The following is a 54,297-nucleotide window of genomic DNA, read 5'->3' as shown; positions in this document are numbered from 1 at the left end:
CGCCCGACAAGGTGCAGGATCTGCTGCGCAACCACGTGGCCGACCCCAGCCGGCTCAACGTGATCCGTGCACGGGTGTACACGCACAACTCGCGGGTCGCCAAATCGTTCGTGGCCGGGCGCGTCTGCATCGCGGGCGATGCGGCCCACATCACGCCGCCGTGGATCGGGCAGGGGCTCAACGCCGGCTTGCGCGACGCCTTCAACCTCTCGTGGAAGCTGGCCTGGATCGTCCAGGGTCGCATGAAGCCCGAGCTGCTGCAGAGCTACCACGACGAGCGCCACGCCCACACCAAGGCCATGATCGACCTGGCCGACCTGTTCGGCGCGGTGCTGTCGCAGCGCAACCGCTTCGTGGCCTGGATGCGCGACACGTTCTTCCTCTCGATCCGCAACGTGCCCAAGTTCCGGGACTACGTGCTGCAGATGAAGTTCAAGCCCATGCCCCGGTTTTCCACCGGTGTGGTGCTCAACAGCGGCAAGGCCGCGCAGGACGAACTGGTGGGCCGCATGTTCATCCAGCCCAACGTGGAACGCCTGACGGGTGAATGCCAGAAGCTGGACGACGTCATCGGCGGCCGCTTTGCGCTGCTGTCCTGGCGCGGCGACCCGCTGGCGCAGGCTCCGGCCGCGCTGCTGGATCGCCTGCAGGCCCTGGGCTGCACCCGCCTGGTGGGCGTGCGCGCCCGCAGCGGTGCCAGCGAGCCGGGCATGTCCGCGGCCGGCCCCGAGGTGACCGTGGTGCAGGACCTGGAAAACGAGCTGCAGCTGTGGTTCCAGAAACGCAGGGTGGACTGGGTGCTGCTGCGGCCGGACCGCTTCGTGGCCGCCGCCGGTCTGGCCGCCGACGCGCCTGGTCAGCTGCGCCGGTTCTGCGATCTCGTGCTGCCCGCGTCCGCTTTCGTGGCCCGACCCCTGGGCAATACCCCGGTCCCGGCCACCGCAGAAGCAGCGGTGGCGGCGTGACACGGCTTTCTTTTCATCAACCAACCAAAAGGACGATCCCCATGAACCTCTTCAAATCGTGCGTGCTGGGCAGTGTGATGCTGGTGGCGGGCCTGGGCGGCGCCCATGCCCAGGCCTGGACCCCGTCCACCGTGCGCATCGTGGTGCCGTACCCGGCCGGGACCGAACCCGACGTGCTGGCGCGCGACCTCGGCAACGCCCTGGCCAAGCAGACCGGCAAGACCTTCGTGGTGGACAACAAGCCCGGCGCCAACTCGATCATCGGCACCGACGCGGTGGCCAAGGCCGAACCCGATGGCGCCACGCTGTTGATGGTGGACCGGCTGGCCCTGGTGACCAACCCCATGCTGTATTCGAAGCTGCCGTACAAGTGGGAAGAGGCGGTCAAGCCGGTGAGCGATCTGGCCCGCGTGAACCTGATGATCGGCGTTCGCGCCGGCCTGCCGGTCAAGACCTTCGGCGAATTGGTGTCCTACGCCAAGGCCAATCCGGGCAAGCTCAATGTGGGCACCGGTGGCAACGGCCACGTGACGCACATCGGCATGGAGATGCTGGCCAAGGCACACGGCTACACCCAGACCTACGTTCCCTACAAGGGCATCGGTCCGGCCATCACCGGCCTGGCCGGTGGCGAGGTGGATGCGGTGATCGCGGGAGGTGTGGCGCTGGCAGCGCAGGCCAAGTCTGAGCGCGTGCGCCTGCTGGCCATTGGCGACGAGCAGCGTGCGGGCTTCGCGCCCGAGGTGCCCACCATCACCGAAGCCGGTGGCAAGGCCGGTTCGATCCCGTCCACGGTGTTCGCACTCTTCGCTCCAGGCAAGGTGCCCGACGCGGTCATCACACAGATCCACCAGGCGGTGGTCCAGGCCGTAGCCGGTTCACCAATGAAGGCCAACTACGCCGCGCGCGGGCTGGAGGTCGGTACTTCAAAGCCGGCCGACACCCTGGCTGCCATGAAACAGGAAACGGTGAAGTACGAGCAGGTGATCCGCGAAGCGGGCATCAAGATCGAGTGAAGCCGCCTCCGCCAGAGAAAGACAGCATGTACCCCACGCTCACGCTCTACATCGACGGCCACTTCGTCGAGGCCGGCGACCGCCAGACCCTGCCGGTGACCGACCCCGCGACGCTGGAGCGCCTGGGCGATCTGCCCTGCGCCACGGCGCAGGACCTGGACGCCGCCGTGGCCGCGGCCGAACGGGCCTTCGCGCAGTGGCGCCACAGCTCGCCCATGGACCGCTCGGCGGTGCTGCGCAAGACCGCCGAGCTGCTGCGCAGCCGCGTCGAAGCCATCGCCCACGGCATCACGCGGGACAACGGCAAGCCCCTGGCCGACGCGCGCGCCGAGGTGCTCAACAGCGCCGAACACGTCGAGTGGCACGCCGAAGAGTGCCGCCGCATCTATGGCCGCGTGGTGCCGGCGCGCGACCCGCGCGTGCGCCAGATAGTGGTGCGTGAGCCGGTGGGCGTGTGCGTGGCCTTCAGCCCCTGGAATTTCCCGCTGGGGCAGGCGATCAAGAAGGTCTCCGCGGCCATCGGGGCGGGCTGCACGCTCATCCTCAAGGGGCCGGAAGAGTCGCCCAGCGCCATCGTCGAGATGGCGCGCGCCTTCCACGACGCGGGCCTGCCGCCCGGGGTGTTCAACGTGGTGTTCGGCCAGCCGGCCGAGATCTCGCGCCGCCTGATCGAATCGCCCGTGGTGCGGCAGGTGTCCTTCACCGGCTCGGTGCCGGTGGGCAAGCAACTGGCCGCGCTGGCCGGCCAGCACATGAAGCGCGTCTGCATGGAGCTGGGCGGTCATTCGCCAGTGCTGGTGTTCGACGACGCCGACGTGGACGCGGCCGCCAGCCTGCTGGCGCGCATGAAGACGCGCAACGCGGGGCAGGTGTGTGTGTCGCCGTCCCGGGTGTTCGTGCAGGCGGGGGTGTACGAGCGCTTCGTGGCGCGTTTCGTCGAGGCCATCGGCGCGGTGCAGGTCGGCCACGGGCTCGACCCCGCCACGCAGATGGGGCCGCTGATCCACGAGCGCCGCCTGCAGGCCGTGCGAGAGCTGGTGGACGACGCTACGCGCGCGGGTGGCCGGCTGCTGACCGGTGGCGCGCGCCTCGATGAAGCGGGCCATTTCTTTTCGCCCACCGTCATTGCCGACGTGCCCGAGCACGCGCGGATCATGCGCGAGGAGCCCTTCGGGCCCGTGGCCTCGGTCGTCAAGTTCGAGCGCACCGAACAAGCGCTGCAGGTGGCCAACAGCGTGCCTTATGGCCTGGCCTCCTACGTGTTCACCGAGTCGCACAAGACGGCAACCCAGGTCATGAACGGGCTGGAGGTGGGCATGGTCAACATCAACCACTCTGGCATGGCCCACCCCGAGCTGCCCTTCGGCGGCGTCAAGGACAGCGGCATCGGCAGCGAAGGCGGCACCGAGACCTTCGACGGCTTCCTGGTGACCAAGATGGTCACGCAGATCTGATTTCCCTTTCTACTCCATTCACATGATCGAACTCAAAGATCCGTCCCTGCTGCCCGGCCGCTGTCTCGTCGGCGGGCAGTGGGTGTCCGGCACCGCGCACATCGAGGTGACGAATCCCGCCACCGGCGCCGTCATCGCCACCGTGCCGCGCCTGGGCGCAGCCGAAACCCGCGAGGCCATCGAGGCCGCCAACCGCGCCTGGCCGGCCTGGCGCGCGCGCACGGCCAAGGAGCGCTCGGCCATCCTGGCCCAGTGGTACGCGCTGATGCTGGCGAACCAGGACGACCTGGCGCTGATCATGACCAGCGAGCAGGGCAAACCGCTGGCCGAGGCGCGCGGCGAAATCGCCTACGCGGCGTCCTTCATCCAGTGGTTCTCGGAAGAAGCCAAGCGCGTGTATGGCGACACCATTCCCGCGCCGGTGGCCTCGCAACGCATCGTGGTCACCAAGGAACCCATCGGTGTCTGCGCAGCCATCACGCCCTGGAACTTCCCTGCGGCCATGATCACGCGCAAGGCCGGCCCCGCGCTGGCGGCTGGCTGCACCATGGTGGTCAAGCCGGCGAGCCAGACGCCGCTGACCGCGCTGGCCCTGGCAGTGCTGGCCGAGCGCGCGGGCGTGCCTGCGGGCGTGTTCTCGGTGGTCACCGGTTCGGCGCGCGACGTGGGCGACGAACTGGCGGACAACCCCCTGGTGCGCAAGCTCTCGTTCACCGGCTCCACCGAGGTGGGCCGCCAGCTCATGGCGCGCACGGCGGCCACCGTCAAGAAGGTGTCGATGGAGCTGGGCGGCAACGCGCCCTTCATCGTGTTCGAGGACGCCGACCTGGACGCCGCGGTCGAAGGCGCCATCGTCTCGAAGTACCGCAACGCCGGACAGACCTGCGTCTGTGCCAATCGCCTGTACGTGCACAGCAAGGTGTACGAGGCCTTTGCTGCCAAGCTGGCCGTGGCCGTTTCCCAGCTCAAGGTGGGCGAGGGCACCGGTGCCGATGTGCGCATCGGTCCGCTGATCGACGACAAGGCGGTGCAGAAGGTCGAACAGCACATCGCCGACGCCGTGGCCAAGGGCGCGCGCGTGCTCAGCGGCGGCCGGCGCCACGCGCTGGGCCAGAGCTTTTTTGAACCCACCATCCTGGGCGATGTGACGCAGGACATGGCGGTGGCGCGCGAGGAAACTTTCGGCCCGCTGGCGCCGCTGTTCCGCTTCGAGACCGAGGACGAGGTGGTGGCCATGGCCAACGACACCGAGTTCGGCCTGGCCAGCTACTTCTATGCGCGCGACCTCGGCCGTGTCTGGCGCGTGGCCGAGCGCCTGGAGTACGGCATGGTGGGTGTGAACACCGGCCTGATCTCCAACGAGGTGGCGCCCTTTGGTGGCGTCAAGCAGTCGGGTATCGGCCGCGAAGGCTCGCACCTCGGCATGGACGACTACCTGGTCGTCAAGTACATCAACATGGCCGGCATCTGAGCCGCCCCGGCCTGAGGTCGGCACACCAGAACAACAGGAGACTCCCATGAACACGAACACAGCGGTCACGCTGCACAACTTCATCAACGGTCAGTACCAGGCCGCCCGTTCCGGTGCGACCTTCCAGAAGCTGGCCCCGGCCACCGGCCGTCCCTTCGCCACGGTGAGCGCCTCGGGCGCGGACGACATCGACACCGCCGTGGCCGCCGCCCGCCAGGCCCTGCGCCACGGCCCCTGGGCCACGATGCCGGGCCAGGAGCGCGGCCGCTGCATTTCCCGCCTGGCCGACCTGCTGGAGACCAACGCCCCGGCCTTCGTGGCCACGCTGGCCGAGGAGCAGGGCCGCCCCGCCTTCGACATGACGGTGATGGACCTGCCGATGTCGGTCGACACCCTGCGCTATTTCGCGGGCTGGGCCGACAAGCTCGAAGGGCGTACCGTGCCCACCGCAGGCTTCATGGGTCGACCTATGCACCACTACACCCGGCTGGAGCCGGTGGGCGTGGCGGCGCTGATCGTGCCCTGGAACGCGCCGCTGATGATCGCGATCTGGAAGCTCGCGCCCGCGCTGGCGGCGGGATGCACGGTGGTGATCAAGACTTCGGAGGATGCGCCTGTGGCGGTGGGCCAGCTCGGCCGCCTGGTGGCCGAGGCCGGCTTTCCGCCGGGCGTGGTCAACATCGTGCACGGCATGGGCGCAGAGGCCGGTGCGGCGCTCACGGCGCACCCCGACGTGAGCAAGATCAGCTTCACCGGCAGCACCGGCGTGGGTCGCGTCATCGCCCGCGAAGCGGCGGCATCGTTCAAACGCGTCACCTTGGAACTGGGCGGCAAGGCCGCGCAGATACTGTTGCAGGACGCCAACCTCGACGAAGCGATTCCCGGCGTGGCCATGGGCCTGTTCGTGAACCAGGGCCAGACCTGCGCGGCCGGCTCGCGCATCCTGGTGCACCGCTCGCTGCTGCCGCAGGTGGAGCAGGCGCTGGCCGCGGCCGCCGAATCGGTGCGGCTGGGCGGGGCGCAGGTCGAGGGCGCACAGATGGGCGCGCTGATCAGCGCACGCCACCGCGAGCGCGTGCAGGCCTGCATCGACAACGCGATCTCGCAGGGCGCGCGGCGCCTGAGCGGCGCCGGAGGCGAGCTGCCCGCGGAGGGCTTCTTCATGCGGCCGACGGTGTTCACCGACGTGACCCCCGGCATGCAGATCGCGCAGGAGGAGGTCTTCGGTCCTGTGGGCGCGATCATTCCGTTCGACACCGAGGCCGAAGCGATTGCCATCGCCAACGACAGCCGCTACGGCCTGTCGGCCAGCGTGTGGACGCGCGAGGTGTCGGCCGCGCACCGCGTGGCCGCGCAGCTCGAAGTCGGCGCGGTGGCCATCAACTGCTGGAGCCCGCTGGACGCGCGCCTGCCCTGGGGCGGCACCAAGGACAGCGGCATCGGCCGCGATCTCTCGCGCAAGGCGCTGGACGCCTACCTCGAAGAAAAAGTGGTCTCGCTCGCGCTGTAAGCCGCGCCGCCGCCACCGCCTCTGCCACCGGTCCTTCGGGACCTTCGCCGGGCCGTTCCATGAACGTCGATGTGCGCCATTTCAACGATGTGAACCTGCACGCCCGGGCCATTCCCGGGTGGACGCAGGACTACGACCAGCTCGGGCGCGGTGCGCTCAGCAGCAGCCTGCAGCAAGTCTCCACCGGACGCTTCCTGGTGTTCCGCGAGGTCTTCAACCGCCAGGTGGTGCAGTGTGGCCAATGCCCGGAACAGCGCCTGTGTCTGGCTGTCTTGGAGGCAGCGCCGGAGCCGGTGTCCACCGGGTGGTCACGCCACCCGCTGTCGCAGGTGGTGCTGCTGCGCAACCGCGAAGAGTTCCTGTTGCACGCGCCGCAGGGACTGGGCCTGGTGGCCGCCAATGTGGACTACGAACGCTTCCTGCAACTCGCCGACCTGCACCTGTCGCATGAGCAGAGGACGCTGGCGCGCGGCTCGCGCAGCCTGGCGGTGGCCGACGCGTCGGTGCAACGCCTGCGGCAGGTGCTGCAGCACGTACTGGCCCAGGCCGGCATGCAACCGCTCAATGACGTGCAGGCCGACGCGCTGGACCGTGCGCTGGACGATCTGGTGCTCAATGCATTCCTGGACCTGTTCGACGCGGTGGACCACGCCCGCGCCCCGACGCGCTGCAGCGGCTCGGTGCGCAGTTACATCGTGCGGCGCAGCCGCGAGCTGATGGAAGAGGGCGGTGGCGGCGCCATGAGCGTGCTCGACCTCTGTGCCCGGCTGCGCGTGAGCCGCCGCACCCTGCAGGCGAGCTTCCAGAGCGAGGCCGGCATCGGCCCGCTGGAGTACCAGCGCAATCTGCGGCTCAACGCGGTCCGCCGCCGGCTGGGCCAGACCACGGCGCAGGCGCTGCCAGTGGGCGACGCTGCGGCCGAGATGGGGTTCTTCCACCTCAGCCACTTCGCACGCCACTACCGCGAGCTGTTCGGCGAGCTGCCATCCGACACCCTGCGTGCGGATGGCCGGCCCACCGTGGCCTGGTCAGACCACCGCGTGCTCAGAAGGTCTTGACCAGCCCGACCACCAGGCGCGTCTTGCCGGCGGGACCGGTCTTGGCGGTCTCGGCGCCGCTGATGCGACCGGAGACCATCAGGCCTTCGCCCAGGTCATAGACCAGGCCCAGGTGGGCGTCTTTGGCGCTATCCATGTTGTGGCGGTTGCGAAAGGCGATGCCGGCTTCCAGGGTCAGCTTCTCGCTCAGCGGCTGCGCCAGCGACAGCGCCAGGCGGGCTGTCTTGTTGCCATTGCCGAAGCCGTGGCCGTATTGCGCCGAGAAGATGCCGTGGCCCAGGCGCACGTACCACTCGTTGGCGTTCCAGCTGTTGTCCTTGGGGTACACGAAGCGGATGGCACCGACGTCGTAGCGCCAGCCCTGGCCGAACTCGCCGCGGTAGCCGCCGTACAGGTCGATCTCCAGGTCGGCCTGGCCCTGCGCGCCGAACTTCCCTGTGGAGTTCCAGTTGCCGACGTAGAGGCCGTTGCCGAACGCATAGTCCAGTCCGCCCTGCAGGGCCGGGCGGGCGTTCTTCGGCGCGCGAACGTCCTGGTCCAGGCCGTTGTACTTGTAGAGCGAGGTCAGTCCGACGTTGTAGGAAAGTCCCTCCGCGACGGCGGGAGCGGTGATGGACGCCAGTGCGATGGTGGCGGCGAGGGGGCGGAGGAATCTGTTCATGGTGTCTCTCTCGTTCGATGGGTGGGGAGGCCTGTGCCGGTCATGTCCGGCCGGCACGAGGTGGCGTGAATCCTAGGGAGCCCACAGGTGGGGCGGTTAGCCCAAAACGGCAGCAGTTCCTGCGCCGCATCTGTTGCCGATTTGGGCTCCGGCTTTCGCGGGCCGGCCGCTACGCTGGGCGCAACAGGAGGCATGCCATCAATGGACTGGTTCAGACGTGATCGCGCAGCAGGACAACGGGCTTCGGCGCCGGATGGCGGCAGTGAACACCAGGCGCAGGAGGCCGACGCCATGCTGCGTGGCGCGCTGCAGGTGCCCGCACAGCTGGAGCAGGCGGCGCAGCGCTGCCTGCACAGCATGCACATCGCGATCCTTGAGGTGAGCAGCCGCGCCGGCGCGTTCGACCAGACCCTGGGCGGATCGCTCGAACGCATGCGCGGCAGCAAGGCGCTGGTGGACGATGTGCAGCGCACCCTGGTGGACGAGACACATGGCGTGGCCGGGCGCCTGCAGCGTGGCAGCGCCGAGGCCTCGCAGGCGCTCAAGACCACGGACCGGGCGGTGCAGGAGGTGCTGGATGCGATCAGCCGCATTGCCCGCGAGATCAACCTGCTGGCCCTCAACGCGGCCATCGAGGCGGCGCGCGCGGGCGATGCCGGCCGCGGCTTCGCCGTGGTGGCCAACGAGATCCGCCGCCTGGCGGTGGACGCGCTCGCCTGCGCCCGGCAGGCCACCGAGAAGATGGACCTGAGCACCGTGCAGCAGAGCTTTCACAAGGTGAGCGCCGACAGCGAGACCCAGCTGGCCCAGCTGTCGGGCCGCATCGGCGAGAGCCTGGCGACCATGAATGGCCTGCTGGACGGCATTGCTGCCGACTTCGACGAGTTGCGCTCGGCCAACCGGGTGATCGCCGAGACGGTGCCCGAACTCGCGCGTCGGGCCCACACCGCGCAGCAGCGCGTGTCCGACTCGACCGCGTTTCTGGGCGCGCTGCAGGCGCCGCTGCGGCAGGACCTGGCGGGCCGGCCATCGGCGCTGGCGGATGTGTTGCGGCGCCACCACCTGCCGCTGCGGGACGACGACGACCTGCTTGAAGCGGTGCTGCGCCGGGGGCACCTGCGGGTGGCCGTCGACCCGTCCTTCGTGGGCCTGTCGTTCCGCCTGAAACCGGGGGCGCCCCTGCAGGGCATGGACATCGCCTACGCCACCGCCTTCGCTCAGTCGCTGGGAGTGGGCATCGAATTCGTCGAACAGAACTGGGACCAGTGCCTGGGCCTGCCGCACCACGGCCGCAGCTTCGACGAAGCACCGGTCGACGTGGTGTGGAGCGCCCTGCCGCCGATGGAGGAGGTCAGGGGCCTGGCGTACTCGCGGCCCTACACGCAGCACCCCATGGTGCTGGCCCGCCGCCGGGGCGACGCGCGCGTGTCCGGTCTGGCGGACCTGGGGGGCAAGGTCCTCGGCTGCGGTTACGACCTGGGCGCCATGCAGGCGCTGGAGGCTGCGGGGGTGCGCTGGGAAGCCAACCGCCACCAGCCTGGTGGCCGGATCACGCTGGGCAACCTTGTCTCGTACCCGGACCCGAAGCTGATCTACGACGCCCTGGTGCAGGGCAAGGTGGACGCTTTCTTCGCCGAGCGGCCCATCTTCCACTGGGCCGCGACCCACCCGGGCAGCCCGTGGTCAACGCGCATCGAGGTGGTTCCCAACGGACTGATCCAGGACGCGCTGGTGTACGTCGCCGGGGTCAAGGACGCGCCAGGCAGCGCCACCCTGCTGGCCCGTATCAACGAGTTCATCGAGCAGTTCGAGGCGACCGAGACCCGCGCGGCGATCGAGCGCCTCTGGCAAGGCGCGGGCGCTCAGTAGCGCAGGCGCCCGCCAAAGGTGACGATGCCGATGTCCAGGAAGTCAAGGCCGACGTGGTCGGTCTTCGAGAAGCTGGCCTTGAGGCCGCCGAGGTCGAACGGACCACGCTGCTCCAGCGCGTCGCGCAGGCCCGCGGCGGTCACTGGGCGGGGCGTCTGCCGCAACGCCTCCACCAGCAGGCGCGCGGCCAGGAAACCTTCTAGCGAAAGCGTGCCGTGCCTTGCGTCCTTGGGTGCGTACTGCTTCATCTGGGCCTGGTAGTCGCGCACAGCGGGCAGGGCGCCGCCGAAGGGGTTGGGCACGACCTGGGTCACCGTCATGCCGCGCGAGGCCGCTTCGCCCGCGTGGTCGAACAGCCGGCCCGACTCGTTGTACGAAGCGCCGTACACCGGGGTGAACACGCCCTTGGAACGAAGCGTCTTGAGCAGCTTCGCGGTCTCTTCCACTGGCAGCATGGACACGATGGCGTCGGCGCGCGCCTGCGCCACCTGCTCAAAGGGCTTGTCCAGCTGGCCGCTGCTGGCGGCCACCGGCGCGCGCGCGATCACCTCGATGGCGGGCTCTCTGGCGGCCGACTGTTCAAAGAACTTCACTTCGCCCAGGGTGGCGGGGTCGTCCCAGTGGACCAGGGCCACCTTGCGCAGCCCGATGGTGCGCAGCTGCTGGGCCAGCTTCTCATATTCGCTGTTTTCGCCCTGCGTCAGGTGGAACACGTGCGAGCGCGTCGGCGTGCGCAGCTGCACGGCCGCGGGTGAGGTGCCGATCAGGGGAATGCCGAGGCGGCCGAAAAGGTTGGCCTCCAGCGTGGCCGCGATGGTCTCGGGCCCGATCAGGTACAGGAAGGCCACCGGGTTCAGGCTGGTGGCGGCCTGCTCGATCTGTTTCAGGGCCTGCGCAGGGTTCGCCGCATCGTCCAGCGAGACCAGGCGCACGGTGTCGCCGCGGATGCCGCCGGTGGCGTTGACGTGGCTCAGGTGGGCCTGCATGCCGGTGCGCAGCTCGTTCGTGTAGTGCGCCAGTTCGCCCCTCTGAGGCGCCACCTGCACCACCACCAGTTCGGCGGCGCGGGCGGCGTTCATGAGCAAGGCTACGGCCAACAGGCACAGGGCCCGGGCGGGTCGGGTCCACCCTCTTGCGGCGGGGCGGGCATGCGGTGGAATGTGTGTGTTGTGGCGCACCGGGGTTCTCCAGTCTGCAGGTGGGACGGCGCATGCTAGGGTGCGGCCGCCAGGGCCCAGTAGCCCGAATCGGCAAGCGCCGGCGGGCGACAGACCCGCACCGCATCGGTGCGTGAAAAGGTGCCGATCCGGGCTAACCGCCGCGGCGGGGCGCGCCTAGAGTCGCGACAGTTGCGGGGGTTCCGCGACACCCTGTGCCGACGCGGGGCTTTGTGATCGGCAGCACACAGACAGTGACAACAACATGGCAGACAACCACTCGTCCGCGCAGGAAACGCCTGCGTACCCTCCCCACGGCGGGCCACACGAGCTCCGCAAGAACTCGCTGGGCCTCATCTCGGTGACCTTCATGGTCATCTCGGCCGCGGCACCGCTCACCGGTGTGGCCGGGGCGGTGCCCATCGCCTTCCTGCTGGGCAACGGCACGGGTGTGCCCGCGACCTTCCTGTTCATGACCCTGATCATGCTGGCCTTCTCGGTCGGCTACGTGGCGATGTCGCGCCATGTGCGCAACGCCGGCGCCTTCTACGCCTACGCGGCGCGCGGGCTGGGCGGGCGCTGGGGCGGGGCCACGGCCATGATGGCCATGGTGGCCTACAACGCGCTGCAGTTCGGGCTCATCGGTCTGCTGGGCGGTGTGTCGGCGGGCGTGTTCTCCGAGTTCGGCCTGCAGATGCCCTGGTGGGTCTACAGCCTGGTGGCGGTGGTGCTGGTGGGCATCCTGGGCTACCGCCAGGTCGACCTCTCGGCCAAGGTGCTGGTGCTGCTGGTGCTGCTGGAGTACCTGATCGTTCTGCTGGTGGACTTCGCCATCCTCGGCACGGGCGGCGCCAGCGGCCTGTCGATGAACATCTTCGATATGTCGGCCATCACCTCGGGCTCGTTCACCGTGGCGGTGCTGTTCTGCCTGGGCTCGTTCATGGGCTTCGAGGCCACCACCATCTATGCCGAGGAAGCGCGCGACCCGGACGTGACCATCCCGCGCGCCACCTACCTGTCGGTGCTGCTGATCGGCCTGTTCTTCGTGTTCACCACCTGGCTGATGATCGCCGGCGTCGGCACCGCCGAACTGATCCCCACGCTCCAGGGTCTGAAAGACCCGACCACCTTCTTCTTCGAGCTGGCCGGTCGTTACGTCGGAGGACCGGTGCCGACGATCGCGGGTCTGCTGCTGGTGTCCAGCCTGTTCGCAGCGCTCTCGGCCTTCCACAACTACATCGCGCGCTACAGCTACGTCGCCGGCCGCGAGGGCCTGCTGCCCGCGGCCTTCGGTCGCACCCACTCGACCCACCAGAGCCCGCACGTTGGTTCGGTGGCCCAGACCATCGGCGCGCTGCTCGTGCTGGCGGTGTTCGCGGGCCTGGGGCTCGATCCGGTGCTCAACATGTTCACCTGGATCTCGCAGGTCGGCGTGCTGGGTGTGCTGGGCATGATGTCGGTCACGTCTCTGGCGGTGGTGTGTTTCTTCCGCCGCCATGGAGAGGCTTCGTTGCTCACCGCCTGGGTCATGCCGGTGATGTCGGGCCTGGTGATGGCCGCGCTCTTCGTCTACATCTTCTTCAACTTCGGCGACCTCACCGGCACGCAGGGCGGCAGCCTGGGCATCGTGCTGCCCTCGTTGATCCCGCTGGCCGCCCTGGTGGGTTGGCTGCTGGCCAGCCGCCTCAAGGCCGCCAATCCGAAGGCCTACGCGAGCATGGGTGCCAGCCGGGCCTGAGGCCGCGGCCCTGTGCGGGCCGATTTGCATGTCCAAGGTTACAGGGGGAGCGATCCCCCTGTTTTTTTGGTACCTGCGCGCAAGACGGTGCGCGCCTCATCTCAACAGACGATGGTGGTTTCGTTCCGCTCTTCCTACATTGGATTGCCTAGCACGTCATCGTGACAAACGCATTGACCGATGTCATGGCGACCTCGATTCAACCCACCTGAAGAAGACCATGAGACAAGACAGCGCGGACCGATTCCTCACCATTGCCGTGGCCGACACCAACGGCCTGCTGCGGGGCCAGAAAGTGGCTGCCAGCGAACTGCCCGGCATCCTCGCCAGCGGCATGGGCATGTCGCCCGCCCAGCTGGCCCTCGACCCCACCGATGTGTTCCTGAGCATGCCTGGCGTCACCGACGGCACAGGCGACTTCCACGACAGCGCGCTGACGGTGGACACCGCCAGCCGCCGTTCGATTCCCTGGGAGGTTCCGTCCGACCAGGGGCTGTACCTGGCCGAGTTTTCGGGCGACGCGCAGGCCTTCTGCCCGCGCAGCGTGCTGCGCCGCGTGCTCGACCGCGCCGCGGCCATGGACTGCTTCCCCAAGCTCGGCTACGAGCTGGAGTTCACGCTGTTCAATGAAACAGCCGAGACCCTGCAGGCCAAGCAGTACGACCAGCTGCGCACAGCCACCGCACACGCCAGCCACGACCTGCTGGTCTACCAGGCCGCACAGTCGGAGTTCTACAACGGCGTGGCCGACTTCTGCGAGCCACTGGGCATCCAGCTGGCCAAGATGCACGAGGAGATCGGCGGCGGCTTCATGGAGGCCTGCATCGCCGCCAACACAGCCATGGCCGCGGCCGACCAGGCGGTGCTGTTGAAGAACTTCCTGCGTGTGTTCGCCATGCGCCGGGGCCAGACCATCAGCTTCATGCCGCGCTGGTCGGAGCAGGCCGACAGCCAGTCCAGCCACATCCACCTCTCGCTGCTGGACGGCAAGGGCAAGCCCTGGTTCTGGGACGCGGAGGCCGAGCACCAGATGTCTCGGCGCTTCCGCCATTTCATCGCCGGCGTGCAGCGCTACCTGCCCGAGTTCATGCTGGTCTTCGCGCCCACGGTGAACAGCTGGCGCCGTTTCGCCGAAGGCACCTTCGCGCCGCCGGCCTTCACCTGGGGCATCGAGAACCGCACCACCTGCCTGCGCGTGGTGGGGCACAGCCCGTCGTCGATCCGGGTGGAGAACCGCCTGCCGTGCGCCGACGCCAACCACTACCTCACCGCGGCCGCCAGCATCGCCGCGGGGCTGGCGGGCATCGAGCAACAGCTCGAGCCCAGCGCCGCCACGGTGGGCAACGGCTACCTGCCCGATGCGCGCTATGGGCCGCCGCTGCACAAGAACATGCCGGCCGCGATCGCAGCGCTGCGCGAATCGGCCTGTGCCAAGGACTGGCTGGGTGAACGCTTCGTCGAGACCTTCAGCGCCACCCGCGAGGCGCAGTGCAAGTCCTTCGCCGGCAAGTCGCTGATCGACGAACGCCGCCGCTTCTTTGAACTCGGGTGAGGTCAGCATGCTCATTGGCATCCTCGAATGCGGCCAGACCAGCCCCGACTGGATCGAAGAACACGGTGAGATGGCCGCACCGTTCCCGCCCTTCCTGCGCAGCGCCGACGCCGCGCTCGACTTCAAGGTCTACAAGGCGCACCGGCACGAGCTGCCGGCCACGGCCACCGAATGCGACGCCTGGCTGGTCACTGGCAGCCCAGCCAGCGTGCACGAGCGCCTGCCCTGGCAGCCCGCGCTTTCGCGGTTTCTGGTCGAAGCGGCGCAGCAGCGGCCGGTGGTGGGCATCTGCTTTGGCCACCAGCTGCTGCACGACGCGCTGGGTGGCGAGGTGCAGCGCTCCCACAAAGGCTGGGGCGTGGGTGTGCAGGACTACCCGCTGCAGAGCGTGCCCGACTGGTCGCCGCCCGGTGCGCTGGACGGCGACCGCTTCCACCTGATCGCGCTGCACCAGGACCAGGTGACCACGGCCGCCCCGGGCACCCGAGTGCTGGCGGGCAACGCCTTCTGCCCGCTGGGCATCACCACCATCGGCGAGAACGTGCTGACCATCCAGGCCCACCCAGAAATGACCACCCGCCTGGCACGGGACATCTACGAGTCGCAGCGGACCGAGCAGGGCGATGCGATCACCGACGCCGCCGTGCAGAGCCTGCAGACCCGCATCGACAGCCGCCCCGCGGCGCACTGGGTGCTGGCCTTTGTGCGCCACCGTCTGGCCCGCCTCGCGGCCACCACCCCATCCACCCGCTGAAGGGAACGCCCATGACTTCGCTCACCCTCAACCGACCGACCACCCGTGTCGACCTCACCGATGCCGGCGTCTGGCACCAGGCCGTGCCCGCAGACGAGTTCACGCGCCTGCGCCGCGAATCGCCCGTGGCCTGGAACGAACGCACCGACGGCCAGAAGGGCTTCTGGGCCGTGACGCGCTACGACGACATCGTCACCGTCTCGGGAAACACCGCGGTCTACTCGTCGCGCAACGGCGTGATCAGCCTGGACGACTTCGACGACGCGCAGAACGACGCACGCCGCACCCTGCTGGAAATGGACGCGCCCCAGCACCCCAAGATGCGCATGATCACCGTGCCCGGCTTCATGCCGCGGGCGGTGGCGGCGCTGGAGGCTTCGGTGCGCAGCACCGCCGCGCGCCTGCTGGACGAGGTGCTGCAGTCGCCGCAGGTGGATGTGGTGGAGGTGCTGGCCAAGCAGCTGCCCATCGTCACGCTGTGCCGTGTGCTGGGCATTCCCGAAGACCGCCGCGACGACATGATCCGCTGGAGCGACCAGCTGATCGGTTCCGACGACCCGGAGTTCGTCGACCCGGCCGTGGCCGCGGTGCCGGAGGCCGAGCGGCGCATGCTCCCCTTCGGCCACCCGGCCTCGTTGCAGGCCTTCGAACTGGGCCTGCAGCTGGCGCAGGAGCGCCGCCACCAGGGCACGGACGACATCGTCACCCGGCTGGCGCTGGGCACCTGCGACGGCCGGCCGCTGACTGACGGAGAGTTCTGCAACTACTTCCTGATGCTGGTGGTGGCCGGGAACGAGACCACGCGCCATTCCATCTCGCACGGCATCAAGGCCTTCTGCGACTTTCCCGACCAGTGGGCGCGCTTTCGCGCGGGCGGGGTCGATGCGCGGGTCGCTGCCGACGAGATCTTCCGCTGGGCCAGCCCGGTGCACTTCGTGCGCCGCATCGCCACCACCGACACCGAGCTGGGGGGTGCGCAGATCGCCCGCGGCGACAAGGTGGCCATGTACTACGCCTCGGGCAACCGGGACGAGGCGCACTTCGACGCGCCGCACAGCTTCCGCATCGACCGCACGCCCAACCACCACATGGCCTTCGGCCGCGGCGGGCCGCACTTTTGCCTGGGCACGCACGTGGCCAAGCTGCAGGTGAGCGTGCTGCTGGAAGAAATGGCGAAACGTGTGGCCTCCATGTCGCTCACCGGGCCAGCCGACCGCCTTCGCAGCAACCACGTGCACGGCATCAAGCGCCTGCCCGTGGCTTTCTCACCGGCCTGAGGTGTTCATGCGCACCCCCCATGCCGTCATCCTGGGCGCCGGCCACGCGGCGGCGCAGCTCGTGACCAGCCTGCGCCAGCAAGGCTGGCAGGGCGACATCACCCTGGTGGGCGACGAGCCCGTGCTGCCCTACCAGCGACCGCCGCTGTCCAAAGCCTACTTGGCCGGGCAGATGAGCGCCGAACAGATGTTGATCAAGAACGCCGCGGCCTATGAGAGGGCGGGCGTGACCCTGCGCCTGGGTGTGCGGGCCAGGCGCATCGACCGCGCGCAGCAACAGGTGTATCTAGCCACCGGCGAGGTGTTGGACTACAGCGCGCTGGCGCTCACGCTGGGCGCGCGCGTGCGCGAGCTGCCGGTGCCCGGGGCCGATCTGCCCGGCGTCTTCTACCTGCGCACGCTCGCCGACCTGGACCGCATCAAGACCTGTGCCGCTGCCGGTGCAGGCCGGCGCGTGGTGATGGTGGGCGGTGGCTACATCGGCCTGGAAACCGCCGCCGGTCTGCGCCAGCTCGGTTTTTCCGTGACGCTGCTCGAAGCCATGCCGCGGCTGCTGGAGCGCGTGACCAGCGCCGAGGTCTCGGCCTTCTACCAGCGTGTGCACACCGAAGAGGGCGTGGACATCCGCTGCGGCAAAAGCGTGCAACGCATGCTCGGCGACACCGCGGTCACGGCGGTGCAGTGCGAAGACGGCGAGACCTTCCCTGCGGATCTGGTGATCGTCGGCATCGGCGTGCTGCCCAACGTGGAGCTGGCCGTGGCCGCGGGGCTGGACGTTGGCAACGGCATCCGCGTCAACGCCTTCGCGCAGACCAGCGACCCGCTCATCGTTGCGGCCGGCGATTGCACCGAGTTCTTCAGCGAGGTCCATGGCCGCTCCATGCGGCTGGAGTCGGTGCCGCACGCCATGGCCCAGGCCAGCTGCGCGGCAGCCACGCTGTGCGGCAAGCCCGTGGCCTACCAGGCGCAACCCTGGTTCTGGTCCGACCAGTACGACCTGAAGCTGCAGATGGCCGGTTTGTCCCTGGGGAACGACGAGGCCGTGGTTCGTGGCGACAGCCGACAGGGCCGCAGCTTCTCTGTGTACTACCTGGCGGGCAGCCGCCTGCTGGCCGTGGACTGCGTCAACCGGCCCAAGGACTTCATGCTCGGCAAAAAGCTGGTCGCCGCCGCCGCCGAGATTCCCGCCGCCGCCCTGGCCGACGAGTCGTCGGACCTCGGCCGCTGGCTCCCCACCCTTCAACCTGCCACACCATGATCACCATCACCTTCATCGACCACCTGCAACAGGCCACCACCGTGCAGGCCGCACCCGGCACCTCGCTCATGCAGGCGGCCGTGGACAACAGCATCGCCGGCATCGTGGGCGAGTGCGGGGGCTTCTGCTCCTGCGCCACCTGCGTCTGCCATGTGGACCCCAGCTGGGTCGGCAAGCTGCCGGCACCGGAAGCCATGGAAAGCGCGATGCTGGAATCGGCCGCGGCCGACCACCCGGCCAGCCGTTTGTGTTGTCAAATTGCGTTGAATGCGGATTTGGACGGTCTCACGGTGCACCTGCCCGAGAGCCAGTTCTGAGGCCGCGGCCAACGCCACCGGGCCTAGCCGGTCCGGAGGCGTCATGAACACGGAGCACACGGGGTGACCACCCAGTCGGATGTCTCGGACGATTTCAAGCGGGCCCTGTTCGCCCTGGTCCAGCGGCTGATGCCGGTGGATGGCATCCGTTTTTTCATCTACGTGCCCTGGGCGCAGCTGCAGCAGGACAGCGCCTCGCACGCGCAGCTGGACACCATGCTGCGTCAGTACTCGGAGACCTGGTGGGCGCAGGACCCGATGCACCCTTCGCGCTATGAAGATCAGGACATGGCGGTGGTGTCCAACTCGATGCTGATGCCGGATGCCGAATGGCGCCAGAGTGGCATCTACACCGGCTTCTACCAGCCCAACGGCTACTTCCACAACTGCGACGTGTTCTTTCGCCAGGAGGGGCGCATCGTGGCGGTGCTCTCGCTGGTGCGGCGGAACCCGGCCCAGCCGTTCACGGAGGATGAGGTGGCCAGCCTCAACCAGATCCAGCCGTTTGTGGAGTTCAGCCTGGGCGCGATTCACGTGGCCAGCCGCGTCATCAGCCGCACCAGCCTCTCGGCTCAGTTCCACCTGACGGCGCGCGAGCTGGACGTGGTGGAGATTGCGGTCACCGGCATCAGCAACAAGGCGCTGTGCCGGCACCTGGGCATCTCGCTGCCCACGCTGCGCAGCCATGTGCAGAACATCTATACCAAGGTGGGTGTGCGCTCCAGCTCGGAGCTGATCGCGAAGCTCGCGCCCATCCGGTTCAGTTGAATCCGGGCCCTCAGACGAAGGACAGCACCTCGCCCACCGGCCGGCGTGGCTTGCGCGGCCAGTTGCCCGGCGCGGGCCGGCCGATGGCCACCAGCATCACCGGGAGTTCGGTCGGCGCCAGACCGAATTCGGCGCTGACGGCCGCCGCATCGAAGCCGCCCATCGGGGCGCTGGCCAGACCCAAGGCCTGGGCCGCCGTCATCAGGTTCATGGCTGCCAGAGAGGCCGAGCGGATGGCCTCGTCGCGCTGCTTTGCCGGGCGGTCGTGCATGCCACGGTGGGTGTCGCTGGCCCAGGCCTCCAGGTCCTCCGGCCCCATGTGGCCGGCGTCGACCAGAGGCTGGAGGTTGGCGCGGATGCGTTCGTGGCCGTTGAGCGTGCCGATCACGATCACCGTCACCGCCGCGTCCTTCACCTGGTGCTGGCCATAGGCCAGGTCGCACAGCTTCTGCCGCCCCTCGCGCGAGCGGACTGCGATGAAGCGCCAGTTTTGCAGGTGGTAGGCGCTGGGCGCCTCGCAGGCGTAGCCGATGAGGTCGGCGACCAGTTCGTCGTCGATTTCGAATGCCGGGTTGAAGTGGCTGGTCGAGACGCGCGCGCGGATCAGCTCCAGCGCCTGGGGGCAGGTGTTGAGTTGCAGGGACATGGGGGGCTCAGAGCATGCGTTGGAGGACATCGTTGTCGGGGTTCTTGTCGAAGTAGCGGTGCTTGATCACACCGGCCAGGTGCAGCGCGACCACCGCCAGCAGGGTGTAGGCCAGGATGCCGTGCAACCAGTCGGCGGCCTCGTACACGGCCTCGTTCTTCGGGAACAGCTCGGGCACGTGGATGCCAAAGAAGGTCACGCCGTCGCTGTATTCGAAAGTGCTCGACAGGGTGTAGCCGGTGATCGGCAGCATCACGATGAGGGCGTAGATGGCCCAGTGGGCGAAGTGCGCGAGCTTGCGGTCGAAGGCCGGCAGGCCCGCCGGCAGCTCCGGTGGCACGTAGCGCAGCCGGTTGCTCAGGCGGATGAAGATGAACAGGAAGGCCAGAAGACCGAAGGACTTGTGCCACCAGTAGAGCTGGCTGGCGAGCGGCTCGCGCGCCTCGTCGTAGGGCGTCATGAACCAGCCGCCAAAGATCTGGCCCAGGATGAGGATGGCCATCAGCCAGTGCAGCACGCGCATGCTGGCCGGGTACTTGTCTTGGTGCTTCATGTCGGGTTCTCCAGTGAAGGTCGGGGTGTAAAGGGGGCGGGCGGCTTCAGGGCAGCAGCACGGTGATGACTTTTTCTTCGGTGTAGGCCAGCGCGCCGGGCAGGCCGCCCTCGCGGCCGATCCCGCTGGTCTTCAGGCCGCCCCAGGGCAGGTTGGCGTCCAGCGGGCTCCAGCAGTTCACCCCGACCGCGCCCACCCGCATCGCGCCGGCGACCTTGTGCGCGCGTTCCAGGCTGCCGGTCCACACGGTGGCCGCCAGGCCGTAGGCCGAGTCGTTGGCCAGGGCAATGGCTTCCTCTTCGGTCTCGAATTCGATGACCGTGCCCACCGGGCCGAAGATCTCTTCGCGCGCAATGCTCATGCGGTTGTTCGCACCACCGAAGATGGTGGGCCGCACGAACCAGCCCTTGGTGGTGTTCGACACGCCGCCGGCCAGGAGCTCGGCGCCTTCTTCCAGGCCCTGGCGGATGTAGCGGTTCACCCGCTCGTACTGGGCCTTCTTGGCGACCGGCCCCATCTGCACACCCTCCTGCGAAGGGTCGCCCACGCTGACCGACTTCGCCGCCTGCGCCAGCGCGGCCGAGAACTTCGAGGCGATGCCCTTCTGCACCAGGATGCGCGAGCCCGCGGCGCAGACCTGGCCCTGGTTGATGAACAGGCCCATCGCGCAGCCGCGCACGGCGTCGTCGAAGCGCGCGTCGTCGAACACAATCTGCGGGCTCTTGCCGCCCAGCTCCAGCGTCACCCGCTTGAACAGCGGCGCGGCGATGCGCTGGATGGCGGCACCCGCCTCGGGGCTGCCGGTGAAGCTGATCTTGGCCACCTTCGGGTGTTCGCACAGTGCGCGGCCCACCACCTCGCCCAGACCCATCACCACGTTGACCACACCGTCGGGGAAGCCCGCTTCCTGGCACAGCGCGGCCAGGTGCAGGGCCGACTGCGGTGTTTCCTCCGAAGGCTTGATGACGACGGTGCAGCCCGCGGCCAGCAGCGCCGCCAGCTTCCAGGTGGTGATCATCAGTGGCGCGTTCCAGGGCACGATGGCCGCGACCACGCCCACCGGTTCACGCACCGTGTAGGAGAGCGTGCGAACGCCCATGTAGCCGCCGGTGGGGATGGTGCGGCCCTCCAGCTGGTTGGCCCAGCCGGCGGCGGCGCGCAGATGAGACACCGCGTTGGGCACGTCCATCATGCGCGGCTCCATGCGCGAGCGGCCGATGGCCCGGGCGTCCATGTCGGCGAGGATCTCCAGGTCGCGCTCGACCAGGCCCGCCAGGTTGTTCAGCAGCGCCGCGCGGTGGTTGCCGTTGAGCTTGCTCCAGGCGCCGCCATACAGCTGGGCGTGGGCCGCTGCGACGGCGCGGTCCACGTCCTGTGCGGTGCCGCTGGCGGCGGTGGCGTAGACCTGTTCGTCCACGGGGTTGATCAGGTCCAGGCGGCCGTCGTCCGACGAGTCGGTGAGCGCGCCTTCGATGAAGTGCTTGAGGTGCTGGGTCATGTTGAACACTCGGGTGGGTGGCTGAAGTCGACGCGAGTGTGGGTTGGGCCTCGGGCGCTTCATTAGCCCAAATCAGCAAGTTGTCACGCCCGGTGCCCGCATCTGCGGGTTAGCACGGGTACCGGCTCGCCGGGGGGCAGAGGCACACTTCTTGCGGCACCAGGGATCACGACGTCACGGGCCGCCAGATGCCCATATTCGGACCACGTTGACCAGAGGTCTCATGAACACCCGAACAGATCGCTTCAACGACGTGCACCTGCACGCCACATCGGTGCACGGCTGGGGCCAGACCTACAGCCAGATCTCGGCCGGCGCCGCGCAGTGCGCGCTGTCGCAGTTCTCCACCGCCCGCATCCACGCTTTCCGCGAACACATCAACCAGCGCGTGGTGCAGCACGGCGAGGCGCCGCGCGGCCAGATCTGCTTCGCCGTGCCGCTGGCCGTGCCCGGCGCGGCGCGGGTGCAGGGCCGCGCGGCGGACGACAAGTGCATCTTCGTGCTGCAGGGTGGCGACGAATTCATGTTCCACATGCCCATGCACATGGACATGCTGTCCATCACCTTCGAGCGCGAGGCCTTCGAACGCATGATGTCGGGCGCCCCCTGGCCCACCGGCATCGACACGCTGCTCAAGCAGCCCGTGGTGCAGGTGCCCGGCCACCGCCTGGCCGAGAGCCGCAAGCGCCTGCTGGCTCTTTTCAACGCGGTGATCGCCGTCTCGGGGCAGGTGTCCACGCCCGAGGAGGAGCAGCAGGTGGAGCAGGCCATGCTGGGCGAACTCATGCGCCTGATCTCCGACCCGGCCTGCGACCGCACCCAGCGCCACGGCAGCTCCTCGCGCAGCTTCATCGTGGAGAAGTGCCACCGCATGACCCTGGCGGACGCGGCCAATGCACCCAGTGTGGTGGATCTGTGCCAGCGGCTGAAGATCAGCCGCCGCACGGTGCAGAACAGCTTCCAGAGCGTGACCGAGACCAACCCGGTGAACTACATCCGCAGCGTGCGCCTCAACGGCGTGCGGCGCGAACTCATGTCCACCACGCCCCAACAGCTCTCGATCGGTGACGCTGCGGCCAAGTGGGGCTTTTTCCACCTGAGCCACTTCGCGTCGGAGTACCAGGAGCTGTTCCTGGAGCTGCCTTCGCAGACCCAGCGCGCGGTCAGCGCGCCACCCGTGCGGGTCGCTGCCGCGGCCTGAGACTTGCCAGCGCCTTGCGCTGGTCCACCCTGATCGATCACCCGAAGGCGGGCCGCCAACGCTTGCCGATTCGGGCTAACCCCGTGCGCGGGGGCACCAACAGAATCCGTCCCACCAGAGCCACTCGGCTCTGTGTCCTTCGATGTCGCAGCCCATGTGGGCGCGGCATCGCCGACCACAGTTTCTCCAAGGTGTCTCCGTGAACGAACTTCTTTTTGAATCCCTGAGCTTTGCCGATGCCCCCAAGATGGTCTCGGCCACCTTCCCCGGCCCCAAGGCGCAAGAGGCGCTGGCACTGTCCGCCCGCACGGAGTCGATGGCGCGCGGCGGAGGCCGCATGCCGGTGGTGATGGACCGTGCCTTCGGCGTCACCATCCAGGACCCTGACGGCAACACCTTCGTCGACCTCTCGGCCGGCGTGGGCGTGAGCAGCGTCGGGCGCTGCCACCCCAAGGTGGTCGAGGCCATTCGCAAGCAGTCGGAGGTGCTGATGCACGCGATGGAGGTCAACAGCTCCAAGCGCACCGAGCTGGCGGCCAAGATCTCCGAAATCATGCCCGAGGGCCTGCACGGCGACTGCATCACCTTCTTCGCGCAGAGCGGCAGCGACGCGCTGGAGGCCGCGGTGAAATTCGCCAAGCGCGTCACTGGCCGGCACCAGATCATCGCCTTCCACGGCGGCTACCACGGCGTGTGGAACGCCTCGAACGCGCTGACCACCGGCACCGCCTACCGCAAGGGCTACGGCCCCTTCATGGGCGGCGTGATCCACGCGCCGTACCCGTATGCCTACCGCTTCCCGTTTGACACCACCCACAAGAGCGCCGAGCAGATCGCCGGCGAATACGTGGACTACCTGCTCAACACACCGTACACCGCGGCCGACGACGTGGCTGCCGTGATCGTGGAGCCGGTGCAGGGCGAGGGTGGCTACGTGCCGCCGTCGCCCGAGTTCCTGCAGCTGCTGCGCAAGGCCTGCGACAAGAGCGGCGCCCTGCTGATCGTGGACGAGGTGCAGTGCGGCGCGGGCCGCACCGGCAAGATGTGGGCGGTCGAGCACTCGGGCGTGAAGCCCGACATGCTGACCTTCGGCAAGGGCATGGGTGGCGACGTGCCGATGGCCGGCCTGGTGATGCGCTCGGACCTGGCCGCGAAGATCCCCGACGGCTCGGTGCCCAACACCTTTGCCGCCAACTCGCTGTCCGCCGCGGTGTCACTGACCAACATCAGCCTGCTGCAGGACCCCGAACTCGACCTGCTGAACCGTGCCCACCAGCTGGGCGAGGAAGCGAAAGCGTACATCCGCGGACTCAACAGCCCCTACATCGGCGAGGTGCGCGGCCGCGGCCTGATGATCGGCATCGAACTGGTCGAGGACCAGGCCACCAAGGCGCCCCTGACCGGCGAGAAGCTGGGCAAGCTGATGGGCCATGTGCTGAGCCACGGCGTGCTGATGGTGCCCTGCGGCCGCTACACCAACGTGATGCGCGTCATGCCCTCGCTCACCATCCCGCGCAAGCTGCTGTTCAAGGCGCTGGATGTGTTTGGCGAGGGGCTCAAGAGCCTCTGAAACCGGACACCGCCGGCCCGGCGGTGTCCGGCGGGTTCGCGGTCACTCGCGAATCCACTGGGTGTGGGCGATGCGCCACTTGCCCGCCTCCAGCTTCATCGGCAGGGCGCTGCGGTTGAGCTGGTGGCGGCCGTCGGCGCCCACGCGGAAGGGCTGGTCCATCATGCCGCTGCGCCAGGGCGCCATGGTCTGCAGGGCCTGCGCCACGCTGGCCCGGGTGATGGGGCCGCGCATGCCCTGCAGCGTGTGCACCAGGGCCTGCGCCGCGAGGTAGCCGCCCTGCGAGAGTGAGCTCGGTTCGATCTGCCGCGCGATCAGCAGGCGGCGCCAGCCCATGATCTGCATCGATCCGCTGGACCAGGGGTCGAATTCGGCCATGGCGTAGAGGCCGTCGCCCGCACCCGCCAGCGCCTGCGCGGCCTGAGTGGTGTAGACCGGTGTGAGCATCACGACGGGCACGTTCGGCATGGCCGGCCGGCTGGCCAGAACCCACTCAATCGCGGGGCCGCCGGGGCCTGTGTAGATCACCGCCTGGCACTGGCGCGCCGCCACCTTTTGTACCAGCGGTGCCAGGGGCTCACCCAGCTGGTACATGTCCAGCGACGGCGCAGACGCCTTGTTGCGCTGGGTCCAGTCCCGCACGGCCTTCTCGAAGGCCTCGGTCATGCCCGGCAGCGCGGGCGAGACCACACACAGGCGCTGATGGCGCAGCACCTGGTGCGCGAAGCTCAGGGCCGTGGCGGTGGCCACGTAGGGGCCGGCGTTCAGCGGCGCGATGTGGGTCGATGAAAAGCACGCCGGGTCGCCGCCCGCACCGGGCAGGTTGAACAGCCCGGCCTGGGCGTAGCGCGCCTGGTTCACGCCGCATTCCAGCGCGCTGGAACCCCCGGCCAGGGCGACGGTGCGCGGGTCCTCGATCAGTTCGGTGGCGGCGCGCTGTGCCTGGGTTGGCGACATCTGGTCGTCGATCACCCGGTACTCGATGCGCCGGCCCTGTATGCCGCCGGCGGCGTTGACCGAATCGAAGACCATGCGCGCCGCCTGCACGCCGGCATCCGAGGCGCCCAGTCCGGTGAGGCTGCTGACGGCGCCCACCACGATGGGCGGCGCTGGGACCTTCTCCTGTGCGCCGACGGTGGCGGCCGAGGTCGCGAGGGCGGTGGCCAGGGGCAGGAGGCGCGCGGCGGGTGTCATGGCGTGGCCTTGCGCAGGGCGTTCCAGGGTCGCAGCCCCAGCAGGCCGCGCGGCGCCCACAGGCTGACCCCCACGGCCACGGCGCCCATGGCGATCAGGTACCAGCCGCCCGAGATGCCGAGCGAGGTGGCCAGCAGCTCGCGCAGCGCGAACCAGATCAGCACGCCGATGACCGGGCCGCCGATGGTGCCGATGCCGCCAATGAGCGTGGCGAACAGCATCATCACCACCCAGTTGACGTCGAAGGCCGCGCTGGGCGCGAGGAACATGCCGCCCATGAAGTACACCGCGCCGGCCAGCGCACTCGTGCCGCCGGAGATGACGAAGGCCACCAGGCGCACGCGTTGCACATCGATGCCCACGCTGCGCGCGGCCACCTCGTTGTCGCGCACGGCGGTCATGGCCAGGCCCAGGCGCGAGCGCATCAGCAGCTGCAGGCCCGCCACCGACGCGATGCCCAACGCGCAGGACAGCCAGAAGCTCATCTGCCCGAACAGCTCGATGTCCTCCAGCGCCGACATGTCCAGCGTAAGTCCCGCGTTGCCGCCCAGGGCCTGGGTCTTGGTCACCAGCAGCAGCACCACCTCGGCCATGACCCAGATGCCGATGGCGAAGTAGGCCTCGCGCAGGCGGAACAGAGCGGGTGCGATCAGGGCCGCCCACAGTGCGCCCGCCAGGGCGGTGAGCGGCAGCAGCCAGTAGGGCGAGACGCCGGTGCGCTGCGCCAGGTCGAACAGCGCGTAGGCACCGACGCCGATGAACAGCTGGTGGCCCAGCGACATCAGGCCGCCGTAGCCGGCGAGCAGGTTCCACATCTGCGCCAGGCAGATCGCCAGCAGCACCTCGCTGGCCAGGCGCATCAGGCCTGCGTCCAGCCACTGCGGCGCCAGCGCCGCCACCAGGGCGCAGGGCAGGGTCCAGGCCAGGGGAAGCAAGGTGTTGGCTTTCATGCGCGGCCTCCGGCCAGGCCCTTGGGTCGCAGCATCAGGGTCACCAGGAACAGCAGGTGCGCATACAGCGAACCGGCGTTGGAGTCGAAGCGCTGGCCGAACAGCTGGGCCACACCCAGCACCAGGCCACCGGCGACCGCGCCCCAGAACGAACCCAGGCCGCCGATGATGACCACCTCGAAGGCCACCAGCATGCGTTCGACGCCGGAGAAGGGCGTGAACAGCGTGCGCTGTGCCAGCAGGTAGCCCGCACCCATGGCGAAGGCGGCGGCCAGCCCCATGACCTGGCAGAACACGCGCTCGGGCTTCACGCCCATCAGCCGCACCACGTCCGGAAAGTCGGCCGTGGCGCGCACCGTGCGGCCGAACTCGGTGTGCTGCAGCACCCATTGCAGGCTGGCGAACAGGGCCAGCGCCAGCAGCAGCATCAGCACCGGGTACACACCCACCGACAGGCCGAACAGGTCCATGCTCGCGCTGCCGAGTGCGCCGGCGTCCACCGCGCGCGAGTCCGCGCCGAACAGCTCGACCATGCCGTTGCGCAGCAGTACCGACAGGCCGAAGGTCAGCATCAGCGGCGTGAGCACGTTGCCCGTGCGCACCGCGCGGTTGAGCAGCGTGGCCTGCAGCAGCCAGCCGAAGGCGTAGCCGATCAGCACCACCGGGATGAGCATGGCCCACACCGGCACGGTGCTGAACCAGCCCACCAGGAAGAAGCCGGCGTAGGCGCCGAGCACGATGAATTCGCCGTGCGCCAGGTTCACCACACGCATCACGCCGAACACCAGCGCCAGGCCCAGGCCGAAAAGCGCATACAGGCCGCCGAGCAGCAGGCCGTTGATCAAGGTCGATAGCCAGTCCACGTCATTCCCCAAAATAGGCCGCAGTCACCTGCGAAAGTTCGATGGCCTGGCTGGCGCCCTGCAGCGTCACCTGGCCCTTGAGCAGGCAGGTGACCTGGTCGGAGACCGCGCGGGCGCGTGCCACGTCCTGCTCCACCAGCACGATGGACAGGTCGGCGCCGCGGATGCGCTCGAAGGTGCGGTAGATCTCTTCCACCACCAGCGGGGCCAGGCCCAGCGAGAGCTCGTCGCAGATCAGCAGGCGCGGGTTGCCCAGCAGCGCGCGACCGATCGCCACCATCTGCTGCTGCCCGCCCGAGAGCTGCATGGCGTTGCGCTGGCGCAGGTCTTTGAGCGCCGGGAACACGTCGTATACGGCGTCCAGCGTCCAGGCACCACGCCGGCGGGTGAGCGTGCCCATCTGCAGGTTCTCCTGCACCGTGAGCGAGGGAAACAGCATGCGGCCCTCGGGCACCATGGCGATGCCGCGGCGCGCCAGGGCTTCGGCGGGCAGGCCGGTCACGTCGCCGCCGTCGAAACGGATGCGGCCCGCGCGGGGCGCGAGCAGGCCCGTGACCGCGCGCAGCAGCGTGGTCTTGCCGGCACCGTTGGCGCCGATGAGTGCCAGCACCTCGCCGGCCGCCAGCGACAGGCTCACGCCGGAGATGGCCTGGAAGTCGCCGTAGAACACGTCGACATGGTCGACTTCAAGCAGCGGCATTGGCGGGCACCCCCATGTAGATCTCGCGCACGATGGCGCTGTCCATGACCTCCGCGGGCGTGTCCTCCAGCAGCTTGCGGCCGAAGTGCAGCACCATGATGCGGTCGGCCACGGCGCGCAGCGCGTGCGCGATGTGCTCGATCCAGATCACCGCGTAGCGCCGCTTGAGCTCGTCCACCAGGTCCACGATCTGGTGCACCTCGCGCTCGGTCAGGCCGCCGGCCACTTCGTCCAGCAGCAGCAGGCGCGGCCGCGCAGCCACGGCCTTGGCCATCTCCAGACGCTTGCGGTCCAGCAGCGGCAGTGCGCCGGCCAGCTTGTCGGCGGCCCGGGACAGCCCGCAGCGCTCCAGCGCCTCCTGCGCGGCGCTGGCTGCGGCCTCGCCGCGCAGACCGGCCGCAAAGCTGGCCGCGGCCAGCGCGTTCTGGAACACGCTGAGGTGGCCGAAGGGCTGCGGCACCTGGAAGGCGCGCGCCACACCGAGGCGGGCGCGCCGGTGGGCGGGCAGGCCCGAGAGGGGCTTGCCGTCCAGCGCGATGTGGCCCGCGTCGGCCGCCACGGTGCCGGTGAGCAGGTGGAACAGCGAACTCTTGCCGGCCCCGTTGGGACCGATCACACCCAGGCACTGGCCGACCGGCAGATCGATGTCGATGCGGTCGGCCACCACCACCTGGCCGTAGGCCTTGCACAGGCCCCTGACTTCCAGACTCATGGGGTGTGCCTCAGCGGATCTGCGAGAGCAGTTCGAGCTTGCCGCCCAGCGGGATGGCCGGCGCCAGCGCGTTGTTCACCACCACCAGTTCGTAGGGGTGTTTCGACCCTGCGGCCGTGCGCTTCCATTGGCCACCGGCCAGCGCGGTCTTGGCCACGCTCTTGATCGGGCTGTTCTTGAAGTCGACCTTGCCGACCACCGTGTCCAGCGTCATGTTCTGGATCGCGTCGCGCACGGCCTTGCGGTCGAAGGGATCGCCCGCGGTCCTGAGCGCGTGCAGGCCCACCTCCCACATGGCGTGCACATAGCCCAGCGGCTGCGTCCACTGCTGGCCGGTGGACTTCTCCCACTCGGCGGCCAGATCGGCGGCGCTCTGCTGGGTCAGCGACGAGCGGTAGGGGAAGGCGGGCGTCCACCACACCTCGGTGGACATGCCGTTGCCCGCCGCGCCCAGGGCCTTGAGCGCGCTGGGGAAGAGGAAGGCCGCCGCCACGGTGCAGACCTCGGGCTTGTAGCCCTGCTGCTGCGCCTGCTTCCAGAAGGTGGCGAAGTGGCTTTCGTACATGAAGCCGGAGACGATGTCGGCGTTGGCCTTCTTGAAGCTCGCGATGGGGTTGCTGAAATCGTCGGTGGCGACCTTGAAGAAGCCGCCGGTGGACTCTGTGTAGCCGGCCTTGCGCAGCGCGGGCGGCATGCCCGCCAGCGGGTCGGCGAAGGCGGCGCCGGGCGGGTTGTCGATGTAGAGCGTGCCGACCGACTTGCTGGTCTTCACGCTGTCCCAGAGCGCCGTGAAGGTTTTCACCACATCGTCCGCACCCCAGAAGAAGTGGAACGAGAAGGGGAAGCCCTTGCTGATCTTGCCGTTGCGGGCGAACAGGAAGGCCTGCCAGGGCGACATGGTGCTGATCATCGGCACGCCGTGCACGTCGCACAGCTGGCCGGCGGGCGTGGAAGCGTCGCCGTCTTCCACCAGCATCAGGTCGACCTTCTCGCGCAGCACCAGCTCGCTGGCCACCTGCACCGAGCGGTTGGGGTCGGACTGGTTGTCGCGCAGCACGATCTCCACCGGCACGCGCTGGCCGCCCACCTCCAGGCCGTTCTTGAGCAGCTCGCGCATCTTGGCCAAGTGCCACTGGTCGGCCACACCGAAGGGCGCGCGCGGCCCGGACAGGGCGGTGATGTAGCCGATGCGCAGCGTTTTCTGCTGGGCGATGGCGAAGCCGGGAAGGGTGCTGGCGGCGGTGAGTGCGACCGAGCTCTTGAGGAAGTCGCGGCGCGGGGCGGGGTGGTGGTTCATGGGGCTTGCTCCGGGGAAAAGAAAACAGAAACGGGGAACGGTCAGGCCGGTGCGGCCACGGCGCGGGCGCCGGTGAACTTGTGCAGCGTGCGTTCGATCACCTGCGGCTCCATGCCCTGGGTGATGAACACCAGTCGCGAACGTCGGTCGGCGTCGGGCCAGGCGGGCAGGGTCACCGGGGGGTGCACCAGGTGCTGCGCGGCGTGCACCACGAGCGGCTGTTCAGGGCGTTCGGCGATGTGGATCAGGCCCTTGAAGCGCAGCAGGCGCTCGCCGCGCAGGGCGGTGAGCAGGCTCAGCCAGTGGCGGAAGGCTTCGTCTTCGAAGGGCTCGTCCACCGTCAGGCACAGCGTCTGGATGTCGCTGGCATGGGCACGCTGGGCCCGCTGAAACAGCGAGCCGGAGCGCCCGGTGGAGGCACGGAGCAGCCAGCCGGCTGCACCCGGCGCGGCGCTGCCCGGCTGTGGTGGGGCATGGAAGGGGTTGTCGAGGTGCTCCAGGTAGAGCAGGTGCTCGGAGCGCAGCGCACCGTGGTCCACGCGGTGTTGCGGTGCGCTGGGGTTGAGGCGCGCCAGCCGTTGTTCCAGCTGTTCGCGCGCGGTTGGCTGCACGAGGTCGCACTTGCTCAGCAGCAGCGCGTCGGCCACGGCCACCTGGCGGCGGGCTTCCTCGTGCTGGTCGAGGGTGGCGAAGCCGTTGAAGGCGTCGACCACGGTCACCACCCCCGCGAGGCGGAAGTCGCGCAGCAGCGAGGCGTGCGTCGTGAGCGTGTGCATCACCGGCAGCGGGTCGGCCAGCCCGGTGGTCTCCACCACCACCCGATCAAAGTGCAGTTCGTGGCGACGCCGGCGCGCCAGCAGGTCCGTCAGCGTCTGCGTCAGGTCCTCGCGCACCGAGCAGCACAGGCAACCACTCCTGAGCAGGCGCACATGGGGTGCGACGTGCTGCACCAGCAGGTGGTCCAGCCCGGTCTCTCCCAGCTCGTTGATGACCACGGCCGTACCCCGCCACTCGGGGCGCTGCATCAGCTGCTGCAGCAGCGTGGTCTTGCCGCTGCCGAGGAAGCCGGTGAGCACGGTCACCGGGACGCGTGGGTGGGTGGTCATGTGCCGGCCTCGTGGACGCAGCGGCCTTCGAACCAGGTCTGCAGCACCTTCGTCTGGCCCAGTTGGTTGGGGTCGATGTCGAAGACCCGCCGGTCCAGCACCGCGAGGTCGGCGGACTTGCCCCGCGCCAGGGACCCAGCGCGGTCCCCCAGGCCGGTGGCCTGGGCGGCGTTGACGGTGTAGGCGCGCAGGGCGTCCTGCACGCCGATGGCCTGTTCGGGTGCGAGCGCACCGTCCAGCCGGCCCGAGGGGTCGCGCCGAGTGACCATGCCCTGCATGGCGGGCCAGGGGTTGGGGTCGGGCACCACGGGCCAGTCCGAACCGCCGGCGATGAGCGCGCCGGCCTCGACCAGCGAGCGGATGGGCGCCATGCGGTCGACGATGGGCTTGGCCACGGTGCTGCGGATGGCGTCGATGATCACGCTCGGGAACCACAGCGGCGGCGAGAGGTCGGCCACCACGTCCAGCGCGGCAAAGCGCGGGATCTCGGCCGGGTCGATGAAGGTCGCGTGCGCGATGTGGTGCTGCAGCCCGGGACCGTTGAAGCTGCGCAGCACGTCGATGGCGTCCAGAGCCGCGCGCGTGGAGGCGTCGCCTGTGCAGTGGATCTTGACCCGGATGTTTTTCTGCTCGCAGTCGGACAGCACCCGGGCCAGCTGCGGCACGGTCAGGGTGGTGCCGCCGCGGAAGCAGCAGCCGTGCACCGCGTCGGGCAGGTAGGGCTCCAGCATGGCGGCGGTGCGCGAAGTGGGCACACCGTCGAGAAAGATCTTGCCGGCGTCGGGCAGGAAGTGCCGGGTGCGGAACTGGTCGCGCAGGGCCTGCAGCTCGTCCGGCATCTCGCCGGGTGCCAGCGGCGCTTCGGTCATGGGCAGCGAACCCATCACCCAGGCGCTCAGGCGGCCCTCGTCGTCCAGGGTTTTGAGCGCGCGCATCACGGCGCGTGTGGTCAGCGCCTCCTGCATGCCGGTGACGCCCACGGCGTTGAGCCGCTTCACCGCGTGCGCCGCGGCCTCCACATCCAGTTGCGGTACCGCATCCAGAGCACGCGCCACCGCCATCTCCACCAGGCTGCAGGCGGCCTCCAGCAGCAGGCCGGTGGCCTCTCCGGTGGCCGGGTCGCGCACGATGCGGCCGTTGACGGGGTCGGGTGTGTCCTCGCCGATGCCCGCGGCGGCCAGGGCGGCGCTGCTCACGAAGCGGTTGTGGTGCGAGTCGTCGCGCAGCATCACCGGGCGGCCGCCCGCGGCCTCGTCCAGGCGCCGCCGGGCGTTGCAGTCGATCTCGCCGATCAGCGCCGAGCCCCAGATGCCGCCCACGATCCATTCGCCCGGCGCCTTGCCCGCGGCCGCGGCGCGCACCGCGTCCAGCACCTGGTCGAGGCTGAAGACGGGCGGCACGAACACCTCGTACAGCTCGGCGCGGCCGGCCCACACGAAGTGGTTGTGCACGTCGATCAGGCCGGGCGTCACCATCTCGCCGGGCAGGTGCACGACGTCGGCTTGCGGCAGCGCCTGGCGGGCGTCGTCGAGCGACCCCACCGCGAGGATTCGGCCGTCGCGCACCGCGATGGCCTGGGCCCACGGCCGCTCGGGGTCCATGGTGCAGATCAGGGGGTGGTGCAGGATGGTTTCTGGCATGGCGATTGCTGTGAAGTTCGGGTGAATGAAAAGTGGCGCATGGGCAGGGAATCCACCCTTGCGGTGCGCCGGTTGCTCGCTAATCTCTGCCCACCATGTCGAACGCCCCCGCCGCCTTCCTGAGAAAACCGGACGAACTGATGCTGGACCTGTACGCGGGTGCCGCGCAGCCGGCGCGATGGGTGCAGTCGATGGACCGGCTGTGCAGCCTCACCGGCGCGCAGTCGGCCGTGGTGCAGGCCTTCCGTTTCGAGGGAGGCCAGGCGCAGGTGCTGTGGTCCGCACAGGACTCGCGCACCCGGGCGGTCACCTCGGTGCAGTCGCCCGAACTCAACACCGGCGACAACCCGCGCCTGGACCAGCGCCGCGTGCTGCGCGGGCTGGACCGCGTGGCCAGCGACGAACTGCTGTTCGACCCCGACGACGAGGCCCGCCCACGGTTGCAGCAGCGGCTGGCCATGCTGGGTCTGGGCCGTTTCATCGGCACCCTGCAGGACGTGGGCCGCGGCGTGTACCTGGGCCTGGCCCTGCACCGTCCCGTGCACGACACCAGCGACTTCTCGGTCGAGCACGTCAACCGGCTGGCCGACCTGGCGCCGCACATCGGGCAGGCCTTCCTGTTGACCGACCAGATGCAGTCGACCATGGAGCGCGACGAGCGTCTGCGTGGCCTGATGGACAGCCTGTGCTTTGGCATCGTGCTGTGCGGCGAAGATGGCCGCGTGCAATGGGTGAACCGGCAGGCCTCGGCCTTGCTGGCGCCTTGCGCGGCCCTGCGCCTGCAGGGCGAGCACCTGTACGGCCGCTCGGCCCAAGATACACAGGCGCTGCTCGCCGCGCTGTCGGCGGCCCGGCGCGCGGGGCCGCAGCGGGTGGGCTACCTGCGGCTGGGCGAGGGGGCGCAGGCCCTGCACGTGGCCATACGGCCCGGCGACGACCCCGGTTCGCTGATGCTGGTGCTGTCCTCGGCTTCGGTGGCGCTGGAGCTGCCCGCCGGTGCGCTGGAGAACCTGTTCGGGCTCACCCCCACCGAGGCGCGCCTGCTGGGCGCCATCGCCACCGGCAGCACCGTCGAGGAATATGCGCAGCTGCGCGGGGTGTCGGTGGGCACGGCACGGGTGCAGCTCAAGCAGATCCAGGCCAAGACCGGTCAGCACCGGCAGTCCGACCTGGTACGCCTCGTGCTCTCGTCCGCAGCGGCCCATCTGGCGGTCCCTCGTTCGGCCTGATTTCAGAACGACCAGGCAGCGCGCACCGCGAACTGGGTACCCTGGCTGCGGTTGCGCGCGCCGAACTCCTTGTAGGCGTGGGCCCAGAACACCGGCCAGTCGGAGCCGAGGTCGAAGAAGCTGATGGCCGGGCCCAGCGCCATCACGCGTGAGCGGTTGCCGTCCTGAAACTTCGATCCGTTGACCTTGTCGTCGCTCAGCTGCTGGTTCAGGTAGCCACCGATGCCGATGGTCCATGGCCCCACATGCTGGCCGATGGCGAACTCGTGCTGGTACTCGATGCCGGACTGGTACTGCGTGTCCTTGTTCTTGCCGTGCACGTTCAGCTGAATGTTGGACGACACCTCCAGCCCGGTGGGGCCGATCCAGGTGAAGGACACGGCGGGCGAAGCGGTCCAGTGGTTGGAGCTGGAGTTGATCAGGCGGTCGGCCTTGTAGGAACCGGTGGGCAGCTGCAGCTCGAGCCGGCCGTTGACGAACAGGCCGGGCGAGGGCGTCCACTTCACCACCACCGGGGCGACCGTGATGTCGCCCACGGCCGAGTTGGTGCCCTTCAGGGGCATGGGGCCGACTGGCGTGGGAATCGTGAGCCGGTTGCTCATGTCCAGGTAGGGGACCACGGCGGTGAAGCCGTAGGTGCCGCCCAGCAGCGGCACGTCGGTGGTCTTGACAATGGCCAGCGACGCGCTGTGGACCTTGAGCTTGATGCCGACCGGCGAGCGGTCGCCCCGTTTGTCGCGCAGCTGGCTGGCGCTGTAGCTGGCGGCGCGCACACCCACGGTGGCACCGACCGAGGATGGGGGCAGGGTGCCCGCGCCGAACTCAAAGATGCCGATGGGCGTGATGGGGGCGCCGTTCTCGACGCTGTGGGCGGCAGAGGCCGCGCACGCGAGTGCGACGGCCATCAGGGGACGGGTGCCGTGGAAGGCGGGTTTGCGGTGCATGGGCTGGCCTCTTGGTGGTCTGTGTGGGGCGGACTGGAATCCGCAGACCAGAGGTTAGGCAGCGCAGGGGCACCGGGCACCTACCAAACGGTATAGGGGGCGACTGGGGTTTGTCTGGGGTCGACTGAACTCCGGTGAAAGCTGTCTTGCCGACTTGCGTTGTGTTCTGTTCAGGAAATCCTGAACAACGCCACCGAATCGGCAAGAGCCCTCGCCTGTTCGCTCATGGAAGCCGCTGCTGCAGCGGACTGTTCGACGAGCGCCGCATTCTGCTGGGTGGTGTGATCGAGCTGTGTCACCGCCGTGCTCACGCCGGAGATGCTGTTGCGCTGATCCGCGGCCGACGCACTGATCTCCCCGATCAGGGTGCTGACGTGCTGGACCGACTCCACCAGCTCGAGCATGGTTTTGCCCGCTTCTTCGACCTGAACGTTCCCTGCGCGCACCTTGTCGGCGGAATCGGCGATCAGCTGCTTGATCTCCTTCGCCGCAGTGGCAGAGCGCTGCGCCAGTGCGCGGACCTCGCCAGCGACCACGGCAAAGCCACGCCCCTGTTCTCCGGCGCGCGCCGCCTCGACGGCCGCGTTCAGGGCCAGGATGTTGGTCTGGAACGAGATGCCGTCAATGACGCCGATGATCTCCTCGATCTTGCGCGAGGACTGCTCGATCTGCCCCATGGTGGTGACCACCAGGCCCATGGCTTCTCCCCCGCGCTGGGCCACCCGGCTGGCGGTGTTTGCAGTGGCATTGGCCTGCACCGCGTTGTCAGCAGACAGCCGAACATTGTCGGCCAGCATCTCCATGGTGGCGGCGGTCTGCTGCAGCTGGCTCGCCTGGTTCTCAGTTCTATGGGACAGGTCCTGATTGCCCTGGGCTATCTCGTGGGCGGCGTTTGTCATGTGATCGGTCCCGTGGCGAACCTTGGTGACCACGCTGCGCAGGCCCTCGGCCATGCGGTTGAGCTCCAGGCCGAGCTGGCCGAACTCGTCTCGATCATTTGCCTCAACCTTGAGTGTGAGATCGCCGGATGCCACGGTTTTTGCCGCACGGACCGCGCTGTCCAGCGATTTCTGGATGTAGCGCACCACGGCCACCACGAAGAAGCCGATGACCGCGAGGATCAGGGCCATCACGACACTGGTGGTCCAGAACTGGGAGTGGATCTGCGCCTGGGCGTCGCGAATGGATTGTTCCAGCCTGGCCTCGCGCAGGGCTGCGAACCGGTTGATGGCTTCGTCGTATCGCTTGACCGCCGGCAGCCATTCCTTGTCGAACACCTCGATGGCGGCCTGCCGGTCACCGGCCTGCCGGCTGTCGAACATCTTCTTGTGTGCGGCCATGATCACCGGGTCGATATCGTCGATGGCCTTGAGCGCCGATACCTCCTCGGAAGAGCTGGCCCAGGACTTGATCGCCGCGTACTGCTTGTCGATCGTGGCGATCAGGGGATCGATCTCGGGTCCGAACATTGCGTCGATGGCCGGATCTTCGCTGCGCGATAGCGCCATCATCCGGACGCTGGTGACGGCCGACATCATGCGCCAGTCGTTCACCTCCTGGGTGTGCTGGTGTTCCACCTCCAGGAGCCGGTTGAGCGTGGCTTCGCTGCGCATCTGCAGCAGGTAGGCGGTGAGGAGCGAGGCCAGGGCCATGACCGCCATGCCAATGAACGACGCATAGAGGCGGGACGAAACGGTGAGACGTCGGAAAACTGTCATGCAGGTGCTCCTGGGCCGGTCGGCGTTGGGGTGGGTATGTCTCAAGACATCGACTTGACTTGGATCAACTTGAGGCGTGCTGCCTCAGAAGAACGTCACGAGGGCGCCCTGGCGACAGAACGTGCCTCTGCCTGCGCACCGGATACGAGGACGCGATGGCTGTGAGGGCAGCGGCCCCGCGTGCAGAGATGGGTCCGGGCTACCCTGTCGCGGGCCTGGTCGCGGGGGCTGGCGCGGCCGGTTCTGTGCGCGGTGCGTCTTCAGCCGAACTTGAACAGGATGCCGTGGCCACCGCGCGGGTATTCCCAGGCGACGTTGGCGTGTTCGGTGCAGATCACGCGGCAGCTGCCGCACTCCAGGCAGCCGTCGGTGATCAGGGTCACCGTCCGGTTGCCCTCGGCCTTGTAGCAGGCGGCCGGGCAGATGTAGGTGCAGGCCTGCGACTGGCATTCGTTGGCGCAGATGTCGGGCTGCTTGATCTGGATGTGGGGCCGACCGTGGTCGACCTTGTAGCGGTTCTGGAAGAGCTTCTCTTCCACGTTGACAACGGTGCTCATCGCGAAGCCCTCCAGATCTTGAATGCGTCGCCGACCAGACCGGTCAGGCTGCGCTTGCTGCGGAAACTGCCCAGGATTTCCTTTTCCTTGGAATGCTTGTCCACGCCGTCCACGGTGAAGAAGGTCTTGGCGGCCCGGTTGACCAGCTCGGGGTAGGCCGTGAAGAACTGCGGGCTGCTGTGCAGCACCTCGGGCAGCTTGCGGTACTTCTTCAGGTCCTTCATGACAAAGGACTCGTCCATCTTGTCCTTGTAGAGCTTCAGGTTGGCGGCGCTGGGCTCCTTGCCGGCGGCCTTCATGGCGATGACGGTCTCGCCGGCCAGCCGGCCGCTGGTCATGGCCAGGTTGGAGCCTTCGCGGTGCACCGCGTTGACGAAGCCGCCCGAGTCGCCCACGATCAGCCAGCCCGCACCGTAGATGCGGGGCACGGCGTTGAAGCCGCCTTCGGGGATCAGGTGCGCGCAGTACTCCTTCATCTCACCGCCTTCGATCATGGGCGCGATGCTGGGGTGCTTCTTGAGCTTCTCCAGCAGCTCGTAGGGCTTGGTGCGCAGCGGGTTGGCCTTGAAGTCGCTGAGCATGCAGCCCACGCCGATGGTGAGCGATTCCTTGTTGGTGTAGAGGAAGCCGGTGCCCACCATGCCTTCGGTCACCTTGCCCATCAGCTCAATGACCACGCCCTCGTCTTCCTTGATGTTGAAGCGCTGCTGGATCACGTCTTCCGGCAGGAACAGGATCTCCTTGACCGCCAGGGCCACGTTGCCCGCGTCCAGCTCGCCGTGGAAGCCGGCCTTGCGCGCCAGCGTGCTGTTGACGCCGTCGGCCAGCACCACCACGTCGGCGTACACCTCGCCACCCAGGCGGTCGCAGCGCACGCCGATGACCTGCTCGCCGTCGAGCAGCAGCTCTTCGACGGTGGTTTCGCAGATCAGCAGGGCCCCGGCCTCACGCACCTTGGAGCTGAACCACTTGTCGAACTGCGCCCGAATGATGGTGTAGCGGTTGTAGGGCGGCTTGTTGTAGTCGTCGCTGCGGTAGTGGGTGCCGACGAAGCTCTCGTCGTCCATCATCCACATGCGCTGCTCGATGATGTGGCGCTCCAGCGGCGCGTCCTCGCGGAAGTCCGGGATGATCTGTTCCAGCGCGTTGCTGTAGAGGATGGCGCCCTGCACGTTCTTGCTGCCTGGGTATTCACCGCGCTCGATCTGCAGAACCTTCAGGCCCGCCTTGGCCATGGTGTAGGCCGCAGCGTTGCCCGATGGGCCTGCCCCGACCACGATGGCGTCGAACTTTTCACTGGACATCTTGGATCTCCTTGGGGTCGGGGTTACGCAACCTTGCGGATGCGCTTGTCGAGGTGGGAACGGAAGGCCGCGGTCAGCACCGGCAGCACCTGCATCGCGTTGCCGACGATGCCGTGGTGGGCGAAGTCGAAGATGGGCGCGTTCGGGTCGGTGTTGATGGCCACGATCACGTCCGACGCTTCCATGCCCACGCGGTGTTGGATGGCGCCGCTCACGCCGGCGGCGATGTAGAGCTTGGGGCGCACGGTCTTGCCGGTCTGGCCGACCTGGCGTTCGGCTTCGAGCCAGCCGGCCTGGGTCACGGCGCGGGTGGCACCCACCTCGGCGCCCAGCACGCGGGCCAGGTCCCACACCAGCTTGCAGTTGTCGGCGTTCTTCAGGCCCTTGCCCGCGGTGACGATGATGTCGGCGTAGGCCAGGTTGATGTTGTTGCTGGTGGCGTCGGGAATGAAGGCCAGCAGCTTGGTGACGATGTCGGTCTCCACCATGCCGAGGTCCATCGTGATGATGTCGCCGCTGCGGCTTTCGTCGCGCGCCGGCATGGCCGCGGTCCGCGGGCGCATGGTGGCCATCTGCGGCCGGTAGGCCAGGGTCATGATGGTGCACAGCAGGCTGCCGCCGAAGGTGGGGCGGGTGGCGGCCAGCGCGCGGCCGTCGATGTTCAACTCGGTGCAGTCGGCCGTCAGGCCGGTGCCCAGGGTGGTGGCCACCGAGCCCGCGAGGTCGCGGCCCATGGTGGTGGCGCCCAGCAGCAGGATCTCGGGCTGGTACTTGTTGACCAGATCGGTCAGGCCCTTGGTGAAGGGCTCGTTGCGGTAGCCCTGCAGCACCGGGTCGCGCATGATGTAGCAGTGGTCGGCGCCGTAGACGTAGGCCTCCTTGGCGTAGTCCTCCAGCTTGTCGGCCGGGCCGCCCAGCAGCACGCCCGACACATCCACGCCCAGCTTGTCGGCCAGCTTGCGGGCCTCGCCCATCAGTTCCCAGCTCACGCTGTGCACCTGTCCGCGGTCGTGTTCGATGAACACCCACACGCCCTTGTAGACCTTCAGGTGCTCGGGCAGTTCGGTGCTGCGGCCACTGCGGCCAGCGGTCTTGGCGGCGCCGGCGGCGGCAGCGGCGGCCATCTGGGGCTTGTCGGGTTCGGCCATGGTCTTCTCCTTCTGGTGCGTGCGGGGCTCAGGCGCTGAGACGGTCGACCGTCTCCTGCTCCAGCGTCGGGTGGGTGGTGAAAATCTTCTGCAGCAGGTTCAGGCAGACGTCGTTGACATTGGCGCCGTCGCCGACCTCTTGCATCTCGGCGCGCACGCTTCGGGCCTTGGGTGCGAACACCTTGCTGACGATGGTGGGGCTGCCCTTGAGGCCGATCTTGGTGATGTCCTCGATGCCGGCGTCGTCCTTGCTCCACTTGCGCACCTGGCAGCGGCCGGCGCGCAGCATGTCGTCCATGGTGGCGAAGCGCATCTCGTTGGTGCCTTCGAGCATGGTGATCAGGCTGGGCAGCGTGGTCTGCAGGCGCTGCACGCCGCCTTCGGCGCGGCGCTCCACGGTCAGCGTCTTGCCGTCCAGGTCCACCTCGTTGATCTTGCTCACGTAGGTCAGCAGGTTCCAGCCCAGGCGCTTGGCGATGCCGGGGCCGACCTGGGCGGTGTCGCCGTCGATGGTCTGCTTGCCGGTGAAGACCAGGTCCACCGCCTGCTCCGCGTGGATCTTGCGGATGGCCGCGGTCAGCGCATAGCTGGTGGCCAGGGTGTCGGCACCGGCGAAGGCGCGGTCGGTCACCAGGATGGCATCGGTGGCGCCGAAGCTGATGCACTTGCGCAGCGCGTCCTCGGCCTGCGGCGGGCCCATGCACAGCATGGTCACGCGGCCGCCGAATTTGTCTTTCAGGCGCAGGGCTTCTTCCAGCGCGAACAGGTCATAGGGGTTGACGATGGCCGGCACGCCCTGGCGCATGATGGTGTTGGTCACCGGGTGGACGCGGATCTGCGCCGAGTCCGGGACCTGCTTGATGCAGACGACGATGTGCATGGTGAATTCCTTTCAGGCCACGGCGCGTTGCGGCAGGGACGCCTTGAGGTTGTCGATGGAGACGTGCTGCCGGCCACCCACGTCCTGGAACACCTTGAAGACCTTCTCCTGTGCGGGTGTGGACTTCACGAAGTCGCCATAGGCCTGGATGAGCAGTTGGCGGTAGGCGGTGAACAGCGCGACCTCGTTGTCCTGCGGCAGGTCGGCCGACTGCTGGCGCAGGTACTGGAAGAAGCGCTTGAGGATGTGCAGACGGCTCACGTTGACCACGGCCTGGTCGAACGGGATGCCGAAGAACTGCAGGAAATCCTCGGCCGAGGACAGGGCCTTGAGGCGGGTCAGTAGGTCTTCCATGGTGGTCACTCCTGGTGAACGGGAACGCCGGACTTGAGGTCGAACGAAGGCAGGGCGCAGGGGTCGTCGCACTGGCCGCAGGCCGCGTCGGCGCTGGCCAGTCCAGCGCCTGCGGCCTGGGTGCGTTCGAGCTGTGCGAGCCGGTCGAGCACGCAGGCGATGGCCTTGCCGACCGGGTCGGGAATCAGGTGGTGGTCGAGGTCGAAGCCGTGGGTGGTGCGGCGGCGCGGCGCCACCACGCGGCCCGGAATGCCGACCACCGTGGCGCCCGAGGGCACCGGCTCGATGACCACCGAGTTGGCTGCCACGCGCGCGCCGTCGCCCACCGTGATGGGGCCGAGGATCTTGGCGCCCGCGCCCACCACCACACCGCTGCCCAGGGTGGGGTGGCGCTTGCCGGGGTTCCAGCTGGTGCCGCCCAGCGTGACGCCGTGGTACATGGTCACGTCGTCGCCGATCTCGGCCGTCTCGCCGATCACCACGCCCGCGCCGTGGTCGATGAAGAAACGCTCGCCGATGCGTGCGCCCGGGTGGATGTCCACATTGGTCAGCCAGCGCGCGACGTAGGAGATGAAGCGTGGCCCGTATCGCCAGCCGCGTTGCCACAAGGCATGCGCCAGCCGGTACAGCGCCACCGCCTGCACGCCGGGGTAGATGGTCCAGACTTCGAGCCGGCTGCGGGCCGCCGGGTCGCGCGCCAGCACGCAGGCCACGTCGCTGCGCACCATGGCCCACCAGCCCGGCGCTCGGGTGGGGGTCGCGTGGGCGGTGACAGCAATCATGGTGTCCTCTTCGCGCTTCATGGCAGGGCGGGCGCCGGCGTGGTTTCGGTCAGGAAGCGCTGCAGGTCTTGCGGCGTGGGTTCGCGCTTGCTGGATTCGGCGTGCGCGCGGATGCGGCGCAGCAGGCGGCCGGTCAGGCCGTCGTCGTCCAGCGCCACGCCGATGGCGCCGTAGGCCTGGCGCACCGCCTGCGAACCCGAGTGCTTGCCCAGCACCGTGCGGCGCTGGCGACCCAGTTCGGCCGGGTCGAAGCTCTCGTAGGTGCTGGGGTTCTTGAGCAGACCGTCGATGTGGATGCCCGACTCGTGGGTGAAGACCGCTTCGCCGACGATGCTCTTGTTGAACGCCACCGGGCGGCCCGAGGCCTTGGCCACCAGGTGGGAGATGCCCACCAGCGACTGCGTGGCCACGCCGGTGTCGCCGCCGTGCAGGTGGCGCACGCCCATCACGATCTCTTCCAGCGCCGCATTGCCCGCGCGCTCGCCCAGGCCGTTGACGGTGGTGTTCGCGTGGGTGGCGCCGGCCCGCAGCGCGGCCAGGGTGTTGGCGGTGGCCAGGCCCAGGTCGTTGTGGGCGTGGATCTCGATGCCGATGTCCACCGCATCGCGCAGCCGCGCGATGGCCTCGTAGGTGGAGAACGGGTCGAGTACGCCCAGCGTGTCGGCAAAGCGCACGCGTCGCGCACCACAGGCCGCGGCCCGGCGCGCCACCTCGGCCATGAAGGCCGGGTCGGCGCGGGACGCGTCTTCCATGCCGAAGGACACTTCGCGGCCGCTGTCGGCGGCACGGCCCAGCACGCGCGCCACTTCGCTGATGACCCAGTCGCGCGACTGGCGCAGCTTGTGGTGCAGGTGGATGTCGGACACCGGCATCGACAGGTGGACGATGTGGGCCCGCGTCTGCAGCGCCTTGTCCAGGTCGTGGTCGGTCATGCGGCCCCACACCATCAGGCGCGCGGGCAGGTCCAGGCCGGCAATGGCATCGATGCAGGCCATCTCTTCGGCGCCCATGGCCGGGATGCCGATTTCCATTTCCGGCACACCCGCGTCCGACAGGGCCTGGGCGATGGCGCACTTCTCCGCCACCGTGAAGGCCACGCCCGCCGTCTGCTCGCCGTCGCGCAGGGTGGTGTCGTTGATGACCAGGTGGAGTGCCATGTCGCGGTGTCCTTTCTGAGGATCTCAGTGCATAAGGCGTGCCACCTGTTTTGCGTGGGTTTTGTCTGGGATTTGAAGCCGGTGGTGTGGGCCGTATGGGCCGGGCTTTGGGGGCGGTGTCGGGAATGTGTCGTTTCGGACACCCGACCCGCAGGGATCTATTTTTCCCGCGCGTGGTTGCGGGTGTGCTTGGGCAGCTCGATGACCAGATCGGCGTCCTTGAGCTTCACGCAGCAGGCCAGCCGCGACTGCGCGTCCAGGCCCCAGGCGTTGTCGAGCTGGTCGTTCTCTTCGTCGTCCGGCTCGGCCAACGAAGCGCCACCCTCGCGCACATGCACATGGCAGGTGGCGCAGGCCGCCACCATGTCGCAGGCGTGTTCGATCGCCACGCCCGCCTTGAGCATGCTCTCGCACAGCATGGCGCCGCGCCGGACTTCAAAGTCCTTGCCCTCGGGGCACAGTTCGGGGTGGGGCAGGATGCGGACGACCGGCATCAGAGGCTTTCGAGCGAGCGGCCGGCCAGTGCCTGCTGGATCGAGGCGTTCATGCGCCGCGCGGCGAACTCGCCGGTGGCCGACGACAGCTCCGCGCTGGCGACGCGCAGACCCTGCACGTCCTCTTCGGTCTCCAGCACATCGGCCAGCCGGAACATCACCTGGCGGATCGCCGCGACTTCGTCGTCGTTCAGCAGGTGACCGTCCTGCGCCAGCGCCGCATCGGTCGCGTCCAGCAGGCGGCGCGCGTCGATCTGGGCCTCGCGCAGCGAGCGCAGCGCCATGTCCTTGGCGCCCGATCCGATGGCGTCCTGCAGCATTGAAGAAATCTGTTCGTCGCCCAGGCCGTAGGTCGGCTTGACCTCCACGTGCGCCTCGACGCCCGTGGTCTGTTCGCGTGCCGTCACCGAGAGCAGGCCGTCGGCGTCGATCTGGAAGCTCACGCGGATGCGCGCCGCACCCGCCACCGCCGGCGGAATGCCGCGCAGCACGAAGCGCGCGAGCGAACGGCAGTCGCTCACCGACTCGCGTTCGCCCTGCACCACGTGCAGGCTCATCGCGGTCTGGCCGTCCTTGAAGGTGGTGAAGTCCTGTGCGCGCGCGGTGGGCAGCGTGGAGTTGCGCGGGATGATCTTCTCGACCAGGCCGCCCATGGTCTCCAGCCCCAGCGACAGCGGGCACACGTCCAGCAGCAGCCAGCCGTCACCCGTGCCATTGCCGGCCAGCACATCGGCCTGCATCGCCGCGCCCAGCGCGACCACCTGGTCGGGGTCGATGTCGGCCAGCGGCTCCACACCGAAGCAGTCGCGCACCGCATCGCGTGCCACCGGCATGCGGGTCGAGCCGCCCACCAGCACCACGCCGTCGATCTCGGCGGTGGACAGGCGCGCGTCACGCAGCGCGCGTTTGGTGGCGCGGATGGTCTGGTCGACCAGGCCCTTCGAAAGCTGCGCGAACTGCTCGCGGCTCAGGATGGCCTGCAGCGTCTCGCCCCCGGCCAGCGCGACCTGCAGCGGCGTGGTGTCGTGCGAGGACACCGCTTCCTTGGCCGACCGCGACGCGCTCAACAGTGCGCGCTGGGCCGTGGGCGACAGCGCCTCCACGCCCGCGATGCCGTGCTGCGCGCAGAACCACTCCGCAATCACGCGGTCGAAGTCGTCGCCGCCCAGGGCCGAGTCGCCACCGGTCGCCAGCACCTCGAACACGCCGCGCGAGAGCCTGAGCACCGACACGTCGAAGGTGCCGCCGCCCAGGTCGTAGACCACGAAAGTGCCCTCGGCCGCCTTGTCCAGGCCGTAGGCAATGGCCGCAGCCGTGGGCTCGTTCAGCAGGCGCAGCACATTCAGGCCGGCCAACTTGGCGGCGTCCTTGGTGGCTTGGCGCTGAGCGTCGTCGAAGTAGGCCGGCACGGTGATCACCACGCCCGCCAGCGGCCCGCCCATCGCGTCTTCGGCGCGCAGCCGCAGCGCGGTGAGGATGTCGGCCGAGACCTGCACCGGCGAACGTTCGCCTGCCGCGGTCTGGATGCCGACCATGCCCGCGCCGTCGACAAAGCGGTAGGGCAGGCCCTTGGCCTCGCGCAGGTCGCCCAGCGTGCGGCCCATGAAGCGCTTGACCGACACGATGGTGTTCTGCGGGTCTTCGGCCTGCTGCGCCTGCGCCGCGTGGCCGACCACCGGCTCGCTGTCGGCAAAGTAGCGCACCACCGAGGGCAGCAGCAAGGCGCCCGCCGCGTCGGGCAGGGCCCGGGGCTGCGCGCTCTGCACCGTGGCGATCAGCGAGTTGGTCGTGCCCAGATCAATGCCCGCGGCCAGCCGGTGCTGGTGCGGTGCGGCCGAGCGGCCCGGTTCAGCGATCTGGAGCAGCGCCATGGTGTGTTCAGACCGCGAAGCTCTCGCCGCAGCCGCAGTTGTTCTTCGCGTTCGGGTTGTTGAACTTGAAGCCTTCGTTCAGGCCTTCGCGCACAAAGTCCAGCTCGGTGCCGTCGAGCATGCCCAGGCTGCGCGGGTCCACGATGACCTTCACGCCGTGGTTCTCAAAGCACTGGTCGTCCGCGTTCATCTCGTCGACGAACTCCAGCGCATAGGCAAAGCCCGAACAGCCGCTGGTCTTGACCGCCAGCCGCAGACCCAGGCCCGAACCGCGCTTGACCAGCGACTTCTCCACGTGCCGCGCCGCGGCGGGGGTGAGTGACACGCTCATGGCGACCTCCGTCAGACCGAGAAAGACGAACCGCAGCCGCAGGTGGTCTGCGCGTTGGGGTTGTGGATCACGAAGCGCGAGCCTTCCAGGCCGTCTTCAAAGTCCACCCGCGCGCCGACCAGGTACTGGTAGCTCATGGCGTCGACCACCAGCGAGACGCCCTCGGTCGAGACGATGGTGTCGTCTTCGGCCACCTGGTCGTCAAACACGAAGCCGTAGGAGAAGCCCGAACAACCGCCGCCCGTGACGTACAGGCGCAGCTTCAGGTCGGGGTTGCCTTCCTCCTGGATCAGCTCGGCCACCTTGGCGGCCGCCTGTGGCGTGAAGTCGAGCAGGGCGGGGATGGGCGCCGCTTCGGCGACGACGGCTTCGGACACAGCGGACATGGCATTTCTCCTCTGGAGGGTTTCGGCCTCAATGGCCGCGGGGTTCGCAGGCGTCTTTTTCCACCACAGCCTCGGTGGCGGGCGATCCGTGGCGCGAGCGGTAGTCGGCCACGGCCGCCTTGATGGCGTCCTCGGCCAGGATGGAGCAATGGATCTTCACGGGCGGCAGGGCCAGCTCTTCGGCAATGGCGGAGTTCTTGATCGCCAGGGCCTCGTCCAGCGTGCGGCCGCGCACCCATTCGGTGACCAGCGAGCTCGACGCAATCGCCGAGCCGCAGCCGTAGGTCTTGAACTTCGCGTCCTCGATCACGCCTTGCGCGTTCACGCGGATCTGCAGCTTCATCACGTCGCCGCAGGCGGGCGCGCCCACCATGCCGGTGCCGACGCTGTCGTCGTTCGCATCGAACGCGCCGACGTTGCGCGGGTTCTCGTAGTGGTCCACCACCTTGTCGCTGTAGGCCATGGTCTTCTCCGGTAGTCAGTGGTTGGAAATCAGTGCTCTGCCCATTGAATGGTCGAGAGGTCGATGCCGGCCTGCACCATGTCCCACAGCGGGCTCATGCCGCGCAGCCGTGTCACCACCTCGGTGACCTGCGCGATGGTCAAGTCGATCTCTTCGGCGGTCGTGAAGCGGCCGATGGAAAACCGCACCGAGCTGTGCGCGAGCTCGTCGCTGCGGCCCATGGCGCGCAGCACGTAGCTGGGTTCCAGGCTGGCTGAGGTGCAGGCCGAGCCCGACGACACCGCCACGCCCTTGATGCCCATCAGCAGCGACTCGCCCTCGACGTAGTTGAAGCTGGCATTCAGGTAGCCGCAGGCGCGATGCACCGGGTCGCCGTTGAGCTCCACGCACTCCAGTTGGCTGATGCCTTTCCAGAGCCGTTCGCGCAGCGCGGTGATGCGCGCGTTGTCGCTCGCCATCTGTTCGCGCGCCAGCCAGAACGCCTCGCCCATGCCCACGATCTGGTGCGTGGGCAGCGTGCCCGAGCGCATGCCGCGCTCGTGGCCGCCCCCATGCATTTGCGCCTCGATGCGCACCCGCGGCTTGCGGCGCACGTACAGCGCGCCGATGCCCTTGGGGCCATAGATCTTGTGGGCGGATAGCGAAAGCAGATCAACCGGCAGCACGTCCAGATCGATCACCACCTTGCCAGCCGCCTGCGCCGCGTCCACATGCAGCAGCACGCCCTTCTCGCGGCAGATGGCGCCGATGGCTGCGATGTCCTGGATCACCCCGGTTTCGTTGTTCACGAACATGACCGAGGCCAGCACCGTATCAGGGCGCAGTGATGCCCTGAACTGGTCCAGATCGAGCAGGCCACTGGGCAGCACGGGCAGCACCGTCACCTCGTAGCCTTCGCGCTCCAGCTCGCGCATGCTGTCCAGCACCGCCTTGTGCTCGGTCGCCACCGTCACCAGGTGCTTGCCCTTGGCCTTGTGGAAGTGCGCGGCGCCCTTGATGGCCAGGTTGTTCGACTCGGTGGCGCCGCTGGTCCAGACGATCTCGCGCGGGTCGGCGTTGATCAGCGCGCAGACCTGTTCACGCGCCAGTTCCACCGCCTCTTCGGCCACCCAGCCGTAGGCGTGGGAACGGCTGGCGGGGTTGCCGTACTGCTCGATCAGGTAGGGCCACATCTTGCTGGCCACGCGGCGGTCCACCGGGGTGGTGGCGGCGTAGTCCAGATAGATGGGCAGTGCTGTGCGGGCGGTGGCGTGAGGGGTGCTGTCGTCCGGCATGGCAGGCTCCTGGAAAAGGCGGTTGCGGCCTCTTCTGCAACGTCTGTGCCATGCGCTTTTGTCGCTTCTGCGGCCCTGTGACGACTGTTTTGTGTGGGCTTTGTGCGGCGCCTGTCGCACAAAGCAGGGTGGGCTTGTCGGGTTTGTTGCAAACGCCGGCGCCGGTTGTAACGGTTGCCGCGGTGGCCTGGAATCGGCATGTTTTTTGCACCGCAGCAAGCCCAAGGCAGTCCCCTCGCGGCGGATTCCCGCTGCTGGTGCATCCGGACGGCCCCCAGAGGATGGGAGTCCCATCGTGAACATGCAACCCCACCTGATGCGTCGCGAACTGGACGCGGTCTACGAAGTCAGCAAGACGCTGGCCACCTCGCTGGACGTCCACAAGACCTTTCGCGAGGCGCTCAACTACCTGCTCCACGCCTTCGACTGGCGGCGCACCTTCGTGGTGGTCGCCGACGGTGAGAACCAGCTGCACGGCATGTGCGCCATCGGCCTGACACAGGCCGAGCAGCAGCGCCTGCATTTCGAGTCGGGCGAAGGCATCGTCGGCCGCGTGTTCGCCAGCGGCGTGCCCGCCAGCGTGCCCGACGTGCGCGCCGAGCCGCTGTTTCTCAACCGCACCGGCGGCGCCGACCAGAGCCCGGGCATCCCGGTGGCCATGCTCGCCACTCCCATCCGCGCCGACCACCGAACGCTGGGCGTGCTGGTGATCGACTGCCTCAACCCCGAGGAGCGCCGCGTGTTTGCCGACGACCTGCGCCTGCTGCGCATGGTCGCCACGCTCATGGGTCAGGCCCTGCTGCTCCACCGCAGCGTCACCGCCGCACACGAAACCCTGCAGGACGAAACCCGCCGCATGCACAAGGCCCTGGGCATGGGCAGCGGCCAGCGCAGCAAGATGGAGCAGGTGGTCGGCGTCTCCGGCCCCATGCTCAAGGTGTTCGAACAGATCGAACAGGTCGCACCCTCGCGCACCACCGTGCTGCTGCGCGGCGAAAGCGGCACCGGCAAGGAAGTGATGGCCCGCGCCATCCACAGCCTCTCGCCGCGCGCCAAGGAACCCTTCGTCGGCGTCAACTGCGCCGCGCTGACCGAGAGCCTGCTGGAGAGCGAACTCTTCGGCCACGAAAAAGGCGCTTTCACCGGTGCCCAGGGCCAGCGCAAGGGCCGCTTCGAAATGGCCCATGGCGGCACGCTCTTCCTCGACGAAATCGGCGACATCTCCGCTTCGTTCCAGGCCAAGCTGCTGCGCGTGCTGCAGGAACGCAGCTTCGAGCGCGTGGGCGGCGGCGCGCCGGTGAAGGTGGACGTGCGCCTCATCCTCGCCACCAACCGCAACCTCGAACGCATGGTGCAGGCAGGCGAATTCCGCGCCGACCTCTACTACCGCATCAACGTCGTCAGCATCCAGCTGCCGCCGCTGCGCGAGCGCCGCGAAGACATCCCCGCCATGGCGCAGCACTTCCTGGAGCGCTTCAACCGCGAAAACGCCAAGGCCACCCGGTTCAGCCCCGAGGCCATGCGCGTGCTCACCAGCTGCTACTGGCCGGGCAACGTGCGCGAGCTGGAAAACTGCGTCGAGCGCACCGCCACCATGGCGCACAACGACGTCATCACCGACCTCGCTTTTCCGTGCCGCGACAACCGCTGCCTCACGCAGGTGCTGCACCACATCGAACGCGAAGACGCGGTGCGGCCCAGCCGGCTGGCGGAAATTCCGATCACCGAAATCCCCACCGCGCCGCCGCCCCGGCAGCCGGCGTTCGCCGACGGCCACGGGTTCGGCGATTCCCGCCCGGCCGACCTCAGCGAAGACAGCTCGTTCGGCGCGCCGGCCTCAGCTGCCAGCAGCGCCCCACCGCTGGCCCGCGCCGACGACAAACCCGAAGGCGAACGCGAACGCCTGGTCTGGGCCATGGAACGCTGCGGCTGGGTCCAGGCCAAGGCCGCCCGCCTGCTCAAGATCACGCCCCGGCAGATGGGCTATGCGCTGCAGAAGCACGGGATTGAGGTGAGGAAGTTCTGAGCGGCCCTCATTGCCGGTCCGCGTTCAGCGCACCGGCAATGAAGGCTTCTATTCGCTCCGCAGCTGCGACCGCCTGGGTTTGAAGAAGAAAGTGCGGACCAGGCAGTGAGACGATCTGAGTCTGTGGGCAAAGACGTTGAACCTCTGCGGCGCAACGGGTCGGAACAACCCGGTCCTCATTGGCCTGCAGGTAGAGAACCGGACAACGGACGGTGGCAAGACTGTTGCTCGCGTCGCCTGACAACGCAGCAGCTGCACGGTGGCGCATGACCCCCGGGTCCACACTCGAAATCGCCTCGGCCAGGCTGCGGCGCAGTGACGGCGTCGCAAGCTTTCCCATGAGCGCGAAGCCCAGCGGCCCCAAGACCAGAGCAGGGTTGGGGAGCAGGCGGGCCAACGGCCGGAACGGCGCCAGGGCCGGACGGGGTGTGCGGACGAAAGAGCAGGCGAGGATGAGACCTCGCAATCCCGGAGGGTTTCGACCGGCCAACAGGGTGGCGACCGGACCCGAGAACGACTCTCCGAGCAGCACGTAGTCGGTCGCGGTCGGGAGTTGCTTTTCAACCCGCTCGACCAGCTCGGCATAGCCAAGCCGTTCATTGGGCGGGTAGGTGATCACCACCCGTTGTATTTCCGGCGAAAGCTCTTGTAGCAATGGCGCGAACAACGCCCCGGTGCCGTCCATGCCGGGTAGGAGTACCAGGGTTGTCATGCGGATGGATCGCGCTGTGGCGGATGGGCTACGCGCAGCAGAAGCATGAGATGGAGGTGTTGAAGTCCTGACAACGTTGACGTGCTGTCAGTCGTCAACGTGGAGCGGTCGGACCTCCGTCCCTTCCACTTGGACGGAAAAGCCTGCATCTGGCCACAGCTCGCCCTTGAACGCGTACGCGAGAACGATCTCGCCGGACCGCTGAACCTCGATCCCCTCCAGTTGCAATTGGGCCCACAACTGCTCAGGCGAGGTCGGGTAATCCTCCTCCCAAAGGGGTTCATCCAGATACGGTTGCCACAACGAGAAGAGGGCGCCACTCAATGGCAACGTGAGTGCAGAGTAGCTGGTCAGACAGGCCAGTACCGCCCGCCCGATGCGCTCGTTGGGCGCGTCCCCTACACCGTCAATTCGGAGCCAGATGCTTTGCATGCCGTCCGGCCCAGCGACGCTACCGCTCCAGCCATGCCGGTCCAGCGTCAACAAACCGAGGTTCGGATCGCTCACCTGCCTTCGGCTTGATTGGCCAAAGAGTCTCATGCAGCACCAAACTCCGCCTTGATCGACTCCGAATTCAGCCGCCAGATCAGCCAGGCCGACACCGCCGAAAAGCCCAGCGCCATCGCAATCGACACCGTCCACATCGTCGAGGCCATGCTCTCGAACTGCTCGCGGAACTCCGGCGGCGTGTCGGCCGCGACCGGGATGGACGACAGGAACGATTGTTGGACGTACAGCCCGCCCAGGTTCATCACGATGTTCAGCACCAGCAGTGCAATGACCGCCAGCCGCGCCCATTCCTTGCGTTTGAGCAGACCGATGCCCGAGGCCAACGCCAGCACCGTCAACAGCCAGAACGCCGCGAACATGGCGCGCATGTGTTCCATCATGAAGAGCGCGACCGCGGGAATCTGCTCGGCCTCCGGCCCGGACGGCAGGGTCATCTGGTCCATGGGCATCACGGTGAACACCAGAACGCTTTGCAACGTAGAGATGAGCACACCCAGCGCCGACGGCACGATCATGAGCCAGGCGAGGATGGTCACGAAGGTGGAGCGCTGGGCCGGGGCGGGCAGGGTGGCGGATGACATGGATTCCTCCTCTGGCTGGGTTTGTTGTGGATGGCGCATGGTAGCCAGTGGGCTCGGGCGCTCGGGGAGTTGCGGCGATTGATCGTCCTATTCGCCGCAGAAGATGCGGTGAATCGCGCGGTGTGCCGTGGCTTTGGCCAGGGCTGCATCGCCCGCGTTTGGGTCAAGCGCAGCTGCGAGCGACCGATGGTTGTCCGGTACCAGCAGGGCCTGCCATCCAAACACGCGTCTCGCGGCTAGACTGTTCGGCAGACGGCAACCAAGATCAGTCGGGTTTTGCGTTTTTTGTTATACCCGCCCATGCATCCAGATTGATGCTCTAAACGATTGATTTAAAAAGACTTTCGGAGGTGTTGTGCCACTTTGTTTAACGACTGTCTCCGATGTTATCCGCCGTTTTGCGGGATATATCTAAGTTGGGCATCATGAAGCTAGCTAACATCGTGACCGGCTTGGAAACAGCAGACGACTCGCTCTGCATTGTTGCGAAGCGTCCGTGGACAGGTGATTCGGAGGCGAAACTCGTGCGCTTCACCGAAGACTTCCGTATACCTGAGGAAGTTCGCTCCGCTGGATACGAGTACTTCCTAGAGGTTTCGGTCGCGCGGGATGAAGTGCTCAGTGGGCCAGTTGCTTTGTCCGACGATCAGAAGATTGCGGCAGTCATCTATTACGCCGAGAACGATGCCTTTCCAGAGTGGTTGAATGCACTGGGGAGCCAGAAATGACGCCCAACCCTGCATTCCACCCGACCGGCTACAGCGGGCTTCGCCCGCTTCCGCCGTCGGGTGAATTTGAACGTTATGCCAATCACTGACGACTGGCCGATTCTGAGGGAGGGTGTGTGGCTGTACGCGGGATCGGTCCCTGTTGCGGTTCGCGTTTTATTGAGCCCTGAAACTTGGGGCACAGGCGACTACGAGGACGAAGAGTCAGTTAGCGAAGATCGCCAAGTGAAGTGCTATTTCCTGGTATACGAGATGGTCGGTGCGCCTGGGAATTTTTGCAACTTGATGCCCAATATCATGAGTTTCGGAGACGCAATGGCTATTGCTGAGCACAGGTTTCCTGGCATTCAGTGGGCACCGGAGAAGAAACAATGAGCATTTCTCTTTTCTGCTCGCGATATTGCATAAAAGGCCTTTGCATCCGACCGCCTTCGGCGTCGGCTGAGCGGCGACGTTAGACCTCAGATCCGCCAATGAGAACATCCGACCTTTGTGAACTGATCTTCCGCGAGGTATGCGAGGAAAACTCAGCCTTCTATCGACGGATGATTGAAGAAGAATCGCTGGATGCAATCAAGGATCCACTTTGGCAAAGGATCGTCTCCCTAGCACGGTCTCTTTCGGATCAAGATAAAGAAACGCTCATTGAATTTCCAAGCGAGCATCAATTGATGCAGTTTCGACTGTTTGCGGAGGCATTGATGGAAATACTTCACTCGCAGGTAGTTTTCTGTCATTTTCCCTCATTGATGGAGAGGGGCAGCAGCATGCGGGCGACTTGCAGGAGGAGTTTTTAATCCATGTTCACAATCGTGAGGTCTAACCACTCATAGCAGCCGACCTGCGCCAGCTGCGCTGGCTGGTCGGCTGAATTCAAACGTTAAAGCGATGAGAAATCACACACAACTTGCTTCCTCCGCTCGCTTCGGAATTGCCTCATTTCTCATCTTTGTTACGAGTGTCGCTTTTGGGCAAAGTGAAGAACGTGCGCTGAAGATGGTGCAAGCTCTGCGGCTCGGCGAAAATCTGGCTGGCATGACCTACAGGTTTGCAAAGATCACGACCACCTATAGAGGGGTAGAAGCGACACTTGGGAAACAGAAAGCGGATGAACTTCTTAGGGCGGAAATTGCAGTTGCTGTGCCGAAGCACCAGGGAGAATGGAATCGAAACCTTGCTCAGGCTTGGGCGCCGCTCATGACTTCTGAAGAGTTCGATTCAGTGGTTTCAGAAAAACAGAAGTCACCCTATGCGTCCAAATTTGTGTCATTGCAAGATCGGGCCGGAGCCACCATGAAGGCCAGCTCAGAGCCGCTGCTGAAAACAGTGTTGGCGGAGGTGCTTACAGGCGTCTTCGAAAAGTCAATGCCGAAAAAATGATTCGCACTCATGGACACCCCGCAGCTTTAATAAGTCGTTCCGCTCGGACGCCTGACGGAGCCCGTGAATTTCGATGTTAGCCATTTCCTTGGAATCAGCCATGCGCAGCAATGAAACTCTACGCTTCGACTACAAATTTACCGCCACAAGCGCCGTAACGATGGTTATTGCGGCGTTCGCCGTAACCGCTGGCCTGGGATACATCGCATACACAAACCCCGAGACTCGGCTAACCATGGTTATCTCCAGATTGCTATCGCCGAGTGTTCCTCCGATCATCTTCTGGGCGCTGACGGCTCTGTGCTTCATAGCAGCCCTATTCACTCTTCACGTTGCCTTTCGTGCTTCCAGGAGCATCAGTCATGTTGAGCTTGGGCCAAATGGTGCGCTGGTTCCACTGGCATCCATTTCAATGAAACCAATAACTATTCCATACGGCTCCATCAGGAACATTCAGGTCAAAGACATCCAAGGCCAACAGCTTGCGGTTATTTCATCAACGGTTGGTGAATCGCGCCTTCTAGCAAAGTTCTTCGCTACTCCAAGTGATTTCACCGCGTTTCTACTGGCATTGGAGCGGCGACGTCATGCCTAACGTTTCGTTCCAGGGGCGCTGCGCGACAAAACCGCGTAGCGCCCTTGAACTCAGACTACAAGGGCTTCCCCCCGAAAGTCAAACACCGATCCATTCGTGATGCATCGCGAAGCGATGG

53 protein-coding genes (1 of these 53 only partly in view) are annotated in these 54,297 nt (G+C 67.6%); 22 read left to right on the top strand and 31 right to left on the bottom strand.

Annotated elements, in window-relative coordinates; translation table 11 throughout:
* The 6 genes in view from ACFOPI_RS24140 to ACFOPI_RS24115 are tightly spaced (at most 59 nt apart) and all read left to right on the top strand, a layout consistent with a single transcriptional unit that may run on beyond the window.
* Positions 1 to 965, top strand: partial view of a bifunctional 3-(3-hydroxy-phenyl)propionate/3-hydroxycinnamic acid hydroxylase gene (locus tag ACFOPI_RS24140; protein ID WP_382179983.1) — the 3' portion only. 721 nt of this gene lie to the left of the window's left edge; only the last 965 of its 1,686 coding nucleotides appear in the window; the start codon falls outside the window, past its left edge; it ends in the stop codon at positions 963 to 965.
* 41 nt (positions 966 to 1,006) lie between these two features.
* Positions 1,007 to 1,981 (top strand): Bug family tripartite tricarboxylate transporter substrate binding protein, encoded by a 975-nt coding sequence (locus tag ACFOPI_RS24135; protein WP_382179980.1) that lies wholly within the window; start codon positions 1,007 to 1,009, stop codon positions 1,979 to 1,981.
* Between the two features lie 26 nt (positions 1,982 to 2,007).
* Positions 2,008 to 3,435, top strand: a complete 1,428-nt coding sequence (locus ACFOPI_RS24130; protein ID WP_382179977.1) for an NAD-dependent succinate-semialdehyde dehydrogenase — start codon at positions 2,008 to 2,010, stop codon at positions 3,433 to 3,435.
* A 22-nt stretch (positions 3,436 to 3,457) separates the two neighbouring features.
* Positions 3,458 to 4,906: an NAD-dependent succinate-semialdehyde dehydrogenase gene (locus ACFOPI_RS24125; protein WP_382179974.1), complete on the top strand. Its 1,449-nt coding sequence runs from the start codon at positions 3,458 to 3,460 to the stop codon at positions 4,904 to 4,906.
* Between the two features lie 46 nt (positions 4,907 to 4,952).
* Positions 4,953 to 6,416 carry an aldehyde dehydrogenase family protein gene (locus ACFOPI_RS24120; protein WP_382179971.1) on the top strand — a complete coding sequence of 488 codons (1,464 nt, stop codon included), beginning with the start codon at positions 4,953 to 4,955 and terminating at the stop codon, positions 6,414 to 6,416.
* A gap of 59 nt (positions 6,417 to 6,475) precedes the next feature.
* Positions 6,476 to 7,474, top strand: a complete 999-nt coding sequence (locus tag ACFOPI_RS24115) for a helix-turn-helix domain-containing protein (RefSeq protein ID WP_382179968.1) — start codon at positions 6,476 to 6,478, stop codon at positions 7,472 to 7,474.
* Here ACFOPI_RS24115 and ACFOPI_RS24110 read toward each other — a convergent pair.
* Entirely contained in the window at positions 7,461 to 8,135 is a 675-nt protein-coding gene (locus ACFOPI_RS24110; RefSeq protein ID WP_382179965.1) for a TorF family putative porin, read from the bottom strand. The genes ACFOPI_RS24115 and ACFOPI_RS24110 overlap by 14 nt on opposite strands.
* Before the next feature lie 201 nt (positions 8,136 to 8,336).
* Between ACFOPI_RS24110 and ACFOPI_RS24105 the strand changes: the two genes are divergently transcribed.
* Complete coding sequence (locus ACFOPI_RS24105) at positions 8,337 to 10,004, top strand: methyl-accepting chemotaxis protein (RefSeq protein ID WP_382179962.1); 1,668 nt, start codon at positions 8,337 to 8,339, stop codon at positions 10,002 to 10,004.
* Here ACFOPI_RS24105 and ACFOPI_RS24100 read toward each other — a convergent pair.
* The gene (locus ACFOPI_RS24100) at positions 9,998 to 11,083 is read right to left on the bottom strand and encodes an ABC transporter substrate-binding protein (protein ID WP_382179960.1); all 1,086 of its coding nucleotides are present in this window, start codon (positions 11,081 to 11,083) and stop codon (positions 9,998 to 10,000) included. The genes ACFOPI_RS24105 and ACFOPI_RS24100 overlap by 7 nt on opposite strands.
* Positions 11,084 to 11,426: 343 nt before the next feature.
* Here ACFOPI_RS24100 and ACFOPI_RS24095 point away from each other — a divergent pair, with 343 nt between their 5' ends.
* From ACFOPI_RS24095 to ACFOPI_RS24065, 7 genes are all read left to right on the top strand, one after another.
* Positions 11,427 to 12,899, top strand: a complete 1,473-nt coding sequence (locus ACFOPI_RS24095; protein WP_382179957.1) for an APC family permease — start codon at positions 11,427 to 11,429, stop codon at positions 12,897 to 12,899.
* A 220-nt stretch (positions 12,900 to 13,119) separates the two neighbouring features.
* Positions 13,120 to 14,451, top strand: coding sequence for a hypothetical protein (locus tag ACFOPI_RS24090; RefSeq protein ID WP_382179954.1), 1,332 nt, complete (start codon positions 13,120 to 13,122; stop codon positions 14,449 to 14,451).
* Positions 14,452 to 14,458: 7 nt separating this feature from the next.
* Positions 14,459 to 15,205, top strand: coding sequence for a type 1 glutamine amidotransferase (locus ACFOPI_RS24085; RefSeq protein WP_382179952.1), 747 nt, complete (start codon positions 14,459 to 14,461; stop codon positions 15,203 to 15,205).
* Between the two features lie 11 nt (positions 15,206 to 15,216).
* Positions 15,217 to 16,482: a cytochrome P450 gene (locus ACFOPI_RS24080; protein ID WP_382179949.1), complete on the top strand. Its 1,266-nt coding sequence runs from the start codon at positions 15,217 to 15,219 to the stop codon at positions 16,480 to 16,482.
* A gap of 7 nt (positions 16,483 to 16,489) precedes the next feature.
* Positions 16,490 to 17,740 carry an NAD(P)/FAD-dependent oxidoreductase gene (locus tag ACFOPI_RS24075; protein ID WP_382179947.1) on the top strand — a complete coding sequence of 417 codons (1,251 nt, stop codon included), beginning with the start codon at positions 16,490 to 16,492 and terminating at the stop codon, positions 17,738 to 17,740.
* Complete coding sequence (locus tag ACFOPI_RS24070) at positions 17,737 to 18,057, top strand: 2Fe-2S iron-sulfur cluster-binding protein (protein WP_382179945.1); 321 nt, start codon at positions 17,737 to 17,739, stop codon at positions 18,055 to 18,057. The genes ACFOPI_RS24075 and ACFOPI_RS24070 overlap by 4 nt, the downstream gene beginning before the upstream one ends.
* Positions 18,058 to 18,120: 63 nt before the next feature.
* Positions 18,121 to 18,825: a helix-turn-helix transcriptional regulator gene (locus ACFOPI_RS24065; RefSeq protein ID WP_382179942.1), complete on the top strand. Its 705-nt coding sequence runs from the start codon at positions 18,121 to 18,123 to the stop codon at positions 18,823 to 18,825.
* 10 nt (positions 18,826 to 18,835) lie between these two features.
* Here ACFOPI_RS24065 and ACFOPI_RS24060 read toward each other — a convergent pair whose 3' ends face one another.
* The 3 genes from ACFOPI_RS24060 to ACFOPI_RS24050 are packed head-to-tail and all read right to left on the bottom strand — an operon-like array spanning position 18,836 to position 21,522.
* Positions 18,836 to 19,471, bottom strand: a complete 636-nt coding sequence (locus tag ACFOPI_RS24060) for a nitroreductase family protein (RefSeq protein WP_382179939.1) — start codon at positions 19,469 to 19,471, stop codon at positions 18,836 to 18,838.
* 7 nt (positions 19,472 to 19,478) lie between these two features.
* A complete protein-coding gene (locus tag ACFOPI_RS24055; RefSeq protein WP_382179937.1) occupies positions 19,479 to 20,024 on the bottom strand; it encodes a cytochrome b in 546 nt (181 codons plus the stop codon).
* A 46-nt stretch (positions 20,025 to 20,070) separates the two neighbouring features.
* The gene (locus tag ACFOPI_RS24050; protein WP_382179934.1) at positions 20,071 to 21,522 is read right to left on the bottom strand and encodes an aldehyde dehydrogenase family protein; all 1,452 of its coding nucleotides are present in this window, start codon (positions 21,520 to 21,522) and stop codon (positions 20,071 to 20,073) included.
* 223 nt (positions 21,523 to 21,745) lie between these two features.
* Here ACFOPI_RS24050 and ACFOPI_RS24045 point away from each other — a divergent pair, with 223 nt between their 5' ends.
* The gene (locus ACFOPI_RS24045) at positions 21,746 to 22,723 is read left to right on the top strand and encodes a helix-turn-helix domain-containing protein (protein ID WP_382179931.1); all 978 of its coding nucleotides are present in this window, start codon (positions 21,746 to 21,748) and stop codon (positions 22,721 to 22,723) included.
* A gap of 199 nt (positions 22,724 to 22,922) precedes the next feature.
* Entirely contained in the window at positions 22,923 to 24,293 is a 1,371-nt protein-coding gene (locus ACFOPI_RS24040; RefSeq protein ID WP_382179928.1) for an aspartate aminotransferase family protein, read from the top strand.
* Positions 24,294 to 24,335: 42 nt separating this feature from the next.
* Here ACFOPI_RS24040 and ACFOPI_RS24035 read toward each other — a convergent pair whose 3' ends face one another.
* Genes ACFOPI_RS24035 through ACFOPI_RS24000 form a run of 8 tightly spaced genes read right to left on the bottom strand, consistent with a single transcriptional unit; the run spans position 24,336 to position 32,755 of the window.
* Positions 24,336 to 25,487 (bottom strand): ABC transporter substrate-binding protein, encoded by a 1,152-nt coding sequence (locus tag ACFOPI_RS24035; RefSeq protein ID WP_382179926.1) that lies wholly within the window; start codon positions 25,485 to 25,487, stop codon positions 24,336 to 24,338.
* Positions 25,484 to 26,437: a branched-chain amino acid ABC transporter permease gene (locus ACFOPI_RS24030; RefSeq protein WP_382179924.1), complete on the bottom strand. Its 954-nt coding sequence runs from the start codon at positions 26,435 to 26,437 to the stop codon at positions 25,484 to 25,486. The genes ACFOPI_RS24035 and ACFOPI_RS24030 overlap by 4 nt, the downstream gene beginning before the upstream one ends.
* A complete protein-coding gene (locus tag ACFOPI_RS24025; protein WP_382179921.1) occupies positions 26,434 to 27,300 on the bottom strand; it encodes a branched-chain amino acid ABC transporter permease in 867 nt (288 codons plus the stop codon). Before ACFOPI_RS24025 ends, ACFOPI_RS24030 begins: the two co-directional genes overlap by 4 nt.
* Before the next feature lies 1 nt (position 27,301).
* Positions 27,302 to 28,000, bottom strand: a complete 699-nt coding sequence (locus tag ACFOPI_RS24020; RefSeq protein ID WP_382179918.1) for an ABC transporter ATP-binding protein — start codon at positions 27,998 to 28,000, stop codon at positions 27,302 to 27,304.
* Positions 27,987 to 28,712 carry an ABC transporter ATP-binding protein gene (locus tag ACFOPI_RS24015; protein ID WP_382179915.1) on the bottom strand — a complete coding sequence of 242 codons (726 nt, stop codon included), beginning with the start codon at positions 28,710 to 28,712 and terminating at the stop codon, positions 27,987 to 27,989. Before ACFOPI_RS24015 ends, ACFOPI_RS24020 begins: the two co-directional genes overlap by 14 nt.
* 10 nt (positions 28,713 to 28,722) lie before the next feature.
* Entirely contained in the window at positions 28,723 to 30,009 is a 1,287-nt protein-coding gene (locus ACFOPI_RS24010) for an ABC transporter substrate-binding protein (protein WP_382179912.1), read from the bottom strand.
* Between the two features lie 41 nt (positions 30,010 to 30,050).
* Positions 30,051 to 31,115: a CobW family GTP-binding protein gene (locus ACFOPI_RS24005; protein ID WP_382179909.1), complete on the bottom strand. Its 1,065-nt coding sequence runs from the start codon at positions 31,113 to 31,115 to the stop codon at positions 30,051 to 30,053.
* Positions 31,112 to 32,755 (bottom strand): amidohydrolase, encoded by a 1,644-nt coding sequence (locus ACFOPI_RS24000; RefSeq protein WP_382179906.1) that lies wholly within the window; start codon positions 32,753 to 32,755, stop codon positions 31,112 to 31,114. The genes ACFOPI_RS24005 and ACFOPI_RS24000 overlap by 4 nt, the downstream gene beginning before the upstream one ends.
* 95 nt (positions 32,756 to 32,850) lie before the next feature.
* On the opposite strand from ACFOPI_RS24000, the gene ACFOPI_RS23995 reads away from it, so the two are divergent.
* Complete coding sequence (locus tag ACFOPI_RS23995; RefSeq protein ID WP_382179903.1) at positions 32,851 to 33,984, top strand: helix-turn-helix transcriptional regulator; 1,134 nt, start codon at positions 32,851 to 32,853, stop codon at positions 33,982 to 33,984.
* Between the two features lie 2 nt (positions 33,985 to 33,986).
* On the opposite strand, the gene ACFOPI_RS23990 is transcribed toward ACFOPI_RS23995, so the two are convergent.
* From ACFOPI_RS23990 to ACFOPI_RS23920, 15 genes are all read right to left on the bottom strand, one after another.
* Complete coding sequence (locus tag ACFOPI_RS23990) at positions 33,987 to 34,928, bottom strand: SphA family protein (RefSeq protein WP_382179900.1); 942 nt, start codon at positions 34,926 to 34,928, stop codon at positions 33,987 to 33,989.
* 170 nt (positions 34,929 to 35,098) lie between these two features.
* Complete coding sequence (locus ACFOPI_RS23985; RefSeq protein ID WP_382179898.1) at positions 35,099 to 36,646, bottom strand: methyl-accepting chemotaxis protein; 1,548 nt, start codon at positions 36,644 to 36,646, stop codon at positions 35,099 to 35,101.
* A gap of 260 nt (positions 36,647 to 36,906) precedes the next feature.
* Positions 36,907 to 37,203: a ferredoxin family protein gene (locus tag ACFOPI_RS23980; RefSeq protein WP_382179895.1), complete on the bottom strand. Its 297-nt coding sequence runs from the start codon at positions 37,201 to 37,203 to the stop codon at positions 36,907 to 36,909.
* The gene (locus ACFOPI_RS23975; protein WP_382179893.1) at positions 37,200 to 38,507 is read right to left on the bottom strand and encodes an FAD-dependent monooxygenase; all 1,308 of its coding nucleotides are present in this window, start codon (positions 38,505 to 38,507) and stop codon (positions 37,200 to 37,202) included. Before ACFOPI_RS23975 ends, ACFOPI_RS23980 begins: the two co-directional genes overlap by 4 nt.
* Before the next feature lie 23 nt (positions 38,508 to 38,530).
* Positions 38,531 to 39,655 carry an electron transfer flavoprotein subunit alpha/FixB family protein gene (locus ACFOPI_RS23970; RefSeq protein ID WP_382179890.1) on the bottom strand — a complete coding sequence of 375 codons (1,125 nt, stop codon included), beginning with the start codon at positions 39,653 to 39,655 and terminating at the stop codon, positions 38,531 to 38,533.
* A gap of 28 nt (positions 39,656 to 39,683) precedes the next feature.
* Positions 39,684 to 40,535: an electron transfer flavoprotein subunit beta/FixA family protein gene (locus ACFOPI_RS23965; protein WP_382179887.1), complete on the bottom strand. Its 852-nt coding sequence runs from the start codon at positions 40,533 to 40,535 to the stop codon at positions 39,684 to 39,686.
* A 12-nt stretch (positions 40,536 to 40,547) separates the two neighbouring features.
* Positions 40,548 to 40,889 (bottom strand): nitrogenase stabilizing/protective protein NifW, encoded by a 342-nt coding sequence (gene nifW, locus ACFOPI_RS23960; RefSeq protein WP_382179884.1) that lies wholly within the window; start codon positions 40,887 to 40,889, stop codon positions 40,548 to 40,550.
* A gap of 5 nt (positions 40,890 to 40,894) precedes the next feature.
* Entirely contained in the window at positions 40,895 to 41,671 is a 777-nt protein-coding gene (gene cysE, locus ACFOPI_RS23955) for a serine O-acetyltransferase (RefSeq protein ID WP_382179881.1), read from the bottom strand.
* Positions 41,672 to 41,688: 17 nt separating this feature from the next.
* Complete coding sequence (nifV, locus tag ACFOPI_RS23950; RefSeq protein ID WP_382179878.1) at positions 41,689 to 42,828, bottom strand: homocitrate synthase; 1,140 nt, start codon at positions 42,826 to 42,828, stop codon at positions 41,689 to 41,691.
* A 158-nt stretch (positions 42,829 to 42,986) separates the two neighbouring features.
* Positions 42,987 to 43,322: an ISC system 2Fe-2S type ferredoxin gene (gene fdx, locus ACFOPI_RS23945; RefSeq protein ID WP_382179875.1), complete on the bottom strand. Its 336-nt coding sequence runs from the start codon at positions 43,320 to 43,322 to the stop codon at positions 42,987 to 42,989.
* Positions 43,322 to 45,193 (bottom strand): Fe-S protein assembly chaperone HscA, encoded by a 1,872-nt coding sequence (gene hscA, locus ACFOPI_RS23940; protein ID WP_382179872.1) that lies wholly within the window; start codon positions 45,191 to 45,193, stop codon positions 43,322 to 43,324. Before hscA ends, fdx begins: the two co-directional genes overlap by 1 nt.
* Before the next feature lie 7 nt (positions 45,194 to 45,200).
* Positions 45,201 to 45,524 carry an iron-sulfur cluster assembly protein IscA gene (gene iscA / locus ACFOPI_RS23935; RefSeq protein WP_382179870.1) on the bottom strand — a complete coding sequence of 108 codons (324 nt, stop codon included), beginning with the start codon at positions 45,522 to 45,524 and terminating at the stop codon, positions 45,201 to 45,203.
* Positions 45,525 to 45,535: 11 nt separating this feature from the next.
* A complete protein-coding gene (gene erpA / locus ACFOPI_RS23930) occupies positions 45,536 to 45,910 on the bottom strand; it encodes an iron-sulfur cluster insertion protein ErpA (protein WP_382179868.1) in 375 nt (124 codons plus the stop codon).
* Positions 45,911 to 45,938: 28 nt separating this feature from the next.
* Positions 45,939 to 46,373 (bottom strand): Fe-S cluster assembly scaffold IscU, encoded by a 435-nt coding sequence (gene iscU / locus ACFOPI_RS23925; RefSeq protein ID WP_382179865.1) that lies wholly within the window; start codon positions 46,371 to 46,373, stop codon positions 45,939 to 45,941.
* A 29-nt stretch (positions 46,374 to 46,402) separates the two neighbouring features.
* Complete coding sequence (locus ACFOPI_RS23920; protein WP_382179860.1) at positions 46,403 to 47,647, bottom strand: IscS subfamily cysteine desulfurase; 1,245 nt, start codon at positions 47,645 to 47,647, stop codon at positions 46,403 to 46,405.
* A gap of 301 nt (positions 47,648 to 47,948) precedes the next feature.
* On the opposite strand from ACFOPI_RS23920, the gene nifA reads away from it, so the two are divergent.
* Positions 47,949 to 49,673, top strand: a complete 1,725-nt coding sequence (nifA, locus tag ACFOPI_RS23915; protein WP_382180015.1) for a nif-specific transcriptional activator NifA — start codon at positions 47,949 to 47,951, stop codon at positions 49,671 to 49,673.
* 7 nt (positions 49,674 to 49,680) lie between these two features.
* Here nifA and ACFOPI_RS23910 read toward each other — a convergent pair whose 3' ends face one another.
* The 3 genes from ACFOPI_RS23910 to ACFOPI_RS23900 form a co-directional block, all read right to left on the bottom strand.
* Positions 49,681 to 50,385 (bottom strand): alpha/beta fold hydrolase, encoded by a 705-nt coding sequence (locus tag ACFOPI_RS23910; protein ID WP_382179858.1) that lies wholly within the window; start codon positions 50,383 to 50,385, stop codon positions 49,681 to 49,683.
* An 87-nt stretch (positions 50,386 to 50,472) separates the two neighbouring features.
* Positions 50,473 to 50,925 (bottom strand): hypothetical protein, encoded by a 453-nt coding sequence (locus ACFOPI_RS23905; RefSeq protein ID WP_382179856.1) that lies wholly within the window; start codon positions 50,923 to 50,925, stop codon positions 50,473 to 50,475.
* Complete coding sequence (locus tag ACFOPI_RS23900) at positions 50,922 to 51,476, bottom strand: hypothetical protein (RefSeq protein WP_382179854.1); 555 nt, start codon at positions 51,474 to 51,476, stop codon at positions 50,922 to 50,924. Before ACFOPI_RS23900 ends, ACFOPI_RS23905 begins: the two co-directional genes overlap by 4 nt.
* A 425-nt stretch (positions 51,477 to 51,901) precedes the next feature.
* On the opposite strand from ACFOPI_RS23900, the gene ACFOPI_RS23895 reads away from it, so the two are divergent.
* From ACFOPI_RS23895 to ACFOPI_RS23880, 4 genes are all read left to right on the top strand, one after another.
* On the top strand, positions 51,902 to 52,204 hold the full coding sequence (locus ACFOPI_RS23895) for a hypothetical protein (RefSeq protein ID WP_382179851.1): 303 nt from the start codon (positions 51,902 to 51,904) through the stop codon (positions 52,202 to 52,204).
* Between the two features lie 473 nt (positions 52,205 to 52,677).
* A complete protein-coding gene (locus ACFOPI_RS23890) occupies positions 52,678 to 53,001 on the top strand; it encodes a hypothetical protein (RefSeq protein WP_382179848.1) in 324 nt (107 codons plus the stop codon).
* A gap of 91 nt (positions 53,002 to 53,092) precedes the next feature.
* A complete protein-coding gene (locus ACFOPI_RS23885) occupies positions 53,093 to 53,584 on the top strand; it encodes a hypothetical protein (protein ID WP_382179845.1) in 492 nt (163 codons plus the stop codon).
* A 100-nt stretch (positions 53,585 to 53,684) separates the two neighbouring features.
* Positions 53,685 to 54,179, top strand: a complete 495-nt coding sequence (locus ACFOPI_RS23880) for a hypothetical protein (protein ID WP_382179842.1) — start codon at positions 53,685 to 53,687, stop codon at positions 54,177 to 54,179.
* Positions 54,180 to 54,297 lie beyond the last annotated feature (118 nt).

It is taken from the genome of Hydrogenophaga luteola, from assembly GCF_042648585.1.
GTDB lineage: Bacteria > Pseudomonadota > Gammaproteobacteria > Burkholderiales > Burkholderiaceae_C > Hydrogenophaga > Hydrogenophaga luteola.
The sequence above is the reverse complement of the archived record's forward strand: the minus strand, read 5'-3'. Positions and strand labels throughout refer to the sequence as shown.

What these genes read in the sequence shown, in the direction of transcription:
- ACFOPI_RS24135 (WP_382179980.1), top strand. Translation starts at nt 1,007, where the DNA reads ATGAACCTCTTCAAATCGTGCGTGCTGGGCAGTGTGATGCTGGTGGCG.
- ACFOPI_RS24130 (WP_382179977.1), top strand. Translation starts at nt 2,008, where the DNA reads ATGTACCCCACGCTCACGCTCTACATCGACGGCCACTTCGTCGAGGCC.
- ACFOPI_RS24125 (WP_382179974.1), top strand. Translation starts at nt 3,458, where the DNA reads ATGATCGAACTCAAAGATCCGTCCCTGCTGCCCGGCCGCTGTCTCGTC.
- ACFOPI_RS24120 (WP_382179971.1), top strand. Translation starts at nt 4,953, where the DNA reads ATGAACACGAACACAGCGGTCACGCTGCACAACTTCATCAACGGTCAG.
- ACFOPI_RS24115 (WP_382179968.1), top strand. Translation starts at nt 6,476, where the DNA reads ATGAACGTCGATGTGCGCCATTTCAACGATGTGAACCTGCACGCCCGG.
- ACFOPI_RS24110 (WP_382179965.1), bottom strand. Translation starts at nt 8,135, where the DNA reads ATGAACAGATTCCTCCGCCCCCTCGCCGCCACCATCGCACTGGCGTCC.
- ACFOPI_RS24105 (WP_382179962.1), top strand. Translation starts at nt 8,337, where the DNA reads ATGGACTGGTTCAGACGTGATCGCGCAGCAGGACAACGGGCTTCGGCG.
- ACFOPI_RS24100 (WP_382179960.1), bottom strand. Translation starts at nt 11,083, where the DNA reads ATGAACGCCGCCCGCGCCGCCGAACTGGTGGTGGTGCAGGTGGCGCCT.
- ACFOPI_RS24095 (WP_382179957.1), top strand. Translation starts at nt 11,427, where the DNA reads ATGGCAGACAACCACTCGTCCGCGCAGGAAACGCCTGCGTACCCTCCC.
- ACFOPI_RS24090 (WP_382179954.1), top strand. Translation starts at nt 13,120, where the DNA reads ATGAGACAAGACAGCGCGGACCGATTCCTCACCATTGCCGTGGCCGAC.
- ACFOPI_RS24085 (WP_382179952.1), top strand. Translation starts at nt 14,459, where the DNA reads ATGCTCATTGGCATCCTCGAATGCGGCCAGACCAGCCCCGACTGGATC.
- ACFOPI_RS24080 (WP_382179949.1), top strand. Translation starts at nt 15,217, where the DNA reads ATGACTTCGCTCACCCTCAACCGACCGACCACCCGTGTCGACCTCACC.
- ACFOPI_RS24075 (WP_382179947.1), top strand. Translation starts at nt 16,490, where the DNA reads ATGCGCACCCCCCATGCCGTCATCCTGGGCGCCGGCCACGCGGCGGCG.
- ACFOPI_RS24070 (WP_382179945.1), top strand. Translation starts at nt 17,737, where the DNA reads ATGATCACCATCACCTTCATCGACCACCTGCAACAGGCCACCACCGTG.
- ACFOPI_RS24060 (WP_382179939.1), bottom strand. Translation starts at nt 19,471, where the DNA reads ATGTCCCTGCAACTCAACACCTGCCCCCAGGCGCTGGAGCTGATCCGC.
- ACFOPI_RS24055 (WP_382179937.1), bottom strand. Translation starts at nt 20,024, where the DNA reads ATGAAGCACCAAGACAAGTACCCGGCCAGCATGCGCGTGCTGCACTGG.
- ACFOPI_RS24050 (WP_382179934.1), bottom strand. Translation starts at nt 21,522, where the DNA reads ATGACCCAGCACCTCAAGCACTTCATCGAAGGCGCGCTCACCGACTCG.
- ACFOPI_RS24045 (WP_382179931.1), top strand. Translation starts at nt 21,746, where the DNA reads ATGAACACCCGAACAGATCGCTTCAACGACGTGCACCTGCACGCCACA.
- ACFOPI_RS24035 (WP_382179926.1), bottom strand. Translation starts at nt 25,487, where the DNA reads ATGACACCCGCCGCGCGCCTCCTGCCCCTGGCCACCGCCCTCGCGACC.
- ACFOPI_RS24030 (WP_382179924.1), bottom strand. Translation starts at nt 26,437, where the DNA reads ATGAAAGCCAACACCTTGCTTCCCCTGGCCTGGACCCTGCCCTGCGCC.
- ACFOPI_RS24020 (WP_382179918.1), bottom strand. Translation starts at nt 28,000, where the DNA reads ATGCCGCTGCTTGAAGTCGACCATGTCGACGTGTTCTACGGCGACTTC.
- ACFOPI_RS24015 (WP_382179915.1), bottom strand. Translation starts at nt 28,712, where the DNA reads ATGAGTCTGGAAGTCAGGGGCCTGTGCAAGGCCTACGGCCAGGTGGTG.
- ACFOPI_RS24010 (WP_382179912.1), bottom strand. Translation starts at nt 30,009, where the DNA reads ATGAACCACCACCCCGCCCCGCGCCGCGACTTCCTCAAGAGCTCGGTC.
- ACFOPI_RS24005 (WP_382179909.1), bottom strand. Translation starts at nt 31,115, where the DNA reads ATGACCACCCACCCACGCGTCCCGGTGACCGTGCTCACCGGCTTCCTC.
- ACFOPI_RS24000 (WP_382179906.1), bottom strand. Translation starts at nt 32,755, where the DNA reads ATGCCAGAAACCATCCTGCACCACCCCCTGATCTGCACCATGGACCCC.
- ACFOPI_RS23995 (WP_382179903.1), top strand. Translation starts at nt 32,851, where the DNA reads ATGTCGAACGCCCCCGCCGCCTTCCTGAGAAAACCGGACGAACTGATG.
- ACFOPI_RS23990 (WP_382179900.1), bottom strand. Translation starts at nt 34,928, where the DNA reads ATGCACCGCAAACCCGCCTTCCACGGCACCCGTCCCCTGATGGCCGTC.
- ACFOPI_RS23985 (WP_382179898.1), bottom strand. Translation starts at nt 36,646, where the DNA reads ATGACAGTTTTCCGACGTCTCACCGTTTCGTCCCGCCTCTATGCGTCG.
- ACFOPI_RS23980 (WP_382179895.1), bottom strand. Translation starts at nt 37,203, where the DNA reads ATGAGCACCGTTGTCAACGTGGAAGAGAAGCTCTTCCAGAACCGCTAC.
- ACFOPI_RS23975 (WP_382179893.1), bottom strand. Translation starts at nt 38,507, where the DNA reads ATGTCCAGTGAAAAGTTCGACGCCATCGTGGTCGGGGCAGGCCCATCG.
- ACFOPI_RS23970 (WP_382179890.1), bottom strand. Translation starts at nt 39,655, where the DNA reads ATGGCCGAACCCGACAAGCCCCAGATGGCCGCCGCTGCCGCCGCCGGC.
- ACFOPI_RS23965 (WP_382179887.1), bottom strand. Translation starts at nt 40,535, where the DNA reads ATGCACATCGTCGTCTGCATCAAGCAGGTCCCGGACTCGGCGCAGATC.
- nifW (WP_382179884.1), bottom strand. Translation starts at nt 40,889, where the DNA reads ATGGAAGACCTACTGACCCGCCTCAAGGCCCTGTCCTCGGCCGAGGAT.
- cysE (WP_382179881.1), bottom strand. Translation starts at nt 41,671, where the DNA reads ATGATTGCTGTCACCGCCCACGCGACCCCCACCCGAGCGCCGGGCTGG.
- nifV (WP_382179878.1), bottom strand. Translation starts at nt 42,828, where the DNA reads ATGGCACTCCACCTGGTCATCAACGACACCACCCTGCGCGACGGCGAG.
- fdx (WP_382179875.1), bottom strand. Translation starts at nt 43,322, where the DNA reads ATGCCGGTCGTCCGCATCCTGCCCCACCCCGAACTGTGCCCCGAGGGC.
- hscA (WP_382179872.1), bottom strand. Translation starts at nt 45,193, where the DNA reads ATGGCGCTGCTCCAGATCGCTGAACCGGGCCGCTCGGCCGCACCGCAC.
- iscA (WP_382179870.1), bottom strand. Translation starts at nt 45,524, where the DNA reads ATGAGCGTGTCACTCACCCCCGCCGCGGCGCGGCACGTGGAGAAGTCG.
- erpA (WP_382179868.1), bottom strand. Translation starts at nt 45,910, where the DNA reads ATGTCCGCTGTGTCCGAAGCCGTCGTCGCCGAAGCGGCGCCCATCCCC.
- iscU (WP_382179865.1), bottom strand. Translation starts at nt 46,373, where the DNA reads ATGGCCTACAGCGACAAGGTGGTGGACCACTACGAGAACCCGCGCAAC.
- ACFOPI_RS23920 (WP_382179860.1), bottom strand. Translation starts at nt 47,647, where the DNA reads ATGCCGGACGACAGCACCCCTCACGCCACCGCCCGCACAGCACTGCCC.
- nifA (WP_382180015.1), top strand. Translation starts at nt 47,949, where the DNA reads ATGCAACCCCACCTGATGCGTCGCGAACTGGACGCGGTCTACGAAGTC.
- ACFOPI_RS23910 (WP_382179858.1), bottom strand. Translation starts at nt 50,385, where the DNA reads ATGACAACCCTGGTACTCCTACCCGGCATGGACGGCACCGGGGCGTTG.
- ACFOPI_RS23905 (WP_382179856.1), bottom strand. Translation starts at nt 50,925, where the DNA reads ATGAGACTCTTTGGCCAATCAAGCCGAAGGCAGGTGAGCGATCCGAAC.
- ACFOPI_RS23900 (WP_382179854.1), bottom strand. Translation starts at nt 51,476, where the DNA reads ATGTCATCCGCCACCCTGCCCGCCCCGGCCCAGCGCTCCACCTTCGTG.
- ACFOPI_RS23895 (WP_382179851.1), top strand. Translation starts at nt 51,902, where the DNA reads ATGAAGCTAGCTAACATCGTGACCGGCTTGGAAACAGCAGACGACTCG.
- ACFOPI_RS23890 (WP_382179848.1), top strand. Translation starts at nt 52,678, where the DNA reads ATGAGAACATCCGACCTTTGTGAACTGATCTTCCGCGAGGTATGCGAG.
- ACFOPI_RS23885 (WP_382179845.1), top strand. Translation starts at nt 53,093, where the DNA reads ATGAGAAATCACACACAACTTGCTTCCTCCGCTCGCTTCGGAATTGCC.
- ACFOPI_RS23880 (WP_382179842.1), top strand. Translation starts at nt 53,685, where the DNA reads ATGCGCAGCAATGAAACTCTACGCTTCGACTACAAATTTACCGCCACA.